This is a genomic window from Bacillus thuringiensis (assembly GCF_022095615.2).
GTDB classification, from domain to species: Bacteria; Bacillota; Bacilli; order Bacillales; family Bacillaceae_G; genus Bacillus_A; species Bacillus_A cereus_AG.
On the sequence record NZ_CP155559.1, the window covers coordinates 3,824,154 to 3,880,555 of the forward strand.

A 56,402-nucleotide genomic window follows, 5' to 3' on the forward strand; every position below is an offset into this window, starting at 1 on the left:
CTCTTCAATCGTCGTTAATGTTTTGTATTCTGTGCTATGCGGCAACTTTGTTTGATTTAATACTGCAATAGCATCCCCTTTCCAACTGACAGATCTCGGAATAGTAACAATTGTACTCATGCTTTTACCCCTCCAGAAACTGTCTGTTGGAATAGTTTTCGGAACAGTTGAATATCAGCGTTCTTGGATTCATATTTTATTAGTTCTTTACCTAAGGATAGCGCTTGTTTCTTAACTTGAATTCTCGTTTCTTTATTTTCTATTTCATCTAAATCTGCTACATGAGCTAAGCCAATTGTTCTACGGATAAGCTCACATCCAGCAAATCCAACGGCATCTTTAAAAATATTTTGCAAAATAATCGGCAACCATTGTTTCTCTTTCGTATATGCTTCTACACCTTCTCCAATCCATAACTTCGTAAAAGTTTCTACAAAATAACTCCACGTCTTCTCGATATGGAAAAATAGCAAACTTCTCTGTTCTTCTTCTCTGGATAGAGCATTTAATAATAGATTTGCAATAAATTGACCAAGGTCAAATCCAAATGGGCCATATGTTGCAAATTCCGGATCAATCACTTTCGTTTCAGAAGGTGATGAAAAAATACTACCAGTATGTAAATCACCGTGAATAAGTGCTTCTTTTCTCGTTAAAAATTTATATTTATATTGCGCGACTTTTAACTTTAAAGTTTTGTCACTCCACAATTCATCCACCGCTAGTTGTAACTCCGGCTCATAATCATTCGTATCATAATGACCGAACGGATCTGTAAAAACTAAATCTTCTGTAATCTTACAAAGGTCTGGGTTTACAAATATACCTTCTAGTACCCTTTTCTCTTCTGACTGCAAACCGAAATCTGAGGTGTGAAATAAAACGTGTGCTAGAAAACGACCGATATGCTGAGATAAAAGTGGGTACTCTTCTCCGTCTATCAATCCCCTTCTTGCAATTGTTAGCCTTGATAGATCTTCTATGACAGTTACTGCTAACTCTTCATCATGACTATACACTACCGGCGCATATTCCGGCACATACTTCGCAAAAATTTGTAATGCTTTACTTTCAATCGTCGCTCTTTTTATAGACAATGGCCAGCTCTCACCAACTACTTTCACATATGGAAGTGCTTGTTTTATTATAATAGACTTCTCTCCATCCTCTAATTTGAACACGTAATTTAAATTTCCATCTCCAATTTCATGACAAACTACATTTGCTTTCTTTTCAAAGTAACCGTGTTCTTTCGCATATTGTATAGCTGTCGTTTCAGTTAATGAATAATATCCCATCGTCTTCTCCCCCTTTTTATTCAGGGGTTTTTCTAAAATAGAAAAACCCCTTTCCACAAAGAAAGAGGTTTGAAGTTTATCTTCTCCCCTCTTATCTGCCAGAAAGTTTTACTTTCTGCTGGAATTAGCACCGTGCCTTTTGGCGTAAATAAACGCCCCATTTCACAATGGTATTACGGTCGGTTGCTGGGCTTCATCGGGCCAAATCCCTCCACCTGCTCTTGATAAGAGTTGTATAATTTTTTGAATTTTTAACTTTATGTTGAAGACTATACCAAGAATAAAAATCACTTGTCAACATTTTATTTGTATAATTCTGGACGACGATCTGCAAAAACTGGAATTCCTTTGCGTACTTCTTTAATTTTCTCAAAATGAAGCTCTCCAAATAAAATTGATTCTTCTTCATTCGCTTCTACAACAACTTCCCCCCAAGGATCGATAATTAAAGAATGACCCGCAAACTCATTATTCGGATCCTTTCCTGCCCTATTACATGCAACAACATAACATTGATTTTCAACTGCTCTTGCTTGCAATAGCAAACGCCAATGTGCTAAACGAACTAATGGCCATTCTGCTACAACAAATAAAACTTTTGCACCTTTAGCAGTATGAACACGCATCCACTCCGGAAAACGAATGTCATAACAAATTGTACCAGCGCACTCTATATCATCTAACTTAAATTCGCCTGTACTATTTCCAGCGATTAAATATTTATGTTCATCCATGAGCTGAAATAAATGCACTTTACTATATTCATTGACTAGCTGACCTTTATTAGTTACAACATACATTGTATTTGTAACACCTTGATCTGTTTGCTTCGCTATAGAACCACCGACAATATGTACACCATATTGTTTCGACCACTCTTTTAGCTTTTCTTTCGTTTCTAATCCATCCCTATCTGCAATTTCAGAAAACCTAGTTAAATCATATCCTGTTGTCCACAGTTCTGGTAAGACAATAACATCGGGTCTTTCTTTCATTGCTTCACTTATTTTATTTGTAGCATTCTCAATATTTTTTTCTACATCTCCAAAGACAATATCCATTTGAATACATGCGACTTTCATTTTGTCAGCCCCATTCTTAATTTTTTTCTTTACAAAATACTGGAAAGATTATATCATTTGTCACTAGAATTGTAACAACTTTCAAAAGAGGTGGAAAGTATGAAATTATTTCAACCTTCTGAGATAGTAACATCATTGCCAACACAATTTTTCGCTTCACTTGTTGCAAAAGTTAACAAAGTCGTTGCAGCAGGTCACGATGTTATTAATCTAGGACAAGGTAATCCAGATCAACCAACACCACAGCATATCGTAAAAGCTTTACAAGACGCTGCTGAAAAGGCCATTCATCATAAATACCCGCCATTTCGTGGACATGAAAGTTTAAAAGAAGCTGTGGCAACATTCTATAAACGTGAATACGGCGTAGAATTAAATCCAAAAACAGAAGTTGCTATTTTGTTTGGCGGAAAGGCTGGATTAGTAGAATTACCAATTTGTTTTACAAACCCTGGTGATACCATTCTCGTTCCAGATCCAGGATATCCAGATTATTTATCGGGAGTTGCTTTAGCAAAAGCACAATTTGAAACAATGCCGCTACTTGCAGAAAATAATTTTTTACCGGATTATACGAAAATTGATGACACTATCGCTGAGCGGGCAAAGTTAATGTTTTTAAATTACCCAAACAATCCTACTGGTGCTACTGCATCAAAAGATTTCTTTGATGAAACTATTCATTTTGCTAATGAACATAATATATTAGTCGTTCATGATTTCGCTTACGGTGCGATTGGATTCGATGGTCAAAAACCTGTTAGTTTCTTGCAAGCAGACGGCGCTAAAGATACAGGTATTGAAATTTACACTTTATCGAAAACTTTCAATATGGCTGGATGGCGTATTGCTTTTGCTGTGGGAAATGCAAGTATCATTGAAACAATTAACTTATTACAAGATCATATGTATGTTAGTATTTTTGGTGCAGTTCAAGATGCTGCCCGTGAAGCACTATTAAGTTCACAGTCTTGCGTCGTAGACCTTGTAAATAGTTACGAATCTCGCAGAAACGCTCTTATTTCAGCCTGTCACTCAATTGGTTGGGATGTAGATATTCCAACAGGATCATTCTTTGCATGGCTTCCTGTACCAGAAGGTTATACATCTGAGCAATTTTCTGATATTTTACTAGAAAAAGCACACGTTGCAGTTGCCCCTGGTGTTGGATTTGGTGAACATGGCGAAGGGTATGTCCGCGTTGGCCTCTTACATACAGAAGATAGATTGCAAGAAGCCATTAATCGAATTGATAAATTAAATTTTTTCAAAAAGTCATTGACAACATGAAAAATATCTGACAAAATTCAGTTATCTTAAAAATTTAAACATTTCTAAATACTTCTTATCAAGAGCAGGTGGAGGGACGAGCCCGACGAAACCCGGCAACCGATCTACAATTGTAGACACGGTGCTAATTCTCGCAGCATTATGCTGACAGATAAGGAGCTGGTTGTAAAAAAACCTCTCCTTAGCTGAGAGGTTTTTTTATTTAACTAGGAGGTTTTAACAATGAGCGGAATTATAGCAACATATTTAATCCATGATGATTCACATAACTTAGAAAAAAAAGCTGAGCAAATTGCACTCGGTTTAACAATTGGATCTTGGACTCATTTGCCACACTTATTGCAAGAACAATTAAAACAGCATAAAGGCAACGTCATTCATGTTGAGGAATTAGCTGAACAAGAACATACCAATTCGTATTTACGAAAAAAAGTAAAACGCGGGATTATTAAAATTGAATATCCGTTATTAAACTTCAGTCCAGACTTACCAGCAATTTTAACAACTACATTCGGAAAGCTATCTCTTGATGGCGAAGTGAAATTAATCGACTTAACTTTTTCAGACGAGCTAAAAAAGCATTTTCCTGGTCCAAAGTTCGGGATAGATGGTATCCGAAACCTACTACAAGTGCATGAGCGTCCTCTCTTAATGAGTATTTTTAAAGGAATGATTGGACGAAATATTGGGTATTTAAAAACGCAATTACGCGATCAAGCAATTGGTGGTGTAGATATAGTAAAAGATGATGAAATATTATTTGAGAATACATTAACACCACTTACGAAACGCATTGTATCTGGAAAAGAAGTTTTACAATCCGTATATGAAACATACGGACATAAAACGTTATATGCCGTAAATTTAACAGGTCGAACTTTCGATTTAAAAGAAAATGCGAAACGCGCAGTGCAAGCCGGGGCTGATATTCTATTATTTAACGTATTTGCTTACGGACTAGATGTACTACAATCACTGGCAGAAGATAATGAAATCACAGTTCCTATTATGGCACACCCTGCTGTAAGTGGTGCTTACTCAGCATCCAAGTTATATGGAGTTTCCTCTCCATTATTACTCGGAAAACTATTACGTTATGCTGGCGCTGACTTTTCATTATTCCCATCTCCATATGGAAGTGTTGCACTAGAAAAAGAGGACGCTCTTGCTATCTCGAAATATTTAACTCAAGACGATCCATTTTTCAAGAAGAGTTTTTCTGTTCCGTCTGCTGGTATTCACCCTGGTTTCGTTCCCTTTATTTTACGAGATTTCGGTAAAGAGGTTGTTATTAATGCTGGCGGCGGGATACATGGACATCCGAGCGGGGCGCAAGGCGGCGGTAAAGCTTTCCGTACTGCAATTGATGCTACTTTGCAAAATACACCACTCCATGAAGTAGATGACATAAATTTGCACAGTGCACTACAAATATGGGGAAATCCCTCTCATGGGGTGAAATTATGAGTATTCAAGTATTTTGTGATTTCGATGGCACGATTACAAATAATGATAACATTATGTCCATTATGGAAAAATTTGCACCACCAGAAGCCGAAGAAGTAAAGAACAGAATTTTATCACAAGAGCTGTCTATTCAAGAAGGTGTTTCTCAATTATTTCAATTAATACCTACTAGTCTACACGATGATATGATTCAATTTTTAATAAAAACTGCTGAAATACGTAATGGTTTTCATGAATTTATACAATTTGTAAATGAAAATAACATTTCTTTTTACGTTATATCAGGCGGAATGGATTTCTTCGTCTATCCACTCTTACAAGGAATCATTTCAAAAGAGCAAATTTACTGTAATGAAACAGACTTTTCAAGTGAATTCATTACCGTTAAGTGGCCTTATCCTTGTGATCATCATTGTCAAAATCATTGCGGATTATGCAAATCATCCTTAATCCGTAAATTAAGTGATACGAATGACTTCCATATTGTGATTGGAGATTCAATTACTGATTTACAAGCTGCGAAACAAGCAGATAAAGTATTTGCTCGTGACTTCCTTATTACAAAGTGTGAAGAGAATTATATTGCTTATACACCGTTTGAAACATTCCATGATGTTCAAACCGAATTAAAACATTTGTTGGAGGTGAAATCATGAAACAACTTTTTCGTCAATGGTATGACTTAAGCGAGGTAAAAAAAGAGTTAACAATACGAAATTGGTTTCCAGCAACGAGTGGTAATATTTCTATAAAGGTTAGTCATGAGCCACTTACTTTTCTTATTACAGCAAGTGGTAAAGATAAAACAAAAACGACTCCAGATGATTTTCTATTAGTAGATCATCTAGGGGTTCCCGTATTAGAGACTGAATTACGCCCTTCAGCAGAAACCATATTACATACACATATTTATAACAATACGAATGCCGGGTGCGTACTTCATGTTCATACAACTGATAATAATGTCATCACAAATTTATATAGTGATGCAGTCACCCTTCAAAATCAAGAAATTATTAAAGCTCTCGATATTTGGGAAGAAGGTGCAACAATTCACATTCCTATTATCGAAAACCATGCCCATATCCCAACGCTTGGAGAAAACTTCCGAAAGCATATACAAGGAGATTCGGGAGCAGTATTAATTCGTAACCACGGTATTACCGTATGGGGCCGAGATAGCTTTGATGCAAAGAAAAGATTAGAAGCTTATGAGTTTTTATTCCAATTCCATATAAAACTATTATCAATTCAAGGAGGCGTTTCTAATGGCGCAAATTCGTATTCATGAAGTAAATACTCGCATAGAAAATGAAGTAGAAGTATCTAAATTTCTACAAGAGGAAGGCGTTTTATATGAGAAATGGAACATCTCTAAACTTCCTACTTATTTAAATGAAAATTATTCGTTAACAGATGAAAACAAGGCTGAAATATTAGCTGTGTTTTCAAAAGAAATCGCTGATGTTTCAGCGCGCCGAGGTTATAAAGCACATGATGTAATTTCACTTTCAAATAGCATACCTAACCTTGACGAATTATTAATTAATTTCCAAAAAGAACACCATCATACTGATGATGAAGTTCGCTTTATTGTTAGTGGACATGGCATATTTGCCATTGAAGGAAAAGATGGAAAATTCTTTGACGTTGAACTTGAGCCAGGCGATCTCATATCTGTTCCAGAAAATGCAAGACATTATTTTACCTTACAAGATGATCGTCAAGTTGTCGCTATTCGTATTTTTGTTACAACTGAAGGCTGGGTTCCAATTTATTGAGGTAGTTAGTTGAATAAAAGGAATTGGATCCCCTTTTCCAACCTTTTATTCACTCTACATATATACATCCTCCTATGGAACAGGCTTATTTCAAAAAATGAAATAAGCCTGATTTTTTATTTTCTCAAACATATGAGTCCTTCTATTCCAAAACAATCTCCCCTTCTATTTTTCCAATGAATTTTTTAACACTTTTTGAACATTTATTGAACTTTTTTTGAATTTTTTCTGAAAATTCTGTTTTGTATATGATATACTACAATTAAATAAGAAGGAAAAGAATATCGCAAACAGAGGGGGATAATCATGAGTTTACTTATCGCACTTATACTAGGGGTTACGTGTGGAGCACTTCCTGTTATTCTAGGAGCTATTATGGAAGAGTTGGAAGTTGGTGTTTTAGGTTTTGTCGCATCTTGTGTAAGCGCTTTATTTTTCGGCTTATTCGGTGCTATTCCTGTTTCCATTCTGTGTGCATTTTATATAGTACGCCATGCTCGTGCAAAACAATTTGGTCCTAATCACATCGCGCAAGTTATTCCATTCCCAATCGAACGATGCCGCCGGGCTTCTAGCTTATAATTATAAAAATTTAATATACCTAAATAAATAAAAGTCCTCAAATGAGGACTTTTATTTATTTTCTTCTAGAAATTGAAACAATTCTTGTAAATGTAGGGCATCTTCACTATAGCTAACAGATACGTGACATATACCATCAATCTCTGCTTGCATATATAGATCAACTCCATCTCGATCATACTTCAATGCCAAATAAAACTCCATTTCTTCTAGCATTTTTTTTGAAGTTCGAATAATGTAATGCCCCTTTTCATCTCTTCCATATTCGAATTTCGGCTCAAAATCATATTTTTGTTTAAAAGCTTCTTTTTGTTTTTCATTAATTTGTATACAAGTTGCTCGTTGTACAGTATCAATCATCTCATCAAATTTTTGAAGCTCCATCTCATTTACCCCCTTATGTATTTTTTGTATAACACTTGTGTTCCGCTATTCTCTTCCCCATCTTTTATTAACTCTTCATACCATTCCTTCGCCAAACTTAAACCTGGTACTGGTAATTGCAATTTTTCAGCCTCATCTAAAGCAATCTTCATATCTTTCATAAAATGCTTTACATAAAACCCTGGTTCAAAATCTCCCTTTAACATTCGAGGAGCTAAATTACTCAATGACCAGCTACCTGCTGCTCCCGTTGAAATACTCTCTAATACTTTATCTGGATTCAGTCCAGCCTTTTTCGCGTAAGCAACAGCTTCACATACTCCAATCATGTTGGATGCAATTGCAATTTGATTGCACATTTTCGTATGCTGTCCACTCCCAGCTGGTCCTTGTAACTGAATATTTGTTCCTAGTTTTTCAAACAACGGTAAACATCTATCATATATGTCTTTCTCTCCACCGACCATAATTGCAAGTCTTGCTTCTTTCGCACCAACATCTCCTCCAGATACAGGGGCATCTAACGTAAATACATTCTTTCTTTTACCAACTTCATTTATACGTTTTGCCAATGTTGGTGTAGATGTCGTAAAATCAATGGCTATCGTGCCTTCATTTGCATTCTCTATAATGCCTTCACTTCCAAAGTACACTTCTTCAACATCATGTGGATATCCAACCATAGTCATTACAACATCTACTTGCTTTACTAACTCTTTCGGTGTATCACACCAATTTGCACCATCTTGCACTAAAGAGTCTGTCTTCGCTTTTGTTCTATTATATACATATACTTTATAGCCGTCTTGCATTAAATGACGCACCATACTTTTTCCCATTACACCAATACCGATGAAACCTATTGATACATTTTTACGTTCCATTTTCTCATCCCCTTTGTTCTAATAAATCACTTACCATCTTTCGAAACTCATTATTAAAATCATCATCTATACTATTTTTCACATTTGAAAATAAAATAACAAAAGTGCCTTTTTCTTTATTAAAATTATTGAATGTGTTCCAACCAGATAGTACACCATGATTATGAAAATAATCCGGATATATATAAAAACTAAATGCATATTTTCGTTCTGTTGAAGGTGAAAACATCGCTTGTATACTTTGTTCAGAAAGAAGTTTCCCATTTATAATCGCTTCGTCTAATTTCTTCATATCGCCAACTGTCGTATACATCTCACCGCATCCGTATAACCACTCCATTAACAATTTTTGTGCAGGTTCAAGTACATTCTCTTTCTTTACATATCCTTTAGTAAAATGCTGATCTCCCTGAGCCATATTTCCCATACCAGATTCATGCATTTCTGCTTTAGTAAATATATTTTCTTTTATGTAATCTCCTAAAGTTTTTTTTGATATGCTTTCTATAATATAGGCAAGCACCATATAATTATAATCTGTATATCTCCAACCTGCTCCTGGTGGAAATTCTAATTTTTGACTTCCAATCCAATTTACTAAATTTATACGAGAAGCAGCATTCACTTTCCCTTTTCCGCTTTCTGGTAAACCTGATGTATGTGTTAACAAATGATATAAGGTGATATTTTTATCTACCGGAAAAGAGGGAATATATTTATTTACATTGTCTTGAATATTTAGCTTCCCTTGTTCCTGTAGCTGTAAAATAGATGTGGCCACGACTGTTTTCGTAATAGAACCGATACGATATTTTGTTTGAGGCGTATTTTCTATCTTATATTGAACATCAGCATATCCATATCCTTTATTCAATATAACATGCTCTTTATCTGTTACTAAAACTGTTCCATTAAATTGCTTTCCTATTAAATATTGATCTAACTTTTGAGATATACTAGCATAATCAATTTGTTGTTCTTCTTTTTCTTCTATATTCTCTTGTACTTCTGATTCAATAGTAGGATTCACCTTAGTTGTTAATACAGTGCTTTCCTTTATATTGGGATTATAGAGAAAATAGTATACTCCACCACAAACTACAGCAGACAGCGAAGCCATCATCATTATTTTTTTTATCATGTTGCTCCTCCATAATTCCTTCGTTCAAAATCCCCCTCATATTCTATTATCAAACAATAAAAAAAAATCGCAACAATTTGTTGCGAAAAATCACTTTTTTTCTTTTCTATATACACACACTTGATTTTTCCCATTTTTTTTCGCTTCATATAATGCAATATCCGCTCGTTGCATTAATTCTTCTCTTGTAATACCTTGTTCATATAACGCAACTCCAAAACTCGCTGTTAATTTCGAAATTCCTGAAAATTGCTTTGTCTCAATGAAAAACCGTAATGATTCTGCAACTTGAAATGCTTCTTTTTCTACTGTATTCGTTACTAATATAATAAATTCTTCTCCTCCCCACCTTGCAAATACATGTTGCTGCTCCACTTTAGATTTCATAAGCTCTGCAAGCTGAATTAATGCTAAGTCACCAAAATCGTGGCCATACGTGTCATTTACTGTTTTAAAATTATCTATATCAAATAAAATAAGCGCTATTTTTTCATCGTTACGCATTGCATTATCCCATTCAGCCTCTAGTATTTGTTGGAACTTCAAACGATTATAAATCTCTGTTAACGAATCTATCATAGCAAGCCTTTCTTGTTCTTGATAGATTTCATCTAATTCTGTAATCTCTGTACACTTCACAATAAATCTTGATAAATCTTCTGGCAATGGTGTCGCACGCAATAAAAAAGTTGACACTTCCCCTTCATAATTAGACATCTTAATTCTTCTATCATATGATAATGTATCATCTAGCCATGTTATATCATGAGTTGTTGAGTAGTATCCATTTACTCTAATAAAATGTTCAGCAAATACTAAATGTTGCTCACGATAGGCAAACAAATTTTCATATCCGAAAAACTCTAAAAAATTTGTATTACAATCAACAATCTCATCGTCTTCTACTATAAATAATAAGTCATTTTGAAAATCAAACATCGTTTGAAGTAGTTCTTGTTGCAAACTTACTTGCCGCACTAAAGAAAGTTGATACAAACTTTTATTCACTTCCTCTAACACCATTTGTGGAGTCACAGGGGCTATCACAATATTACGTATCCCTAACGTAAGCACCTCTGTAAACTCGCTTGTTATCTGTTGATCCCAAATGACAATAAAAGTACTCTGTGGATTATACATATTCTTTATATATTTTATTTGAGAAAAATCTGTTACATACATAATTACAATATGTGGTTTAGTCCTCTGATACAATACTTCTCCTTCTTCAAAACTATTTGCTATAAACATACATTTTGGATGAATACTTTCTATCGTTTGTTGATGTGTGCACCCATTTTCTATATAAAGGACATTTAACTGAAGATCTTGTAATACATTTTGGAAAACCGTATTCTCTAATAAAAAATGTAGTATGTTCATCACTAGTCTTCACTCACTTCATATATCTTGTTCTACTGAATCCCTCACAAACATTTTATAAAAGACTGTGCTCTAAAAACTTGAATGCGTGAGAAATTCATGTTAACAAGCTAATTGAGAATGTTATCTTCGCTGTTTCACTCTATAAATTCCTTTTTTAGTGTATGATTATCGGAATTGTATCGTTTGTATGAATGCCCTAGCTTCCTCTTTAAAACTTGACAATTAAAATAAAGATATTATATTCTTAAATTCGATAACTTACAAAATGTAAGTAGAATATATTACATGTGTTTTTTCATAATTTGATATGTAACTTGGAGGATATATAATGACAAACGACAACTTTTTTAATGTTCTATACGAACGCACATCTACACGTGCATTCAATCCAGAGAAAGAAATTTCATCTTCAGAGTTACACGAGATTTTAAAGGGAGCTGCTCAAGCACCTTCTGCTTGGAACTTGCAGCATTGGAAATTCCTTGTATTCCAAGGTGAAGATGTACAGAAACGATTACATCCAATTGCTTATAACCAACAACAAATTCTTGATGCATCTGCTGTAGTCGCTATTTTAGGTGATTTAGAAGCTTATAAAAACGTTGAACCAGTTTATGGTCCAATTGTAGAACAAGGATTTATGAAAGAAGAAGCAAAAGAGCGCTTAGCTAAAAATATTGAGTCTGCATATGCTCGTGAGCAATTCCCAAGAGATGCAGCCTTTTCAAATGCATCTTTAGCAGCAATGCAACTTATGCTTGCAGCTAAAGCAACTGGCTGGGATACTTGTGCTATTGGTGGTTTCAACCCACAAGCACTTACAGAAGAATTCAATGTTTCATCTCGCTACGTACCAATTATGCTTATTACAATTGGTGAATCAACTTTAAAAGGCCACCCTGCACCACGAATGAGCGTAGAGCAAGTAAGTGAATGGGCAAAATAAGAAAGTGAACCTTTAATCAATATTAGGGGCTTACTGCGTTAATACGGGACAAAAAAGAAACGAAGGCAATTTCATTGCCTTCGTTTCTTTTTTATCCTGTCACACATCCGTAATATTACAACGTATTATTCGACATCTATACATAAAAAAATAGTAAATTTTATGCTATTTCCATAAACACAAATGGCGTTTCATGTCGAAATTTGTTAAAACACCGAAATATAACCGTGTATTTTTGTTACAATTATGATACAATGATAACAAATAGATAACAAGAGAGGGATTTTCATTGAGTTCATACGGAAGCTTTATCGCACTTTTAAGTTACATAGTAACTGTACTGCTGTTATATTTTATTGGCGATGCTACAAACATATCAGTGTTACAATTCCCAAAAGAAGAAACGTTCCAATTAGAATCAGAAAAACATACTGCACGATCCATTGCACCACTGCTCTTAGCTCTCCCTGTATATATCATCGTTTTATATAAAAGTAAAAAAGTGTAAAGCCTACCTATTTCATTCATTTCGGTGGTCTTTACACTTTTTTGTGATATTTCCCCTATTTTAAACATCATTCCGTACTAAACACCCAGCTAGTCTTTTAAAATGAGAAAATCCCCCAGAAAAAATTCCACTCTCTGTCCAGTCACTCACTACCGAACTTACATAGATTATAAGTGTGAAGGGGGTGATGAGGATTATGTTTGGATCATTTGGATGCTGTGATAACTTTAGAGACTGTCATCATCGTGAAAGAGAGTGTGACCATCGCGAGAAAGAGAGAGAAGTAAGACCACAACAACCAGCTGTATGTAACGTACTTGCTAGCATTTCAGTTGGAACAGAGCTTTCTCTTTTAAGCATTAGAGGTAACGGCACATTCAACAATGTAATTTTTGAAGGTTTCGCTAACGGTGTTGCTCTTTTCTCTGCTTTAGCTCGTAATAACGATAACAAAGATAACAATAAAGACGATAAGAACAATCAAAACCGAAATACTTTTACTGGTATTTTACGTGTATGCCCAACTGATATCGTTGCAATCGCTATCTAATTCTGTTCCTTATCCTCTATAGTAAAAAAATAAGATTTACTTTTCTCATAGAAAAAACCTGAGACCGATTTCAAATCGACTCAGGTTTTTTTATTGATTATATGCTTTTAACTAGTTCAACAACTTCTTCAGCAGTTGACATCATTAATGCTTTTTCTGCTAATGTTTCCATTTCTGCTTTTGACAACTTACTTAGTTGTGTTCTTGCAGGAAGAATAGATGTTGCACTCATACTGAACTCATCTAAACCTAATCCTAATAATAATGGGATAGCAAGTGAATCTCCCGCCATCTCCCCACACATACCAGCCCATTTGCCTTCTTTATGAGCAGCATCGATAACCATTTTTACAAGACGTAAAATAGATGGGTTATATGGTTGGTATAAGTAAGCTACTTGTTCATTCATACGGTCTGCAGCCATTGTGTATTGGATTAAGTCATTTGTTCCGATAGAGAAGAAATCAACTTCTTTTGCGAATTGATCTGCTAATACTGCTGAAGCTGGGATTTCAACCATCATACCCACTTCAATAGAATCAGAAACAGTTGTACCCGCTTCTACAAGTTTTGCTTTCTCTTCTAATAAGATCGCTTTCGCTTGACGGAACTCATCAAGAGTTGCAATCATTGGGAACATAATTTTTAAGTTACCGTATACGCTAGCACGAAGTAATGCACGAAGTTGTGTACGGAACACATCTTGCTCATCAAGACATAAGCGAATTGCGCGGTATCCTAAGAATGGGTTCATTTCTTTTGGTAAATGTAAGTATGGAAGCTCTTTATCTCCACCGATATCAAGTGTACGAACAACAACAGGCTGACCTTCTTTTACACCTTCAAGAACTGCTTTATACGCTTCGAACTGCTCTTCTTCTGTTGGAAGATTGTCACGGCCCATGTATAAGAATTCTGTACGGTATAAACCAACGCCTTCTCCGCCATTATCGATAATACCTTGTACATCATTTGGTGTTCCGATATTTGCAACAAGCTCAACGTGATGTCCATCACTTGTTACAGTAGCTTGGTCTTTTAATTTTGCCCATTCAGTTTTTTGCTCTTCAAATTTCGCTTTCTTTTCTTCAAACGAGCGAAGAGTTTCTTCTGATGGATTTACAATTACTTCCCCATCTAAACCGTCGATGATTACGATATCGCCGTTTTGGATTTTCTCCATAACAACTTTCGTACCAACAACTGCAGGAATTTCCATAGAACGAGCCATAATTGCAGAGTGAGATGTACGTCCACCGATATCAGTCGTGAAACCTTTTGCATACTTACGGTTTAACTGAGCTGTATCAGATGGTGTTAAATCTTCAGCAATAATGATTACTTCTTCAGAAATTGTACCAGGGTTTGAGAAGTTAATTCCTAGTAAATGTGCAAGAACGCGTTTTGTTACGTCACGAATGTCCGCAGCACGTTCTTTCATATATTCGTTATCCATGTTTTCAAACATAGAAATAAACATTGATGCAACTTCATCCATTGCAAATTCAGCATTTACTTTTTCGCTATTTACTTTATCTTTTACTGGGTTTACTAGTTCTGGATCATTTAACACTAATAAATGTGCTTCAAAAATCGCAGCTTTGTCAGCACCAAGCTCAGCAAAAGCGTGGTCCTTAATTGCTTCTAATTCAGTTTTTGCTTTCTCAAGCGCAGCGTCTAAGCGTGCAATTTCAGCAGCTTCGTTTGTAATTGATTTCTTTTCGATGTTAAATTCAGGATTCTCAAGTCTGAAAGCCTTTGCAATAGCAATCCCACTTGATGCAGCGATCCCTTGAATATTAAGAGTCATTATTCTCCTAATCCTTCGTTTTTCATAGTTTCTTCGATAGCTGCTAGTGCTTGAGCTGCATCATCACCATTTGCAGTGATTTTAATTTCTGCGTTTTGTTGAATGCCTAAAGACATAACGCCCATGATTGATTTTAAGTTAACGTTCTTTCCGTTATACTCTAAGTTAATGTCAGAACCAAATTTGCTTGCAGTGTTTACAAGTAGAGTTGCTGGACGAGCATGAATTCCTGAGTCGCTAGTTACTTTAAAGATTTTTTCCATGATAATTTATCTCCTTTAAATTACAGTATTTTTTTAGTTGTATAGACGTGAGTACTACATCATCTATTGTATATAATAGGCGATGTTCGGTCAACCACATCGCCTATTATAATTATAAACATTTTGCGTCAAATTCCTACTGAATGTCAATAATAGCGTTTTCGCCCTTCTTAACATTTCCATCTTTTTTCAATTCGACTTGTTGTCCTTGTTGTAAATTCGTAAAGACAATTGGTGTAATGATAGATGGTGCATTTTCTTTTACAAATGCAAGATCGACTTTTAATAATGGTTGTCCTTGTTTCACTTTGTCGCCTTGTGCTATAAGTGCTTCAAAACCTTCACCATTTAATTTTACAGTATCAATACCGAAGTGGATTAAAATTTCTTTTCCGCCTTCAGATTGAATACCAATCGCATGCTTTGTAGGGAATACGTTGACGATTTCACCGTTAACTGGAGAAACTACTGTTCCTTCTGTTGGCTCGATTGCAAATCCGTCTCCCATCATTTTTCCTGAGAATACTTGATCAGGTACTTCTGTAATCGGTAAGATTTTCCCTTCAATTGGTGATACGATTGTTTCGTTTTCATCAACTTGCTGAGGAGCTTCTTCTACTTTTACAGGCTCTTCTTTTTCAACATGAGGTGTACGACCTGACATAATATCATGAATTTGTGATTTTAATGTGTCAGATTTCGGTCCGAAAATAGCTTGAATGTTATTTCCAACTTCAAGTACACCAGCCGCTCCAAGCTCTTTTAAGCGATCTTTGTTTACATTCTTTTGTTCGTTAACTTGAACACGTAAACGAGTAATACAAGCGTCTAAAGAAGCAATGTTTTCTTTACCACCAAGTGCCACTAATACTTCACGAGGAAGTTCACCAGCTTCTGCTTTCCCTGCACCGTCATTCGCATTTGCTACTTCACGACCAGGTGTTTTTAAATCCCATTTACGGATTGCAAAGCGGAATCCGAAGTAGTAAATAACTGCTAGTACAAGACCAACAATAATTACCCACCACCATGCTGTACGGCCTGGTAGTACACCGAATAACATAAAGTCGATTAAACCACCAGAGAATGTCATACCAATTTTAACACCTAAAATTTGCATTGTCATAAATGATAGACCAGCAAATACTGCGTGAATTCCAAATAGTACTGGTGCTACGAATAAGAATGAAAATTCAAGTGGTTCTGTAATACCTGTTAAGAAAGATGTTAATGCAGCAGAGCCTAAAATACCAGCTGCTAATTTTTTATTTTCAGGACGTGCTTCATGGTACATTGCTAATGCTGCTGCTGGAAGACCGAACATCATGAACGGATACTTACCAGTTGTAAATGTACCTGCTGTTAATTCTACACCGTCTTTTAACTGTGCCATAAAGATTTTTTGGTCACCACGGATTAATTCGCCAGCTGCATTTGTATACTGACCGAATTCGAACCAGAACGGTGAATAGAAAATGTGATGTAATCCAAATGGAATTAATGAACGTTCAATTAAACCGAATATGAATGCTGCTAATGTTCTATTTGCATCAATCATTTGATGTGAGAACGTATTTAAGCCACCTTGAATGTATGGCCAAATGAAACACATGATTATACCTACTACTAAAGAGAATGTTGCAGTTGCGATCGGTACGAAACGCTTACCTGCGAAGAAACCTAAGTATGATGGTAATTCAATGTTGAAGTATTTATTGTAGCAATACGCGGCTACTATACCGACGATAATACCACCAAACACTCCCGTTTGTAGCGTTGGAATTCCTAATACATTTGCATATGCTGGATCAGCAAATCCAATTTTTACTGGATCTGCTCCAGAACTTGTTACTTTCACTAGCTTATCTACTTCTAAGAACACACTCATCGTTTTGTTCATAATTAAGTAGCCGACGAATGCTGCTAAACCAGCTACTCCATCTCCACCAGCTAAACCAATTGCTACCCCAACTGCGAATAATAATGCAAGGTTAGCGAAAATAATATCACCAGATTGTTCCATAATTTTTGCTACCATTACGAACCAATCTGCTTTTAAAGCAGGAATAACATTTGTTAACTGTGGATTTTGAAATGCATTACCAAATCCAAGTAAAATACCTGCTGCCGGTAAAATCGCTACTGGAAGCATTAACGCTTTTCCGACTTTTTGAAGAACACCAAAGATCTTCTTAAACATGGAAACCCTTCCTCTCTTATCTATATTGATACCTTCCGACAAACGCCAAAAAGACATGAGGAAAAAAAGATAGAACGATAGCTATACAAAGGGTAGTATATCCCTTTCTCTAGCTTACATTCCTTACTTTTCTCCACTCATGCCTGATCGAATCAGTAACACGTGTCAAAAATAGGTTTACGTATAAGTTCACTATAATTAAGGCAAACGTTTTCTTTACTTACCTTAATGTGTTTGTCGAAATTTGTATAACTTTGCAATAGTTATTATACATAACTATTGTAAGCGATTCAATCATTTTTTTTAACGTTTTCATTTTAGACAAAAATATATGTCTTTTTACACATGCTCTGCTTTCACTAAGCGCTGCAGGTGCATCGTTAAATATATGCTCTCTGCTTCATACACAGGAAGTTGCAATTCTTTTTGCATGACCTTAACTAGCTTCCAAGCTAAATTATAACAGACAGGATATTCCGCCTTTAATAAATCAGCAAAACTTTGTGATTCCTCTACTTTTTCCTCTTTTTTCACCCGTTCAATAGCATATTGCAAATGACGGATTAGGCGTAAATAGTGGATGCTTTCTTGGTCTAATGTAATTTGTAAGTTTGTCTCAATTAAAGACACAAGCTGTGCAATGAGACGGGAGTTTTGATTAACCGAAGATAAATCTGAATTTGTAAGTGAACTGTAAATATGGAGTGCAATAAACCCAATTTCTCCTTCTGGCAATGTAATTTGCAAACGAGAGTTTAAAAGGTCTACAACACCTTCAGCAATTTCATATTCCTCTGGATAGAGCATTTTCGTTTCAACTAAAAAAGGATTATCAATTGTAAGTCCTTGTTTTAATCTCTTAATCGCAAAAGAAATATGATCTGTTAAAGCGATATGAATATGTTCATTCAATGGTGATTTTGCTTTTTCTTGAATGTAGAACATAATATCATTCATTAATTCAATTAATTTTTCACTCACGTGCGGCACTAACAGTTTGTATTGTTCACGATCACGTTCATTTTTTAAAACAAACATTTTTTCAATTTGTTCTTGCTCCAATACGTCTTTCGCTTTTTTCCCAAATCCAATTCCTTTACCAATCACTACTACTTCCTCGTGTTCAGGATGGCTAGCAATGATGACATTATTATTTAAAACTTTTTTAATTTCTAGATAATTACTCATATAACACCACCCTCGTACTTAAATAGCCTGCTTTTATGTTACAGAATATTCTTCTTTGTCGTCAATGTAAAACATCTACCATTTCATAAAAATTCATTTTTTAGACATGTTTATATATGATGCGTATAATGTAAGAGCAACTGTACATAGAAAGGGGATAACAACATGATTAAAATGTTTGTAAGTGATATCGATGGTACAATGATGCAACACGGAGGATTAATTGACGAACAGGATATTGTTGCACTTCGTAGTCTTGCTGAGCAAAATGTTATTCTTTGTTTCGCTTCTGGCCGACTTGATAATGAAATTGCAGACTTAATGAAAGCTGTAAATACAAATTTCCATCGTATTAGTGTAAATGGTGTTTTCGTGTACACACATGAAAACAAGCAACTATTATCCGCAACATTCGATTCGAGTATTCTACCTGACCTGTTAGCAATGACAAATGAAGATCCTTATTTTCGTTATGTAAGTGATGAGCATAATTATTACATTGAAGAGAAAACACCGTTTATTCATGAGCTTGAACAAGAAGTAACAATGACTTCTGTTGAAGAACCTCATCTATTACAGAAAATTGATGATACAATTTTCCCAAATAAAATCTCTGTCGGTGGAACAAAGGAAAGCTTACAACTCCTTCAGAAAAAAATTGATGAACAATTCCATGGAAAAGTTAGTACATTCATTTCAGCAGAACAATGTTTAGATGTAATGCCACCTAATATTAGTAAAGGGGCTGCTATTTCTGTTTTATTAGAAGAGTTTCAAATACAACCAGAGGAAGTTGCTTGCATAGGGGATTCTTATAATGATATCCCAATGTTTTCTTTAACTCCTCACAGTTTTGCTATGTCTCAAGCAGATGAAGCAGTAAAAGAACACGCTCACTATGTAGTAAATACAGTTAAAGATGCTGTTAACCACGTAATTGCTCATAATAAAAATACGACTCACTCCTTGTAAGGATGAGTCGTATTTTTATTTCTTTACATGTTAAACAATTTGACATTAACTGTACTTCACAAACTGAAATATATTATTTGTTACGTGCGATGTTTGTAATAAACTTATAACGATCCCCGCGATAAATACATTTCACATACTCTAACGGTACTTCACCTTCTGAATATGACCATTGACGCATTACAAGCACTGGCGCCTTTTTAGGAATATGCAGATGTTCAGCTTCATTATCCGTTGCAATTGAAGCTTCAATTGATTGAGTAGCGCTAACAAGTTTAAAGCCCAGTTTTTTCTCTAAATGTTCATATAAAGATTGTTGCAATATTTCTTCGTTAATATCTTTTACAAGAGCTGGCGACAAATATGTCGTCTCAAAAGCAATCGGTTCATCATCAGCTAAGCGAATACGCCTAACTTCATAAACCGACTCTCCCTCCTGTATTCTCAACCTGTCTGCTATTTTCGCAGTAGCTGGAACTAGGCGGAAACTAAGTAATTGACTACTTGGGTTCATTCCACGAGAAATCATATCTTCTGTGAATCCCGTCATTCCTTGCAATTTTTGTTCCACTTTCGGAAGTTGGACAAACGTACCGATTCCACGTTTCCGATATAAATAGCCTTGTTCCACTAAATTATTAATCGCCTGTCTGATTGTCATACGACTCACTTCGAACTTATCGCAAAGTTCATTCTCAGATGGGATTTTATCTCCCGGCTTCCATTCGCCGTCCTCAATTAGCTGTTTCACCCACTCTTGAATCTGATAATAGATCGGAAATGGTGAATACTTGTCGATGTTCATCAGCAATCGCCTCACTGCATAAAGATAGAGCTTCTTGATCAGCAATTACGGTTACATTCGGATGACGTTGTAAAACTGTAGCAGGACACGCTTCACTATACTCACCTTGCAATAATTCTTTAAGAGCTTCTGCCTTTTTAGAACCCATAGCAACAAGTAGAACTTGTTTCGCTTTCATAATGCTTCCAATTCCCATTGTAATCGCATGAGTTGGCACATCTTCTTCTTTTTCGAAGAAGCGAAGGTTTGCTTGGCGTGTAGATTCTGTTAATTCAACAATGTTTGTTGGAGAATTAAACGGTGTTCCTGGCTCGTTAAATCCGATGTGACCGTTTTCACCGATTCCAAGAATCTGTAGGTCAACTGGGTTAGCAGCTAGAATGCCCTCGTAACGTTTGCACTCTTCCTCTAAATCACTTGCCATCCCGTTTGGTACATAAGTTTGTTTAAATGGAAGATGATCAAACAACTGTTCTTGCATGAAATAGTGATAGCTGTTTTTATCTTCATGTGGTAAATTTACGTACTCATCTAAGTTTACAGTGGTTACACGGCTTGTATCAAGTTTATTTTTTCGCATTTCTGCATAAATACCTAATGGAGAGCTTCCTGTAGCCATTCCTAATGTTGGATTTTCTTTTGTTTTTACAACTTCTTCAATTAATTTATAACCTGCTTCTGCTAGTTCTTCTGGAGTTTTTACAACAAGAATATTCATTTAATTACTTCCCTTCCTTCATATGAATTCCTAAACGAACCGTATCATATACATGTAAATCTTCATTCATCACAACAAAGTCTGCATCTTTTCCTACCGCTAATGCACCTTTATGATTTAATCCAAACTCTTCTGCTTGGTTAACTGATGTCATCAGTACTGCATCTTCGATTGAACAACCTGTAAATTCAATTACATTTCGGAAAGCTTGATCCATTTTTAGAATACTACCAGCTAACGTTCCATCTTCTAATCGAGCACTACCGTCTCTTACATGTACTGGCTGTCCGCCAAGCTCATATAATCCATCTTCAAGACCTTTTGCACGCATTGCGTCAGTAATAACACTTACTTTTTTCGGTCCTTTTAATTTATATGCTAATTTCACCATATCAGGGTGAATGTGAATACCATCTGTAATTACTTCAACCATTACATCTGGATTTAATAACACATGACCCACAACTCCTGGTTCACGGTGATGTAATCCACGCATTTGATTGTATAAATGCGTTGCATGTGTAATGTTTCTATTTTTTAGTTGCGCATCAATTGCATCTGTATGTCCCATTGTGCCGACAACACCAGTTTCAGCAAGATACTGCTCAAACTCTAACGCACCTTCTTCTTCAGGCGCATATGTTACTAATTTAATTAGATGCCCGCTTGCTTCCTGCCATTGTTTAAATTGTTCAATATTCGCAGGAACAATATGTTCAAGTGGTTGTGCACCTGCACGTTTTTTTGAAACATACGGTCCTTCTAAGTGAATATATTCGAAATGTGCTCCTTTTTCTTTCGCTTCCTTCGCAGCATGTAGTGCTGCTTCGATTGCTTCTGGAGCTTGTGTCATTGTTGTTGGGAAGTAAGTTGTAACTCCTTCTTTTAACATTTCTTTACCTAGAGTTACTAATCCATCGCTATTTGCATCCATCGCATCAATATCGTATCCACCATGAATATGAACATCAATCATACCTGGAATCACAATCTTCCCTGCCGCATCTAAAACCGCTTCATTTTCTTGTGATACATATTGAGCCATCAAACCAATTTCTTTAATTGTTTCTGCGTAACGAATAAATCCGTTTTCCACTACTTCTTGACCTGTATAAATTTTGGCATTGATGACAACTTGCGTTTTCATTTTCATCGATCCTTTCCCATGAAATACCTACTTGTTATTATTACCTTATTCGCCTAATTCCATCTTAATATATGCACGAGTAGTTGTCTAGACATTCGAATAAAATTTCCTTTTTGTTTAACAAAAAGGACACTTATTGCGTCTCTCGCAATTATAATATATGTTATTCAGTTTTCCAAAAAGGGAGAATATCTTCGTATCCTATCACTCATTTAAGTAATGGCATTAATCCACTAGTACCTACTGTAATATGCTCGCCGTCTGTTTCCATTTCTACTGTACGTTTATTTGTCCCATATATCATTATACCATGCTGTTTTAATCGTCTCATTACACTTTGGTGCGGATGTCCATACGGATTTTTGCTTCCATATGAAAGAATTGCGAACTGTGGCTCTACGTTCTTTATAAACACTTCACTTGTTGAAGTATATGAGCCATGATGTCCCACCTTTAACACATCTGCATGTACATCAAATCGCTTTAATATTTCAGTTTCCGTTCGCACATCAGCATCACCCATTAGCAAAAAATCCGCCTTTCCATACCGAATCTTTAATACAATTGAAGATTCATTATTTTCATCTTTTGATTTCCCATTATTTAATACTTGTATGGAAACATGCGGATCTAACGGTATGTATTGTCCCTCTTTTACAGAGACGAAAGGAATTCCTCTTTTTTTAATATGATTCCGATACGTGTGATAAGTAAAAGAACTATATGTTTTTCCACTATCTAATATAAGTGATACTGGCATTTGTTCTACAATCGGAATCAGCCCTCCTATATGATCCATATCAGGATGAGTACTGACGATAGCATCTAAATGGTTAATCCCTTTTTCGATTAGTTTTTGAATGATAACCTCTCCGGCTTCGTAAGGTCCCCCATCAATTAACATCGTTTGTCCATTGGGCAATGTAATAAGTGTCGCATCACCTTGCCCAACTTTTAAAAAACTCACTTTCATTTTACCAAAATGTTGCCGCTGCATATGTAAAGGAGACGTGGTATGAATAGACATCATATATCTTTTGGCCGATGCACTATTTAAAGAAAAGCATAACAAAACAGAAACTAATAATAAAATACTTCGTATACCTCTCATAACTCGTCTCCTTTTTCAATTAGTATGGCACGGTATATAATTGATATACAAAAAAAGCTTAGCAAAATGCTAAGCTTTTATTTCGATATCTCCTGTAAAGAACCAAAGAATAAATCTGCTTCATTCATTTGTTCATTCTCTTCAGAAAGTGCCGGTAAATCATCTAATGTTTTCAGTCCAAATGTATCCAAAAATTCTTTCGTTGTTCCATATAAAATAGGACGCCCTGGCCCTTCTGCTCTTCCCATTTCTTTTATAAGTAAGTGTGAAACTAACGTCTGTAACGCCTTATCGGTTTTTACCCCTCTAATCTCTTCCATTTCAGTCCTTGTAATCGGTTGACGATATGCCACAATCGCTAACGTTTCTAGAGCAGCCTGAGAGAGTGAAGCAGCTGTTGGGATATCTATTAATTTTTGATAGTACGAAGCATGTTCTTTCTTTGTAGCAAAACGATATACTTTTGCATACTGTACAATTTGCAAACCGCGGTGTGCACCTTCACATTCTTTTTGCATTTCTTCTAAAATATCGATTACTTCATTTCCTTCAATTTCAAGGACTTTCGCTATTTGTTCTGGATAAATCCCTTCATCACCAGACACAAATAAAAGCCCTTCAATGATTGATTTCTGTTCTGTTCTATCCATTTTACGAGCTCCTTCCTCCTATTTTCTCCATAAAAATACACATCAAAAAACCGAATCACAATTCATGCGTTCGGTTCAATATTTTTTCTCTTGTTCCAAACGATACATTCAAACCTAGCATGAGATATAGCTATTTCTATCCCATTTACCATACTAACTCTATGCAGATTTAGTAGAGCTTGATACGAAAATTTCATCAAAATTATGTTCTTGTTCAATTATAATTTGTTGATTTTTCATAAGCTCAAGAACCGCTAAAAATGTTACAACCATTATTTCCCGTTCATCATCAACAAACAAATCATAAAAACTTTGACGACCACCTTGTATTTCTAACTGCTTTAAAATATCAGTCATGCGCTGTGAAATTGGTATTTCTTGACGAGTAATACGTGTTGTTACAGGTTTCTTTGCTTTTTTACGGCGCATTAATTTTTGAAATGCCGCTAGCATATCATATAACGTAACATCAAGAGGCAAGTTTGTCTCCTCTTCTTGTTGCAATGATGTAAAATCAATTGGCGGACGTGTATATAGCTGTGCTCTTTCTAGTTCTCTTTCTTTTAGCTCAGTAGCAACTTGCTTATATTTCTTATATTCAATTAACCTCTCCATCAATTCTTGACGAGGGTCATCTATAAAGTCATCACCGTTATCAAGTACATCTTCTTCATGTTTCGGCAACAACATTTTACTTTTAATTTGTAATAAAGTCGCAGCCATTACTAAATACTCACTTGCAACATCTAATTGTAGTTCTTTCATCGTATGAACATAAGATAAATATTGCTCTGTAATTTCCGCTACAGGAATATTATATATGTCAATTTCATAACGATGTATTAAATGTAACAATAAATCTAAAGGCCCTTCAAAAGCCTCTACTTTAAAATTATACTGCACAAAGCATCCCACCACATTTTTTCTATAACAACATAAGTATAGAGCATACTCATGTTCTATCCAACCTTTTTAAGAAATTTAATTAAAAATAGACCGATGCCTATGTCATCATGCCCACGGCTTCATATGATAACAGTGTAGTAAGAACAATGTAGGAGGTCAAAAAACTATGGGTCACGTTGATTGCGGTTTTAGCGGTGGGTTCGCATTACTTGTTGTATTGTTTATTTTACTAATTATTGTAGGGGCAGCTTGCTTCTGCTAATATGAACAATAACGACTAGGGAAAATTCCCTAGTCGTTTATTGTTCATATTTCTATGATACACTTGTATTTATAACCGTTAAACAGGGGTGAAGAACATGTATCCTACCGAATACATACAATTTTTAATTCATTTTCATGGAGATTACGATTATTTTGAATGTCACGAAATACTGGAAGAATATTGGAAGGAAAAACCAAAAGGAGATCGTGATCATTATTTAGTCGGTCTCATTCAAATTGCAGTTTCTTTATACCATCAAAGACGCTCTAACTGGAATGGCGCAGAAAAGATGATGAAAAGCGCCATAACGATTTTAGAAAAAAACAGTACACCTTTACTACGTTTAGGAATAAATGCCACACAACTTCTATTCTTACTCAAGGAAAGATTACAATCTATACAGAAAGAAGAAGGTTTTACACCGTTATTTTTACCATTATCTGATACAGCATTAGAAAAGCACTGCATGGAATTATGTCAGAAACAAAACCTCCCTTGGAAAGACGTGAATGCTACTTCTAATGAATATATAATACATAAGCACACATTACGTGATCGAACAGAAGTCATTACTGAACGAAACGAACAATTACAAAAAAGAAAGCAGAGATAAAAAACTACTTATCTCTGCTTTCATGAATGTATATTCTGTTCAAGCCCTTTACACTTTTTGCAAAAACTTGCTGTTTGCTCATTTCCGCAAATTGTAAATTCAAGAAATTTACTCTTTAACTCTTGTACCATCTTCGTCCCAATACCCATATGACGGTGAGATGGGTTCACACTCAAATGCTGAATTTCCAAAACTTGATTCTCTTTTTTTACAATCCCCATTATCCCAACAAAATCTTCGTTTTGTTTCCACAAATACAATTGCCAATCATCCTTTGCTTCATAATCTTTCATAGTCAATTGTAATGTTTTCACATCTTTTTCCGTTGGCATAAATGAAAGAAGCCCCATTGCAATCTTTTCATAACTTTTTTTAAAACGAATTAACATAACCCTTATCCCTTCTTACAAAAGTTACAAACTATTAATCCCCTCAACCACTCTTTTCATATCACATTCATTTTACAATATTTTCAACAGAGTGAGAAGGGCTTAAAACAACTTGATAATCATACAAAGCGAAAAGAAGAAAGTCAAATATATGTTTCAGTACTATTTTTTCTAAGTAGATAGAAGGAGAAACGTTGTTATATGAAAGCGAAAAAAAACATCCATCGCTCATTATCACTTCAATATTCATCACCTGAGAGCAAATGAATTCTAGCAAAATTAATGTAATAAAAAATATTTATTGAAACATGTAATCTAATGTATTCTATGTAATTTGTTAAAATTTTGTTCTCATAAGCGACATATTTTCACTACAAAAACAGTACTACTTGTATCATGTACTGTAACCGAAATACCCATTCCTACTAAAAACAAAAAAGAGAGCAATAGCTCTCTTTTCCCATTAACTTATTCTTCCCAAACTTTAACTTCTTTCATTACATCGCCTTGACGCATGTTTAATACTGTTTCAATACCGCTTGTTGCTTTACCGAATACAGTATGTACACCATCTAAATGCGGTTGTGGCTCATGAACAACAAAGAATTGGCTACCGCCTGTGTTACGGCCAGCATGAGCCATAGAAAGTGATCCTACAAGGTGTCTATGAGGATTTCCATCAGTTTCACATGGGATAGAGTAGCCTGGGCCACCTGCACCTGTTCCTGTCGGGTCTCCACCTTGGCTTACGAAGCCAGGAATAACGCGGTGGAATGTCACACCATCATAAAATCCTTGCTCTGCTAGTTTTTTAAAGTTTTCTACTGTTTTTGGTGCCTCTTCTGGGAAAAATTCTAAATCGATTTTTTCACCATTTTCCATTAATATGTATCCTAAAGTTTTCATACGTATATGTCTCCTTTCAACTATCTCAGCACTATATTACCACATTCATGACTAGAAACAAAAAGAATCCGACAATCTACATACTTCTTTTTTGAAATGTGGAAAAAGCTAGGTGACAAATAAAAAATATATACTATAATAACTGTGTTGCCCGAAAATTTTAGAAAGAGAAAGGGAGCGATTTTTCGTGAAAACGAAATTACTAGCTCTGCTATTAGCTGTAACGGTATTTATGATGCCAACAGCTTCGTTTGCAGACATCATCGAAGGAGAATCAATTGTTACACTAGGAGAAAACTTGTCTGAACAACAAAAACAAGATCTGTTAAAAGAAATGAAAGCACCAAAAGATGCTACAATCATTACTGTGTCTAATGCGGAAGAACATAAATTTCTAGAAGGAATTGTTCCAAAAGCGCAAATTGGTACGAGAGCAATTTCCTCTTCTATGATTACATACACAAAGCCAGGGTCTGGCCTCATTGTACGTTCAAAAAACATTAATTCGATAACAGATGCAATGTACACAAACGCACTTATTACAGCAGGTGTGAAAGATGCAGAAATTCAAATTACTGCACCATTTAAAGTTTCAGGAACTGCTGCTTTAACCGGTTTAATGAAAGCTTATGAAACAACATCGAACAAAGCAATTCCTGAGGAAGTAAAAAAAGTAGCCAATGAAGAAATGGTGCAAACAGCCCAACTCGGCGATAAAATTGGTGAAGAAAAAGCAGTTCAACTTGTTGCAAAAATTAAAGAAGAAATTGCCAAAGAACAGCCAAAAACGACTGAAGATTTACGTTCATTAATTAAAAAAATTGCGGATCAACTTGGTATTACATTAACGGATGAACAGTTAGATAACTTAGTTGCGCTATTTGATAAAATGAAAAATCTTAATATCGATTGGAATCAAGTTGGCAGTCAGTTAAATAAAGCAAAAGAACACGTTTCTGCCTTTTTAGGATCTGAAGAAGGGCAAGGATTCCTAGATAAAGTGAAAGATTTCTTCTCAAGTATCATTGATTTTGTTAAATCGTTATTCAAATAAAAAGAAGCTCGTCAGTGACGAGCTTCTTTTTTTTATACGAGTAACGGCAATTTCATAACAGCTTCTTCAACCGAACGAACAATATGATTTGCCTTCTCCTTCACATATGGATGAGCATGATGAAGAGTAAATGAATGCGGGGTTACTTCAAACATAGAAATATCATTGAAAGAATCCCCAATGCATGCAACTTCATTTGCTTCAATTTGCAAATGTTCCATTAGCCGCCTTAAAGCACTCCCTTTACTTACTCCCCTTGGCATAATGTCAACATAGCGTTTACCAGACATAAAAACTTCTGCTTCGCTCTGAAATGCATCTCGTAACTCTTGATCTAATGCTGCAATTGTCTCTTCTTCTCCAAAAACAAACAATTTCGCAGGATGTACAGTCTTACCAAATTCCTCTTCCAATGCTTCTATCTCAGCAATATGTACGCCCATATACGTTTCAAAATTATAATGATGTTCATTCTTTCTTTTTGTATACCGTTGCTCATTTGCACAAACAATATCTGCTAGTCCCTTTTTATGGATATATCGATATATTTCCTGGGCAATCCCATCTTCAAAACTTGATTCATGAAATATTTTTCCATCCGGCAGTAACATCATCGCTCCATTTAAACTAGTTGTGTAATACGGGAATGCAAACCTATTTACGACTTCATCAATTCGATGAGTAAAGCGGCCAGAGGCAAAACAAATATTTGTCCCTTTTTCAGCTAACCAACAAATTGCACGTTCATCTTCTTTTTGCATATGATTCACATTGTAAACGAGCGTATCATCTAAATCACTTACAAATAATTTAATCATGTCCTCTTCCCCTTCCATACACAATATCTACTCTAAGTGTACACAAAAAATGTTTGATTTTTGTTAAAAAACAATAAATTTTTCGATAAAAAAATAAGCAGGAGATTAATCCTGCTTATTTTTGCCTTCTTACATCTTGAGGTCTTACAATACTTGGGCGCACTTTTAAACTAGACATTGTTGGGCGGATTAAAATCTTTGTTAAAGCTCCCCAATCAAATGGTAGAAATGGCCATAAGTATGGTGTTTGTAAACTTTTTATCGATGTTAAAAATAAAAGCAATATCGTCATACCTATTACAAATCCCATCTCATGGAAGAGACCGGTTAAAATAATAACAAATAATTTTCCAATCTTATTTCCGAGTCCTAATTCATAACTCGGTGTTGCATATGCACCGATCATAGAAACTGCTACATACAAAATAACTTCTGGTACAAACAAACCTACATCGATTGCTATTTGACCAATTAATATGGCGGAAATTAGTCCTGCAGCAGACGATAACGGCGTTGGAGTATGAATGGCTGCCATCCTTAAAAACTCAAGTCCGATTTCGGCCATCAACACTTGTAATAAAATTGGTAAATGCGTCATCTTATTCGGCCCAATGAAAGCAAGATTTTCTGGTAAAAGAGTTGGATCAAATACAAACACTAACCAAAATGGTAGTAAAAACAAGGAGAATAAGACACCTAAAAAGCGTACCCAGCGTAAAAATGTACCGACAGCCGGATTTTGTCTAAACTCTTCTGCATGCTGTAAATGGTGGAAATATGTTGTTGGAGTAATCATAGCACTTGGTGATGTATCAACTAGTACTAACACATGTCCTTCTAATATATGATTCGCCGCCACATCCGGTCTTTCTGTATACCGAATAAGCGGGAATGGATTATAGCTTTGCTTTACAACAAATTCTTCCACTGTTTTATCCGCCATCGTAATTCCATCGACATCGATGTTATTTAATTCTTGTTTTATAATCTTAACTAAATCCGGATTTGCAACATCTTGTACATATGTAATACAAATATCCGTTTGCGATCTATCTCCTACTCGAATCATTTCATTTCGAAGACGTGGGTCACGTATCCTTCTACGGATTAACGCTGTATTTACAACGATATTTTCAACAAATCCATCCCTTGCACCACGTACTACCTTTTCTGTATCTGGTTCTGTCGGCGTCCGGCCTGGATAACTACGAACATCTATTGCGAACGCTTCCGTTTCACCTTCCACAAATATAATGATGAGTCCTGATAATACTTGGAGCATTACCTCATCCATCGTTTTCACTTTACTTACTTGTTGATGAATTAAACGATTCTCTAATAGCTTCACTGTATCTTCTTCTACATCCCTTATTTCATTTGTATCCACCGCTTCTTCTAAAATAGGGATAATATAATTCGTATCACAAAGTCCGTTTACAAATAACACACCAATTTCTTTATTTAAAATTTGAAATTTACGAATGCCAACATCGTATGTAACACCCAGTCCAGCTGTTTGCTTTAAGTAATTTTCATTATCACTTATGAAAGATGAAATAGGGATATCCACTTTTTTAGGCTTCGTCATAAAATCCACTCCTTTCCAAAATTAATTGAATTGCTTTTCTAGTAATAGGTGATCCTCTCTCCCATTCGTCATTTCCACACATCTTACCAATATCACCCACTCCCACAATGACAGGAACATTCAGACCATCTAAACAATAAATTGTATCGCCGCTAATTCTGCCAATTTCACCATCTGGAAGTCCAAATTTATCAACACCGTATTCGGTTAAATTCCCGTTCCGATCTACACTTACATCTACACGTGCCCATTCCCAATGATGTGTATTAGACGCCACTGCCAAAATCCCCAGTACATCAATTTGTTTATGTGTGGCTACATATTTTAAAGCTTTTTCACCAGATCCTTCTCCAATAAATCCACTGTCATCAAACATGACAAATACAGGGTCATATGGCGTTTGCATAATAAGCTCAACAACTTTCTTCCCTGTCAATTTGGTTGGATTACTTTGTGATGCTGAAATACACCTTCCCCCAAATTCCTTCGTTAAAAGCTCAATTGTTCGCTTTGCATATTCATCTCCATCTGTGACCAAAACAACCCTTCGTCTCATTTGATTTATCCTTTCGGTTTACATATAAGTGCTACAAAAAATGAAAATAATATCGCTGCAGAAATGCCTGCAGACGTTAAACTAAACATACCCATACCAATCCCTATATATCCGTGTTTTTCTGCCGCATGCATTGCCCCATGTAATAGTGAATGTCCAAAACTTGTAATAGGAACTGTCGCACCAGCACCAGCAAACTTTATAAGCTTATCGTACAATCCGAATCCATCTAAAACTGCTCCTATAACTACAAAGGTAGCCATTAAATGGGCTGGTGTTAACTTTGCGAAATCTAACAATACCTGTCCAATTACACAAATGGCGCCTCCTACAAGAAATGCATATATAAAATCCACAATTCACTCTCCCCTCACTCTCTCAAATACGACACCATGTGCAATTGTTGGAATGGTTTCTTTCTGCTGCATCATCATCGGGCTTAATAATGCACCAGTAGCAACGACAAAAATTCGTTGTAAATTCCCTTTTTGCATCTCGCTTAATAAATGACCATATGTGACAACAGCTGAACAAGCACAGCCACTACCACCTGCAAATACTTCTTCTTGATCGGAATTATAGATCATTAATCCGCAATCATTATATATATGCCCAAGATCATAACCTTCTTCCAGTAACAGTTGTTTCGCGATTGGTGTTCCAATAGCTGATAAATCACCGGTAACAATCAAATCATAATCTGCTGCACTTCTCTTCAAATCTTCAAAATGTTGTTGAATTGTGTGAGCAGCAGCAGGTGCCATCGCCGACCCCATATCTAAAGGATTTGCTATCCCTAAATCTTGCACTGTTCCAATCGTAGCTGCCGTAATTTTAATGGCACTTTTTTCTTTACTAATTAATATGGATCCCGCACCTGTAACAGTGGAATTTGCTGTTCCTGGTTTTTGTCCCCCATACTCTGTTGGATAACGGAACTGTCTTTCGGCCGTCGCATTATGACTACTTACCGTCGCTAAAACACGATTTGCGAATCCACCATCTATAAAGGCTGATCCAACCGCTAAAGTCTCCATCGAGGTTGCACAAGCGCTAAACATCCCTAAAAAGGGAATCCCCCACTTACGCGCAACATAATTTGCTGTCACTGTTTGATTCAATAAATCACCCGCTAAAAAGAGATCAATTTGTGATGTTTTTACATTTCCTTTTTGCAAGACTTGTTGAATTGAATCTGACATTAATCTTCGTTCAGCAAGTTCCCAATTTTCCTCTCCGCAATGTAAATCATCGTATGAAATATCAAAATCCTTTCCAAGAGGGCCTTCAGCTTCTTTTGGACCGACAGCAGTACCGGTTGCATTCACATAAATATCATTTTGAAATACCCACGTTTGTTTTCCGGTCAACCTCATACTAGCCCCTCCTTTAAGACATAAAAATGTTAAAAGTATATCTTATTAACCCAATAATGTATGCACCAACGACCCCAAAAACGATAACACTTCCCGCCAGCTTGAACATATTTGTAGCAACCCCGAGTACAATTCCTTCACTCTTATGTTCTAGCGCAGCGCTCGCCATAGAATTCGCAAATCCCGTAACAGGTACGGCCGATCCCGCTCCAGCAAATTGACCGATTTTATCATATACACCACAACCTGTTAAAATCGCCGATAATAATACAAGCGTTGCAACTGTCGGATTTCCTGCTTCTTGTTCACTGAAATGAAAATAATGTATATAAAATTTCATCAATACTTCTCCGACAGTACAAATGAGTCCACCTACAAGAAATGCCTTAACACAATTTAAGAAATAATTTGGTTTCGGATGGTACTCCTTCACTTTATTTATGTAATCATCCTTTAGTTTTCGCCCTGTCATTTATATATTGCCTCCTACTTTACGAAATAAATCCAGTGAAACAACGAGCCTATTACTTTGCCAAGTACAAGAGCAACGAGTAAAACAACAATTTTCCCCTCTACCCCTATTCGTTTCGCTAAAATAGGTAAAACATTTAACACTTCTGTTAATGCGGCTGCAAGCATTCCAACGAATGTGCCACAAAATATTCCTAATATAACAAGCCAATATTGCGACGTTTGAAATGTAATGTTTTTCAAACTACACCAAGCCCCTGTTAACGTACCTGCAATAACTGCCCACTCAAAATATTGAATGTGCTTTCCACTTCTCGTTAATTGAGCTAGACGAGGGATTATACCAAGTACAGCTAAAAATGCGACATACCCGCTACCTACTGCAATCCCTCCCGCTAAACCAATTAAAATAACAAGCCCAGACTCAATCATCGGCAAGTTGTTTCATATTGTCCTTGTTTTCATGAACAATTACATATTGGTCAAGTGACTGCTGGTATTGGAACATCTCCACTTCTAACGGACTCGGCTCTTCATTAATTCGCTTTTGAAATACATGATTAAAAAATAAGACCATACCTAACCCAAGACCTAATGAATAAGGAATTTGAAATAAAAGTGGTTGTGCCTTAAATTCTCCCGTAATCATGTAATATAACCGTTGGTGCACTTGTTGCATGCTTACATCTTCATGGAAATAAATGATCGCAAGGGCCGCTCCAATGAAAAGTAACAACCATACAAGTCCGAAGAAAATTGGATGTACTTTCTTTTTTTCATATATAATTTCAACAAGAGTTTGTCCAGAACCGAGTAAATTAATTTGTATATGAGCCGCTTTTTGCCTAATGATCTCAATTATTTTCATAACATCAATTACGACATGCGTCTTATCATGCACTGTTATTTTGTAAATTACCTCATCCTGTAACGACTGAACTACCAGAGCATCTCCCGCAAGTTGAGCAACATCACCCAGCTTCACTTCATACGTAGGCGAAACTTTTAATCGATTACGCATTTTAATATAAATTGTTTGTTCCAATTTCCATTCACCTCTTCACTCTTCCTCGTAGTTGTAGTATGGTTATTGAATTTTTTTCTAATACAATTTTTTCATAAAAAAACATCTGTACCGTTTCGGTACAGATGTTTTTTAGTTTATGCCTTTTTCTTAAATAAATTTGCAATACTTAATGCGAGTCCTCCCCAAATGACTACTATACCAATAACCATCATCATAATCGCTGATCCGCTCATTATGAAACACCCCGATCTTTCCATTCTTTTTCAAGCTTAGCAGAATCTGAATGTATTTGTGCATTCCATTTCTTTAGACTAATGATTAGCGCAACGATAAGGAATGCTGCTGCAATTGACCAACCATATGTTACGACAAACTCCGTTGGATAATCTCCGTAGTTCTTTTTAATATTTTGGATTGTCCCATCAATTAACATGTACCCTAACATAAGCGGGGTAATAACGAGTAAACTGACTCTCCAAAATGTCCCTAACTTAATATCAGATACGAAGTTTGCGTGATTTTGATAAACTGGTAAACGGCGTAGAATGAGTCCTATCGTAACTACTTCCGCTAATGCAATTGAAATTAATCCGAAGTTATTAGCGAAATAATCAACAACGTCTAGGAACATAAGCCCGCCACGTGTTGCAAAAACAAGAGAAACTAGTACGAGAAGCGTCCCCATAATTCCAATTGTTTTTTGGCGGCTTAAGCTGAACTTTTCAGATACGGCAGCAAAACATACTTCCGCAAGCGAGATGAGAGATGTAATTCCGGCAACCGTTAATGATAAGAAAAATAATACGCCAAATAACGGTGACATCGGTAATTCATTAATAATTTGCGGGAATACTACGAATGCAAGTCCTACACCAGCACTTGCTACTTTATCAACTGGTACTCCCATATTGTTTGCCATAAATCCAAGAGCTGCAAAGACCCCAATTCCTGCTAATAATTCAAATCCTGAGTTCGCAAAACCAGTAATAAAGGCATTATTTGTTGTATCTGAGTTTTTCGGTAAATAACTAGAATACGTAATCATAATTCCAAATGCTAAAGATAAGCTAAAGAAAATTTGACCATAAGCAGCAAGCCATACCTTTCCATCAAAAATACGACTCCAATCTGGTTTGAAGAATGCATCTAATCCTTGCATCGCACCCTCCATCGTCACTGCACGAACTACGATAATAAGGAACATAACAACTAGTAAAGGGATGAAAATACGGTTAACTACTTCAATTCCTTTTTTAACTCCTTTGAATGCAACACCAAGCACAATAATCCAAACGAGAGCTAATGGAATTAATACTTCCGGCACAAGCCCCCCAAACTGCCCTGGCTTATCTGCAACATGTAAGTACTCTTTAAATAAAAATGATTGCGTGTCTTTCCCCCATGCTCCAGTAATTGCAAAGTACGTATATGAAATAGACCAAGCAATAATTACTGCATAATATGTTGAAACGATAAACGTTACACACATTTGCCACCATCCAATGAATTCAGCACGCCGATGAATACGGAAGAATGTAAGTGGCGCTGAACCACGATGACGATGCCCAAGTGCAAATTCAAACGCCAATAATGAAATACCAGTCGTTAATAATGCGAATAAGTACGGTAAAAAGAATGCGCCTCCTCCATTTTCATACGCTGTATAAGGAAAACGCCATATGTTTCCTAATCCAACGGCAGAGCCGACCGCTGCGAAAATAAATCCAGCCCTCGTTCCCCATTGTTGCCTCGTTTCCATATTTTCTTCCCCCTTTGTGACAAGTTCATACTTGGATTATATTTTAAATTTACTAAATTATCAATAAATTCTGTAAACTTTTATAGAAGTTTACAATCTACTCCTATTTAAATCCAAAAAAAATCGAATAGATAGCTATTCATCTATTCGATCTTTCATCTGTTTTAATATTTTCTTTTCGAGTCTTGAAACTTGTACTTGCGAAATACCTATTCGCTCCGCTACTTCCGATTGAGTTTGGTCTTTATAGTAGCGTAAATATACAATTAAACGTTCTCGCTCATCTAATTCTCTAATTGCTTCTTTTAAAGCAATTTTATCAAACCATTTCGTTTCAGATTGATCTGCAATTTGATCTAAAATAGTAATTGGGTCCCCGTCGTTTTCATACACCGTTTCATGTATAGATGAAGGAGCTCGACTCGCTTCTTGCGCCAGAACCACTTCCTCTGGCGTTAGTTCTAACGCTTCGGCTACTTCATTAATCGTTGGGGCCCTTCCGAATTCTTTCGAAAGCTCGTCTCTCATCTTTCGAATTTTATTTCCTGTTTCTTTTAAAGATCTACTTACTTTCACTGATCCATCATCACGTAAAAATCGTTGTATTTCTCCAATAATCATTGGAACTGCATATGTTGAAAATTTCACGTCGAAAGATAAATCAAATTTATCTACCGATTTTAAGAGCCCAATACATCCAATTTGAAATAAATCGTCTGGTTCGTATCCTCGATTAAGAAAACGCTGCACAACCGACCATACGAGACGCATATTACTTTGAACGATTGTATCTCTCGCTTGTTGATCTCCATCTTGACTTTGTTGAATTAACGCTTTTAGCTCGTGGTCCTTTAACTGAGGTTTCTTCTTTTCATTTTTGACCTCGATGTCCATAGGCTATTCTCCTTAATTGCATAGAGCGTTACTATTTGATAAGTATTTTGTCAAATGGATTGTTGTCCCGAAAGATTCGTTTGAAATAACTTCTACTTCATCCATAAAATTTTCCATGATAGTAAATCCCATTCCGGAACGCTCTAATTCAGGTTTAGTTGTAAACAGGGGTTGTCTTGCTTCATCTAAATCAAAGATGCCAATCCCTTCATCTCGAATCGTGAGTTTCACCATTGCTTCTTCCAAAATTACAGAAATATAAACAACACCTTCTGCATTTCCTTCGTACCCATGAATAATTGCATTTGTAACTGCTTCTGACACAACTGTTTTAATCTCCGTAAGTTCTTCCATCGTTGGATCTAGTTGCGCAATGAAAGCAGCTACTGTAACGCGAGCGAACGATTCATTTTGACTTAATGCTGAAAATTGAAGGTTCATTTCATTTCTCATTTATGCCACCCCCAACGTCGCGAGCGCATGCGCTTCACTTTCTTCTAAGCGAACAATTTTAAATAAGCCCGACATTTCAAATAAACGTTTAACAGGCGGTGAAATTGCACAAACAACCATTTCTCCACCTAATCCCTTTACATGCTTATATCGGCCTAATATAACACCTAAACCAGAACTATCCATAAACGATAAGTTCTCTAGGCTCAAAACAATATGATGAACACCATGTGTCTCAATCATATCTGTTACTTTCGTTCGCAACTCTTCAGCAGTATGATGATCTAATTCACCCGCTAGTCTCACACATAGGACGTCACGTTTTACTTCTAATTGCATGGAAAGACTCACACGATTTCCTCCTTATGCTCAAACTTTACTCATTTACATACATAAAGATTTTCGTGATTCAACATAAGAATCCTTCCTACTGACAAAAGAAGAACTATTTCGCCATAAAGTGAAACCATTCAGCAATTATTTACTTTCATACGAATAGAAAAGCGGCAAAATATTTGCCGCTATTTTGATGTTGAAAACATCCCAAAACTTCTTTTAAATAACTCCCACCAGCTCGCTGCAGCAACATCTTCTTTTGCTACAATTGTTTGCTTTAATAAAACATCTTTATCTTTTTTAATAACAAGTGTACCAAGTGCATCGCCCTTTTTAATCGGCGCTTTCACTTTCTTTTCAGCAATTACTTCTTGCTTTACTTTATCCATATTTTCGCCTTTCTTCATAAGAAGAGACACGTTGTCTGACGCAACTAAATCTACTTTTTCTTTTTTACCTTTTCCTACTTGTACAGTCTTAATTTTTTCGCCTCGTGTATACAATTTCTTTGTCATATATTGACCAAATGCGTAGTCAAGAAGCTTCGTTACTTGATTGTTCCGTTCTTTCGATGTAGGTGCTCCCATAACAACTGAAATAACACGCATCCCATTCTTTTCAGCAGATGCTGTTAAACAATATTTCGCTTCAGTCGTAAAGCCCGTTTTCACACCATCTACTCCAGGATAAAAACGTACTAACTTATTCGTATTTACGAGCCAAAACTTCTTATCGGTATCTTCACGTAAATAGTCTTCGTATTTACCTGTATATTTGCGAATAAGTGGGTACTTCATTAATTCTCTCGCCATTATAGCCATATCATTTGCTGTAGAATAATGGTCTTTAGCTGGAAGACCTGTTGGATTTTGAAAATGAGTATTTTTCAATCCTAAATCTTTCGCTTTTTTGTTCATCATATTTACAAAACCTTCTTCTGAACCAGCGATATGCTCCGCTACTGCAACAGACGCATCATTTCCAGATGCAATTGCAATACCCTTTAGCATTTCATTTACAGTCATCTCTTCCCCAGGCTCTAAAAAGATTTGCGATCCACCCATTGAAGCTGCATGCTCACTTGCTCTAACTTTATCGGTCAGTTTTAGTTTTCCTTTTTCAACTTGTTCCATAATTAATAGCATTGTCATAATCTTCGTCATACTGGCAGGCGGTAACTTCTCATTTGGATTTTTATCAAATAAAACTTTACCTGTATCTTGTTCAATTACGATTGCTGACGACGCTTGTTCCGCTAACTTCGGCGCTGTTTCTTCTGTTTTCTCCTGCTTTGTCTTCTCAGATTGTGCGAAACTAACTGAAGTACCAGAAAGCAATAACATGAAACAAACAAGTATTCCAAAAACTCGCTTCATGACTAACCCTCCATTCTATATCAGACCTATTTTTTCCAATTTCTTATTTTTTAATACCATATTTTTCTAATATTTTCAGTTGACAAATACATTCATCACCTATATTGTATTAAGTGTATTACACGAAGTAGTACACTTAATACAAGTCAGAAAGGAGACATTGCTCTTGCATATTCAACTTGATCCAAGAAGCAACACTCCGATATGGGAACAAATTGTTCAAAATATAAAAGCACTCGTATTGAAGAACATGTTAGCTCCAAGTGACAAACTACCTTCTGTACGCGAACTCGCTTCTTTACTCGTTATAAATCCAAATACAGTGAGTAAAGCGTACCAAGAGTTAGAGCGACAAGGGATTATTGAAACATTACGAGGAAAAGGAACATTTGTATCCCAATCGATTACCCCAACATTAGACGAAAGGAAAATCGCTATGGTTGAAAAGCAATTTCATCAGTTACTATTAGAAGCCTCTTATCTCGGTGTTACGAAAGATAAAATTCATGATTGGATAGATTCATACTATAAAGAGATTGGAGGAAATGCGGATGCTGAAAGTGACGAACTTGAAGAAGACAATTGATAATCAAACGATTTTAGATGATGTTTCTTTCACATTACAAAGAGGAAGTATCATCGGATTACTCGGAAGAAACGGTGCGGGGAAAACAACTTTATTACGAACGATGGTTGGCATTTTAGACCCAGATGAGGGGACTGTTACATATGATGATGTGAATGTTCATAAACATCCAGAAATCAAGCAGAAGGTAGCTTATGTACCAGATTCTACTAATATATTAAGCGGATATACAGTAAAAGAAATTGCGAAGTTTTATAAGGCTGTTTATACAAACTTTAATGAAGAATATTTTTATCAGCTGTTAGAGCGCTTCAATCTACCTGAAAAACGAATTCGTAGTTACTCACGCGGTATGAAAGCACTTCTTGCAATCATTTTAGCTTTTTGTACAGGCGTAGAATACATTATTTTAGATGAACCAACCAATGGACTTGACCCAATTGTAAAAAGACAAATCTTGCAATTTTTAATTGAAAAAGTATCGGAACGGGAAATCACTATTCTCATTTCTACTCACCATTTAGATGAAGTCGAAAAAATTGCTGACACGGTTATTATTTTAAAAGATCACACAATCGCTTCAATTACAGCGTTAGAAGATACGAAATCTCGCTATGCAAAAATACAAGTTGCTTACGAACGGTCACTACCACAAAAACTAGAAAATTTAAAACATGTAAAAATATTAAATCAAACCGGAAAAGTATATACAATTTTAATTGAAGGCAATGTAGCAGCTACATTAGAAAAGTTTCATAAAGAACAGCCACTGCTCATTGAGGAATTAACCATGTCGCTCGAAGATATCTTTATCACAACGTTTGAGGAGGATTCGCATGTTTCATAAAGCTTTATGGATGAGGCAATGGAAGCAAGGAAAATATATAATTCTATTATTTTGGTTAACTAGTTTATATCAACTACCTTATAAATATTATCAAGCAGCGCAAATGCAGCTAAAACAATCAAAAATGAAGTTTGATGACTATGCATATTACTACTCCTACTATTTTCAGACATCTGATGGTGCCGTCCTCTTTCAAGGAGCTACTCTTATTGCACTTGCTTGTCTTTTAATTGGGTGGGAACGTAACAATCAATCAACTGATTTTCTATTCTCGATGCCTTTTAAACGAAAAGATATTTTTTTAACAAAATGGTGGCTTGGCGTTTTGAATATTATTACAGTGCAAATTGTTTGCTGGATTAGCATGTACGGAATAAAGAACATGTCGTTTCACAATGAGTATCAAATCTTTACTCCGTTCCATAGTTACTTTCTATATGCTACGGTTGCACTTATCGCTATTTATACATTCACCTTATTTATCGGAACCATTACTGGACATATATTCTCTCAAAGTAGTTTAACTATCATTTTATTATTTTTACCATACGGTTTTGGAATGTTAATTTCCGGATTCATTTATTCCCATACACAATGGTCTTTAGAGGCAATGGGAGAAATAGAGCACCATACTTATGAGTACTTACAACATATAGGTATCATTTCACCATTAGAATCTTTTTCTATTACTTATGATTACCACCCGATAGAAACATTTGATGACCGTGGCAATAAACTTTCTAGTGTACCACAGGACAATCCAATGGAGCATACTTCTGTACCTTCTCCTTGGACACTATTAACACCATTTGCTTACATCATTATCTTTTTATCAATGGCAATCTTTCTATACACACGTACACCGAACGAACAAAACGGAAAAATACTATTGTTTCCTAACTTGCAAAAATGGTTCATGATTTGCACCGTTCTATGCTTCGGACTGCTTGGCGGTAGAATATTAGGCGGACGAGATGCACTTCTGTCTTATTATGTTGGATTTTTCCTATTCGCTATCATGAGTTACTTCATTTTTACACGTCTTTTAAAATTGAAGTTTGCTTTTGGAGGAAAATAAATATGAATTAAGGTGGTGGATACATGTTTCAAAAAGCATTATAGATGTGAAACTATAAACACGGAACAATGGCATTAATAGAAGCTGCCGAAAAAAGTGATACAATGACAAAAGAAAGATGTTATAGATTATTTAACTCTTATATGAACTAAATAAAAAAGGGCATTGCACAAGAGCAATGCTTTTTTATTATATATATCCCGATCTAAATAAAGAGGTTATTTCACATTCTCTCTTCTTTTCCCATACTCTTTTTCTTGCTTCGTTCCAAACCCGTCACCATTTGCGACGATTTGATCTGTTGGAGCAACTATACTTTCAGCAATTCTCCATTCTCCCCCTTGTTGAATAAACACTTGCATAAAATAATTCATTCCATTTAACTGATACGGATTTTCTTTTTTCACTTCATATCGAGCTGCCACATAATACACTTGCACATTCTCAGCCTCAAACTTAGAAATATATTGTGATAATCTCGGGATGTACTGTGATGCTTTCTGAAGTGGAAGCTGTTTTACTTTTACAAGAGAAGACTTTGTTACATTACTGATCGTATCTTCATGCCGAATGTTATCACTATGATGAAATAAAATAGCATTCTGCATAGAGCGAATCCATAGTTTTGAATATAAAACAGGTTGCTTATTTGAAATATGTTGTAATTCTTTCTGAACGACTTGAAGAGGCGTCGCGGCGTCCGCGAATTGATGAAAACAGAAAAAACTTCCAATCATAATAAAAAGCATAGAAATACGTTTCATAATTTTTCACTCCGATTCTTTTTAATTAAAGTATTGGAGTTTCAAAATGTTTTTATTCAAAAGAAAAAGGATAGGAAAGCTTTCGCTTCCTATCCTCATTTATTATAATACGCGGCCAAATAGATCTAAAACCATTTCTATTTCTTGGTCGCTCCAACCTTTAAATCTCTCTTTATAATATTCTTTACGCACAGCTTCAAGTTTTTCAGTTACTTCTCTTCCGTGTTCTGTAATTTCTAGGTACACGATACGACGGTCTGAATTTGAACGCTTTCTTTCTACAAACCCTTTTCGTACGAGACGGTCAGTAACAGCTGTAATATGACTGGAGGTTACGTTTACTTCACTCGCAATTTGCGAAGCCATCTGTGGACTGTTTAAAAATAACGCGCGTAATACAGAAAATTCATTGTATGGCATATGTTCTGCAAAACGTGTATTAATATCATTTTGTAATAAACGTATCATCTTTCGGAATGATCCGGATAACTCTAAAATCAGTGTTTCTCTTTTTTCGTTCACTAGCCTCGTCCCTTTTTTATCATATTTACACATATTATAATCTATAAATACCTATGTTGTATATGCTTTCTTCCCTCAACATTCTCATTTATGTAACTTTTTTCATATAAATTTCTTTTTTGTTCACACATATACATATAAATAAGGATGGTGATGGAAGATGCAAGGTGGAATGAATCCTTATTTACACAACGTACGCACAGCTAATACTGGTAAAGAAGCGACTATTACTGTACAAGGTGAAGGTGTTGTCAAAGCAAAACCCAATGTTGTTATATTAACACTTGGCATTAGAACTGATAGTAAAAATGTGAAACAAGCGCAAGAAGAAAATGCAGTGCAATCAAAACAATTATTGGATGCACTAAAACAACTAGGTATTGCCGACAAAAATATAGAAACCATTTCATATACGATTACGCCCCAGTACGAATATGTAAATGATAAAGCATTATTACAAGGATATCGTGTAGAACATTTGTATGAAATTACCGTTTTAAATGTACAAAAAGCAGGGGAAGTATATGATATAGCCGTTTCAAATGGAGCAAACTTAGCAAAAGGATTACGTTTTCGAATATCTCATCCAAATAAATATTATGAGCAAGCTCTCATTCAAGCTCTGCAACAAGCGGTGGAAAAAGCTCGTGCTATTGCGAGTACATACAATTTAAACATTAATCCTGTTCCACTCTCATTCGTTGAAGAATCTGCCCAATTACCACGGGAAGTAACGTCCTATGCTACTTTACATGCACAAGCAGCTCCACCCATTCAATCGGGAGAATTAGAAATCATTTCAACAATACGAGCCATTTTTACGTATTTATAAATAATTTCATTTATAAGTAAACGTTATCATTTTCCTTGTTGTAAAAACATGATGTTCTGATATAATAAAGGACGGTGAGCTCTTACGAAAGAGATATCACGGGTGGGAGAGGGATATGAAAAAGAAGGTTTAACATGAAAGGAATACTTGAAAGAACATTTAAATTAGGTTTACACGAAACATCACCAAAACAAGAAGTTTTAGCTGGAGTTACGTCATTTTTCACGATCGTATATATTATGATTGTAAATGCGTCAATTTTATCCGATGCTGGCATTCCTCTTGAAGCTGGAATTTTAGCAACTGTTTTCAGTTCATTTGTCGGATGTCTACTCATGGCATTTTGGGCAAATGCACCTGCTATTCTTGTCCCTGGTATGGGTGTAAATGCATTCTTCACGTACACTGCTGTGCATACGCTCGGATTAACTTGGCAGGAAGCATTAGCAGCTGTCTTCATCTCTGGTATTATTTTTGCAATTGCTGCGTTTACACCAATCGCTCGCGTGCTTTCAGTATCGATTCCAAAGTCATTAAAGGAAGCTATTACTGTCGGCATCGGATTATTTTTAGCATTTATCGGATTGCAAAAAGGTGGTTTAGTCGTTTCGAATCCAAATACTGCTGTTGCAATGGGTAAATTAAGTAACCCTGTCGTTCTTGCGACCGTGCTTACTCTTATCGTTGCACTTGTACTATTTATTCGTAACGTACGTGGAAGCTTTTTATGGACGATTGCAATAGGAACTGGTATTGCATGGCTATTTGGTCTTGTTGATACAAGTCAAATCGGAAATAGTTCATTCTCATTCGCTAATTACGGCGATGTGTTTGGAGCTATGTCATTTGGCAAACTTTCTTCCTTACCGTTTTGGATTGCAACATTCTCCTTAAGCATGGTGCTTATTTTTGAGAACATGGGACTACTGCACGGTTTATTAGAAGATGACCGTAAATTCCCACGTGCTTACCAAGCCAATGCAATTTCAGCAATGACATGTGGTCTATTTGGCACAAGCCCTACCGTATCAACAGTAGAGAGTGCCGCAGGTATTACTGCAGGCGGAAAGACAGGTCTGACGTCTATCGTTACAGGGTTGTTATTCTTTGCATCACTGTTTGCACTTCCGTTTGTGAAACTAATTCCTGATAGTGCCATTGCACCAATCTTAATTATTATTGGCGGCCTGATGATTACAAGCATTCAGCAAATTCCTCTGAACGATTTTTCAGAAGGATTTCCAGCGTTCTTAATTATCGTCATGATCCCGCTCACATATAGTATCGCTGATGGCATTGCGTTCGGATTTATTGCTTATCCTATCTTAAAAGTTGCTCTTGGAAAGCGTAAAGAAGTCGCACCGTCTATGTATATCGTTACATGCTTATTCTTAGCCATGTTTGTATTACATGCTATTGGTTAAGTAAAAACACCGAGGAAAATTCCTCGGTGTTTTTTTACTTAAACCATCCTTTTTTATAAAACCAAGCCATCATGCCACCGCCAATTAGCGCCATTAGAAGTAGACAAACAAAATAACTATATTGTCCACCAAGCTCCGGCATATGCGTAAAGTTCATTCCGTATACTCCCGCAATAAATGTTAATGGCATGAAAATAGTCGAGAATACAGTTAATGTTTTCATAATGTTATTCATATGATGTGAGTTTAATGAAAAATAGCTATCTCGAATATCTGCCGTTAACTCCCGGCTTGCCTCAATCATTTCTGTTAGTTTCAGCAAATGATCATGTATATCTTTAAAATAAATTTCATGATCACTTATACCGTAAAAACGAGTCGAATTTAAAATACGATACAATAAATCACGCATCGGAATGATTGTACGCCTTAGTTTCGATAAATCTGCACGTATATCAAATACTTCTTCTAGCACACTCCCGGCTGTCTCACCCGTTAAATTATCATCAATGGCATTTAAATGATCCTCAATGTAATATACAGGTGCAAAATAGTCATCTACAATCTGGTCGATAATTGTATGCGCTACGTGTAAAGGACTATTTTTAATACGCTTCTTTTCTCCAAGTGTTTTCCATACTCTTTCAATTGCATTGTTATGAGAAAAGTGGAAAGAAACAATAAAACGATCACTAATAAATAAATCGATCTCGTGCGGTTCTAATCCATCCTCACCAAATGCATGAAGAACTAAAAAGTTATATCCATCATAAAAATCAACTTTTGGCCTCTGTACATATTCTATACAGTCTTCAATTGCAAGGGGATGGAACTTAAAATGATCTTGCAAAATGTATGTATACTCTTCTTTCGTTGGCTTATATAAATCTAGCCAATACCATACAATATGGTCCTTCGTTGTTTCTTCTAGCGAAACATCATATAATACTTCATCTGTTTTTGTTATTGCACAAATTCTAATCATAATTTCACCCATTATTATTATAAACAAAAAATAGTAAAAAAAGCCAAGGAGAAGTACTCCTTGGCCTTTTTTATTACTTCGTTACAATACCATGCACTAAAGTTGGTGCATCTACGTGGTCTTTAGAGATCTTCATGTTCTCATAAATTTTTGCTTTTACATCTTCCACATTTTCACGGTTTGCGTAAATTGTAACAAGGGATTCACCTTTTTTCACGCTGTCCCCTACTTTTTTGCGAAGCATTAAGCCCACTGCTAAATCAATTTCAGATTCCTTCGTCGCACGTCCTGCTCCTAAAAGCATTGCTGCTGTTCCGATTTCATCTGCAACGATTTCTGATACATAACCGTCTTCTTTCGCTTCTACTTCAATTTCAAACTGTGCTTGTGGTAATTTTGAAGGATCATCAACAACAGATGCATCGCCGCCTTGCGCTGATAAGAACGTTTTAAATGATTCTAGCGCTTTACCGTTGTTCATTACTTCAATTAATTTCTCACGTGCATCTTCTAAAGATGAAGCTTGTCCAGCAAGGTACACCATTTGACTTCCAAGTGTTAAACATAACTCTTCTAAATCTTTTGGCCCTTTACCTTGTAATGTATCAATTGCTTCTTGTACTTCAAGTGCGTTACCAATGGCCTCACCAAGCGGTTGACTCATATCAGAAATAACAGCCATCGTATTACGACCAACGTTATTACCAATGCGCACCATCGCTTCCGCTAAACGTTTTGCATCTTCATCTGTTTTCATAAATGCACCTGCTCCAGTTTTTACATCAAGAACAATTGCATCTGCACCAGCAGCAATTTTTTTACTCATAATCGAGCTTGCAATAAGCGGAATTGAGTTTACTGTTGCCGTTACATCACGAAGTGCATACAATTTTTTATCCGCAGGTGTTAAGTTTCCACTTTGACCAATAACTGCGATTTTGTTTTCATTTACAAGACGCATGAATTCATCATTTTCGATTTCAACATGGAATCCTGGAACTGCTTCTAATTTATCAATCGTACCACCAGTATGTCCTAAACCACGTCCAGACATTTTTGCAACCGGTACACCTAAAGCGGCTACTAATGGACCTAATACAAGTGTTGTTGTATCACCAACGCCACCTGTTGAGTGCTTATCTACTTTTACTCCTTCAATAGCTGATAAGTCGATTGTATCACCACTATTTACCATTGCCATTGTTAAATCAGCACGTTCTTGATCGTTCATATCTTGGAAGAAAATTGCCATTGCAAGTGAACTTACTTGATAATCAGGAATATCACCATTCGTATATCCTTCAACAATAAAGTTAATTTCTTCTGTCGTTAATGCATGTCCGTCACGTTTTTTTGCAATTAGGTCCACCATTCTCATTGTGAGGTCACCCCTTCATTTGTTTTACGATTGCTTTTACTAATGCTAAGAAGTTAGCTTTAACACGTTCTGTCGTTTCGATTACTTCATCGTGGTGAAGTGGCTGATCTAAAATACCAGCTGCCATATTTGAAATACAAGAAATACCAAGTACTTTCATACCAGCATGACGCGCTACAATTACTTCAGGTACTGTTGACATACCAACTGCATCTCCGCCAAGTGTACGAAGCATACGAATTTCAGCAGGTGTTTCATATACAGGACCTGTCATTCCTACGTATACACCTTCTTGTACTTTAATATTTAAGTCTGCTGCAACTTGTTTCGCCATTTCACGAAGTTCTGTCGTATATGATGTAGACATATCAGGGAAACGTACACCCATTTCAGAATCATTTGGTCCGATTAATGGATTTGTACCCATGAAGTTAATGTGGTCTGAAATTAACATAAGATCGCCTGGCTCGAATGATGTATTTACACCACCAGCTGCATTTGTTACAACAACTGTTTCTACACCTAGTTCTTTCATAACACGAACTGGGAATGTTACTTTTTGCATGTCGTATCCTTCATAGAAGTGGAAACGTCCTTGCATTGCTACTACTGTTACACCTTGAAGTGTACCGAATACTAATTGACCTGCATGGCCTTCTACAGTTGAAACTGGGAATTCAGGGATTTCACTGTAAGGTACTGTTACTGCATTCTCGATTTCATCTGCTAATACACCTAGTCCTGATCCAAGGATTAGTCCTACTTGTGGCGTTTCTTGAAATTTCTCTTTTAAGTATGAAGCTGATTTTGTAATAAGTTCACGATTCATTTGTTTATCCCCCTATTTCTTTAGCTCGTTTAAGAAGCTTGTTCCGTGTTCTGGCATTTTCACACCGAAGTTTTCTGCTACAGTTGCACCAATATCAGCAAATGTTTGGCGAAGTGATAATTCTTGTCCGCCATCTTTCATGCTTGGGCTATATGCTAATAACGGTACATATTCACGTGTATGATCAGTACCATGATGAACTGGGTCATTACCGTGGTCTGCTGTAATTAATAATAGATCATCTTCTTTTAGTTTTTCGAATACTTCTGGAAGACGTGCATCATATTCTTGCAGAGCTTCTCCGTATCCTTGTGGATCACGGCGGTGTCCAAATAATGCATCAAAGTCAACTAAGTTTAAGAAGCTAAGACCTGTAAAGTCCATATTTAATGTATCTACAAGCTTATCCATTCCATCCATATTAGACTTCGTACGAAGTGATTCAGTTACACCTTCACCATCATAGATGTCAGAGATTTTACCGATAGCAATCACATCATAATCACTATCTTTTAATTCATTCATTACTGTACGGCCGAATGGTTTTAATGCATAGTCATGACGGTTCGGTGTACGTGTAAAGTTTCCAGGCTCACCAACGAATGGACGAGCGATAACGCGGCCTACCATGTATTTCTCATCTAACGTTAATTCACGTGCAATTTTACAAATTTTATATAACTCATCAAGTGGCACTACTTCTTCGTGTGCTGCGATTTGTAATACACTATCAGCAGAAGTGTAAACGATTAAAGAGCCTGTTTCCATTTGTTCTTGACCAAGTTCATCAAGAATTTCAGTTCCAGAAGCTGGTTTATTACCGATGATTTTACGGCCTGTTTTTTCTTCTAATTCATCAAGTAATTCTTTTGGGAATCCTTCTGGGAACACTTGGAATGGTGTATCAATGTAAAGACCCATGATTTCCCAGTGACCTGTCATTGTATCTTTACCAGTAGATTTCTCCTGCATTTTTGTATAATATCCAAGTGGTTTTTCTACTTTAGAGATGCCTTTCATTTCGCGAATGTTACCAAGACCTAATTTCACCATGTTAGGCATTTGTAACCCATTCATATGTTCAGCAATGTGACCAATTGTGTCAGATCCTAAATCACCAAACTGTTCAGCATCTGGTGCTTCACCGATTCCAACAGAGTCCATTACGACTAGGAATATACGTTTATATTTATTCATAACTGCGACCTCCTATAAGTTCAGTTCTACTTCTTGTAGTATGTTCAAAACGCTATAAAGTGAAACTGTTCTCCATAAGAATTCTCTTTCGTTCTCATTGTCAAACAGTACTTCTTTAAATGATTCTCTAACCTATTTCGTTTCCTTTGAAACGACTCAAAAACATTTCTAGTTTTTTCTAAGTCAGATGTCAGACATCTGATACTGATATCATAACATGTTTACGCTTTCTTTTTAATACATTTTCGTAGAATTTCTCATTTTCTTCACACTTCTATTGTAATCCATTATGCAAATAAGTGCTAATTATTTTATGATTTATTTCTTCACATAAAGCGAAACTTTAATATGCCCTGCCCGTAAATAACGAGATAAAAATAAAAAAAGCAGCTCTAAAGAGCTACTTTTTATTTTACTTCTACTGTTTCTTCTTTATGTTCATGCAGTTCACCTTTTTTAACATGAACTTTCACTTTGTAAGAACCGTTTTCTTTGAAAGTATGTTTCGTTTCATACTCTCCTTTATTTCCTTCTTTCGCTGGAATAAATTCGTGTTTTTCAACACCATCTTTCCAAATCTCAAGTTGTACTTCAGCACCAGTTAGCGCTTCTTCTTTTTGTTTTAAATGCACTTTCATAGTTGATTCAGCGTTTGCTTTTATGTCACCAGCCATAAGGTGGATCATTGTATCGCTTTTATGATCGCCATGTCCTGCACCGTGATCACTATTTTCTTTTTTCGCATCTTCTACTTTCGCATTTCCCACAGCCACTTTTACTTCTGGCATAACATGCATTTCACGCGCATTTGTGTGAGCGATAATATGGTATACTCCATCCGTCTCGAACGTTTTCTCTACAGCATAAACACCTTTTCCTTTATGCTTCCCATCTAACATCTCGTGCTTTTCGTCGCCAGATTTCCAAATTTCAAACTTTACATCATCAGCATCTGTTACTTTTTCTTTTCCTTGTGTAACAAGTGCTTGTACTTCTGTTTTTTCACCAGGTTTAATTTCTTTCGGATTTGTTTGAACTGCTACTTTTACAGCTTCTAGTTTCTTTTCTTTTTGAGGTTCTTCTTTGTTTGTATTACAGCCAGCCAATGCTAGCATCGCGATAAATAAAGTCATAATAAGTTTTTTCATCTTTATTTCCTCCTTCATACTTTCCTTAGTATAGAGGAAATACATTATAATATTCTAGTCTTCTGCTGAAAACAATGTACGAAATGTTTGTGAAGTTTTTGTGAAGTACTATAGCTTTTTGAATCTATGAAAAAAAGAGCATAGTAACTATGCTCTCGGATGAAACTGTTTATATACATCTTTTAATCTAGCTTTTGAAACATGCGTATAAATTTGCGTCGTTGAAATATCTGCATGTCCTAGCATTTCTTGCACCGCACGCAAGTCTGCTCCATTTTCTAATAAATGCGTAGCAAAAGAATGGCGCAACGTATGCGGTGTAAGCTCTTTTTCAATATTTGCTTCTTTCGCTAATCGTTTTAAAATTTTCCAAAATCCTTGTCTTGATAATCGATTCCCATGATGGTTTAAAAAGAGTGCATCTACTACTTTTTTACCCATCAATTCTCTTCTTCCCTTTTCAATATACTTTTGAATCGCTTCCGTCGCTAAACTTCCTAGTGGAATAATTCTTTCTTTATTCCCTTTCCCTATGCAACGAACAAATCCCATCGTTAAATGTACATCTTCTAAATTTAAGGCAATTAATTCCGAAACACGAAGTCCTGTTGCATATAATAACTCTAGCATCGCTTTATCACGAACCCCAAAAGCACTCGTCATTTTTGGTGTCTGAAGTAACGCTTCTACTTCATCGATTGATAATACTTTCGGTAATTTCCGTTCTCCTTGCGGCGTTTCAATATGTACGGATGGGTCGTGCTCTACCGCTCGTTCACGAAGTAAGAATTGGTGAAACGAACGAATCGATGCAATATGACGTGCTAATGTTTTCGAAGATTTTCCGTTTTCTTTTAAGTGCTGCAGAAAATTAACAATGTGCAAGCGTGTCACTTCATGAAAGCTTTTCGCTTGTTCTACATTTTGCAAATACTTTACATAACTTTTTAAATCCCGTTCATAAGATACTACTGTATTTTTCGCTAGTCCTTTTTCGACAACCATATAATGAATAAAATCTTTTAATTGATCTTCCAATCTACACTACTCCCCATTTTCATAGAAAAACATCATTCTATTTACGAAAGCATCCTTTGCCGGTTCTTCATTCCCTGATACTTTTTCTACAGTCTCTTCTTTTGGCTTTTCATAACGATGATAGCTTTCATATTCTTCATTTATCCATAGTATAGCGAAATAAAACAAAATCGTACAACTTGTAAATAATAAAAATACTTTTATCCCATCAAAAGTTAATTTTAAAGCTCGGCGCATTGTAAATTCCTCCAAAATATAAGTTATTACAACATATGCCAAGCTTTCACCAATTTATACCTTATTCAAATAAAAAACCTCTTCCTAGATAAATAGGAAAAGGTTATTTTTCATCCGTTTCATTTTCTTGACAATTTTTACAAATCCCATGGAATGTTAAACGATGATCCTTCACCTTAAAGTTCCAGTCACGTTCTACTTTCCTTTCCACTTCACCAAGTAAATCTTCTTGTATTTCTTGTACAGCACCACATTGTGTACAAATCAAATGATGGTGGAAACGCTGCGCACCTTCTTGGCGTAAGTCATAGCGTGAAACACCGTCTCCGAAGTTAATCTTATCGACAACTTTTAACTCAGATAATAGTTCTAAAGTTCGATAGACGGTTGCTAATCCGATCTCTGGCGACTTTTCTTTTACAAGGAGGTAAACATCTTCTGCGCTTAAATGATCTTCTTCATTTTCTAGCAGCACACGAACTGTTGCTTCACGTTGCGGTGTTAACTTGTAGCTCGCTGCATGTAATTGCTTCTTAATTCGTTCAATTCTTTCTTCCATTCGGTACTACTCCCTCCTCGCCACTCTTACACCATTATATCAGAAGAAGGGCTTCTGTCAAAAGAAAAACAATAAAAACAAATTGATAATTATTCTCATAAAGTATTTATTGTTTATTAATAGCCTCAACGACTTCTTTCATTAAAACTGGTGATGCATAAGCTTCTACACTAGAAGCAAGAGCTAACACCGCTCCAATTACAAGAAAGAAGCATGTATAACGAATTAATAACGGTAATAGCGGCTCGGTTATTTTCCGAATAAATTGATGCCTAATCATGCGTAAGGAAAAGCTTGCTGCAATTGTTGTCATAACGAGAAATACTGGAATAATAATGAGGTTTTGTGGCAATACAGAAACGAATGCTAATAATAATCCATTCCATCCATGCTGACTGACTAAAAAACCTACTGTAAATCCGACAACTACTCCTTTTACAAACAATAAAATAAAAATAAGTGGCAAACCAATAATTGAAATCCCCAAAATCCAAATAAATCCAATGTATTTTAATTGCGAAAAGTAACTTTCTCGAAACATTTCGCTTGCAATAGCAAATTCTCCTTTAGAAACTTGTCCAAAAAAACGTTGTAAATAAAATGATAAATCTTGTTTTTGATTTAATTGTAGACTATTTACGAGAATGGCCCCAAATATTACTCCCATCAATAATAAAACTGCGTTAAATATATATAATGAAGAGTTTTCCTGTATGTGAGACATTACACGGTCTTGCCAAGTTTTTCTCCACATTTTTCTTCCCTCCGTTCACACTCTTACTAAAAATGTATGAAAGAAAGAAAAAAGTATGACGAATTAACATTGAAATTCCGCTCTACTTTGCTAAACTAAAAAGTAGAGAATAGGAGGGATTTCTCTTGAAACCATTATTATTAGATTTTCCAACATTATTTCAAACTGAACGCTTACAAGTTCGTAAGCCATTTCCAGGTGATGGTGCAGAAGTGTATGAAGCAATCCAAGCTTCTCTAGAAGACTTAGTACCGTGGATGCCAATTAACGCTGAGACAGAAGAAAGTGCTGAAGAAATCGTTCGTAACGCTCACGGGCAGTTTTTACTTCGTGAAACACTTGATTTTCACTTATACGATAAAGTATCTGGTACATTCATTGGGGCTATAACGCTCAAGCCTGAAAACTGGGATATTCCAAAGTTTTCACTTCACTTTTGGCTGCATAGTGCTTATACAAAACAAGGCTATATGACTGAAGCTATTAAAGGTGCCATTCAATTTGCCTTTGATAAGCTAAGTGCTAGAAGAATTGAAATCCGTATTGATGCAACAAATACAAATGCATGTAACCTAGCAGAACGTTTAGAATTTATTCTAGAAGGTACAATGGAAAATGATTTCATAGCACCAGACGGTAGCTTACGTGATGCACGCGTATACGCAAAAATCAATTAAAAAACACTCGCCTTTGGCGAGTGTTTATTTTTGTAGTTGTAAATATTGTACTGCAAACATCGTTTTCGCATCATGAATACGAAGATCTTTCATAAGAGTAATCGCTTCTTCTAATGATACTTCCATCAATTCCACAAACTCATCTTCATCTAACTCAGCTTTATTTTCTTTTTTCGTCAAACCTGTCGCTTTATATACATATAAAATTTCATCTGCAAATCCTGGAGATGTATAGAAAGAAGTAATAAGCTCCATATTTTTACATACATATCCTGTTTCCTCTTCTAATTCACGAGCAGCTGTCACTTCAGGTTTTTCACCAGGTTCTAACTTGCCGGCCGGAATTTCTATAATCGCCTTTTCAAGCGCTTTACGATACTGCTCAACAAGCACAATTTTCCCCTCATCAGTAATAGCAATAATAGCAACTGCACCAGGGTGATTTACAATTTCACGTTTACTCATTGCTCCATTTGGTAATACTACATCATCAACACGAACTTTTATAACTCTACCATCAAAAATCGGCTCAGTTTTTACTGTTCTCTCTGCAAGATTACTCATACTACTTCATCTCCCTGTTCTATTTCCTATTCTTTCCTCATACATTTTACCACATTGAAAGGAGCGTGATAGAAATGAAAGTTTATATTTTACCAAATCGCGTCACTTTAGTCGGAAAAGCATGGCAAATTCGTCATAAGCTAAAACAATATGGCAAAGAGTATACAACTGTACAAGAGTGGATTACAGCAAGTAAAGTGAAACTTTAATCAGAGGAGGCATCCCCTCTGATTATTTGCCCTCACCAATCAGGGTAAAAAGGAAACGTTTGTCAACCTCTTTTTCCTTTCGTACAATAAAGGTAAGGAGGTTGACCTATGAAAAAACGTCAATTAGGAAACTCAGATTTGTTTGTTACAGAAATGGGCCTTGGCTGCATGTCTCTCGGTACATCTGAAACAGAAGCTATGCGTATTATCGATGAAGCAATCGATTTAGGAATCAATTTTTTTGATACAGCGGATTTATATGATTATGGGTTAAACGAAGAATTTGTTGGAAAAGCCTTAAAAGGGAAACGAGACCAAATTGTTCTTACAACAAAAGTTGGAAATCGATGGACAGAAGAAAAAAACGGCTGGTCTTGGGATCCTTCTAAGAATTACATAAAGGCTGAAGTGAAAGAAAGTTTACGTAGACTTCAAACTGATTATATTGATCTTTATCAACTTCACGGCGGGACGATTGAAGATCCAATAGATGAAACAATTGAAGCCTTTGAAGAATTAAAAAAAGAAGGTATTATTCGCCATTACGGTATTTCTTCTATACGTCCAAATGTCATCCGTGAGTATGCAAAACGTTCAAACATCGTTAGTGTGCTAATGGAATATAGCCTTTTAAATCGTCGCCCTGAAGAATGGTTCCCACTTCTAAATGAACATCAAATTAGCATTATTGCTCGCGGACCACTTGCAAAAGGAATTTTAACTGACAATAATGCAAGAAAGATAGAAAGAGTAAAAGAAAAAGATTACCTTTCTTATTCTTACGATGAATTATATGCGACACTCGCGAGTGTAAAAGAAATAATCGGGGAAAGCTCTTTAACAGGAACAGCTATTCAATATTGCTTACATAACGAAACCGTTGCAGCTGTTATACCTGGTGCAAGCTCTATTCAACAATTACAAGAAAATGTACAGGCTAGTAAACAAACACAGTTAACAACAGCAGAATATATACAACTTCAGCAAATTGCGAAATGTGATACTTACGCTTTACATCGTTAAAAAAGACGCTACCATACTGGTAGCGTCTTTTCATAGCGTATCATATTTATCAGGATTCGTTCCTACATGTAAATTACGATTTAACGTATTAATTTGAGTCATCTCTTCTTCCGTTAGTGAAAAATCAAAGATAGTAAAATTCTCCTTAATGCGAGATGGTGTAACAGATTTGGGAATCGTCACTACCCCGCTCTGAATATCCCATCTTAATATAACTTGCGCAGGTGTTTTATCATATTTAGTAGCAATGGCCTGAATAATCGGGTGCTCGAATACTTCCCCACCTCTCATTAATGGGCTCCATGCCTCCATTTGAATTTGCTCACCTTGACAGAAATCACGCAATTCAAATTGCGCTAACATCGGATGAAGTTCCACTTGGTTGACCATCGGCTTCACCTTACAATTTGGTAATAACAGCTCTAAATGATGTTTATGAAAATTAGAAACACCAATCGCACGCACTTTACCTTCTTCATACAGTTTTTCTAACGCTCGGTACGTATCGACATACTTCCCTCTTATTGGCCAATGTATTAAATATAAATCTACATAGTCCATTTGTAATTTCTTTAAGCTTTTTTCAAACGCCTCAAGTGTTTCCTCATATCCTTGATCATCGTTCCAAACTTTTGTTGTAATAAATATGTCTTCTCTCGGAATCCCTGATTCACGAACGGCTTCTCCGACACCGCTTTCATTTTCATATACAGTTGCTGTATCAATCGAACGGTATCCAACTTCTAACGCTGTTTTTACTGCTTGTTTTACTTCGTCGCCTTCTTTCGCTTTATAAACGCC

68 protein-coding genes and 2 riboswitches (2 of these 70 cut by a window edge) are annotated in these 56,402 nt (G+C 35.9%); of the genes, 21 read left to right on the forward strand and 47 right to left on the reverse strand.

The annotated features are described in order from the left end of the window. From mtnA to KZZ19_RS19675, 3 genes are all read right to left on the reverse strand, one after another. Window positions 1-120: the 5' portion of an S-methyl-5-thioribose-1-phosphate isomerase gene (gene mtnA / locus KZZ19_RS19665; RefSeq protein WP_237979419.1), read on the reverse strand. The gene continues 936 nt to the left of window position 1, outside the view; the window shows 120 of its 1,056 coding nt (coding positions 1-120); its start codon is at window positions 118-120; its stop codon lies off the left edge, out of view. Further along, window positions 117-1,298 carry an S-methyl-5-thioribose kinase gene (gene mtnK / locus KZZ19_RS19670; protein WP_237979421.1) on the reverse strand — a complete coding sequence of 394 codons (1,182 nt, stop codon included), beginning with the start codon at window positions 1,296-1,298 and terminating at the stop codon, window positions 117-119. Before mtnK ends, mtnA begins: the two co-directional genes overlap by 4 nt. Window positions 1,299-1,386: 88 nt before the next feature. Then, a riboswitch (SAM riboswitch) is annotated at window positions 1,387-1,529 on the reverse strand. Window positions 1,530-1,600: 71 nt separating this feature from the next. Further along, window positions 1,601-2,380 (reverse strand): carbon-nitrogen family hydrolase, encoded by a 780-nt coding sequence (locus tag KZZ19_RS19675; RefSeq protein ID WP_237979422.1) that lies wholly within the window; start codon window positions 2,378-2,380, stop codon window positions 1,601-1,603. 99 nt (window positions 2,381-2,479) lie between these two features. Between KZZ19_RS19675 and KZZ19_RS19680 the strand changes: the two genes are divergently transcribed. The 6 genes from KZZ19_RS19680 (at window position 2,480) to KZZ19_RS19705 (ending at window position 7,500) form a co-directional block, all read left to right on the forward strand. Further along, window positions 2,480-3,670, forward strand: coding sequence for a pyridoxal phosphate-dependent aminotransferase (locus tag KZZ19_RS19680; protein WP_237979424.1), 1,191 nt, complete (start codon window positions 2,480-2,482; stop codon window positions 3,668-3,670). Window positions 3,671-3,722: 52 nt separating this feature from the next. Continuing rightward, window positions 3,723-3,828, forward strand: a riboswitch (SAM riboswitch). A gap of 64 nt (window positions 3,829-3,892) precedes the next feature. Continuing rightward, window positions 3,893-5,137: a 2,3-diketo-5-methylthiopentyl-1-phosphate enolase gene (gene mtnW / locus KZZ19_RS19685; protein ID WP_237979425.1), complete on the forward strand. Its 1,245-nt coding sequence runs from the start codon at window positions 3,893-3,895 to the stop codon at window positions 5,135-5,137. Then, window positions 5,134-5,793, forward strand: a complete 660-nt coding sequence (locus KZZ19_RS19690; RefSeq protein ID WP_237979426.1) for a 2-hydroxy-3-keto-5-methylthiopentenyl-1-phosphate phosphatase — start codon at window positions 5,134-5,136, stop codon at window positions 5,791-5,793. Before mtnW ends, KZZ19_RS19690 begins: the two co-directional genes overlap by 4 nt. Continuing rightward, entirely contained in the window at window positions 5,790-6,428 is a 639-nt protein-coding gene (locus tag KZZ19_RS19695) for a methylthioribulose 1-phosphate dehydratase (RefSeq protein WP_237979427.1), read from the forward strand. Before KZZ19_RS19690 ends, KZZ19_RS19695 begins: the two co-directional genes overlap by 4 nt. Then, entirely contained in the window at window positions 6,406-6,918 is a 513-nt protein-coding gene (locus KZZ19_RS19700; protein WP_237979428.1) for a 1,2-dihydroxy-3-keto-5-methylthiopentene dioxygenase, read from the forward strand. Before KZZ19_RS19695 ends, KZZ19_RS19700 begins: the two co-directional genes overlap by 23 nt. 306 nt (window positions 6,919-7,224) lie before the next feature. Next, window positions 7,225-7,500, forward strand: coding sequence for a hypothetical protein (locus KZZ19_RS19705; protein WP_000054671.1), 276 nt, complete (start codon window positions 7,225-7,227; stop codon window positions 7,498-7,500). 51 nt (window positions 7,501-7,551) lie between these two features. Here the strand turns inward: KZZ19_RS19705 and KZZ19_RS19710 are convergent, their stop codons facing one another. From KZZ19_RS19710 to KZZ19_RS19725, 4 genes are all read right to left on the reverse strand, one after another. After that, window positions 7,552-7,884 carry a DUF3909 family protein gene (locus KZZ19_RS19710; protein ID WP_237979429.1) on the reverse strand — a complete coding sequence of 111 codons (333 nt, stop codon included), beginning with the start codon at window positions 7,882-7,884 and terminating at the stop codon, window positions 7,552-7,554. A gap of 5 nt (window positions 7,885-7,889) precedes the next feature. After that, entirely contained in the window at window positions 7,890-8,768 is an 879-nt protein-coding gene (locus tag KZZ19_RS19715; protein ID WP_237979430.1) for an NAD(P)-dependent oxidoreductase, read from the reverse strand. Between the two features lie 4 nt (window positions 8,769-8,772). Beyond that, a complete protein-coding gene (locus KZZ19_RS19720) occupies window positions 8,773-9,909 on the reverse strand; it encodes a serine hydrolase domain-containing protein (RefSeq protein ID WP_140392536.1) in 1,137 nt (378 codons plus the stop codon). 90 nt (window positions 9,910-9,999) lie between these two features. Beyond that, on the reverse strand, window positions 10,000-11,292 hold the full coding sequence (locus tag KZZ19_RS19725; protein ID WP_140392537.1) for a GGDEF domain-containing protein: 1,293 nt from the start codon (window positions 11,290-11,292) through the stop codon (window positions 10,000-10,002). Window positions 11,293-11,623: 331 nt separating this feature from the next. Here KZZ19_RS19725 and KZZ19_RS19730 point away from each other — a divergent pair, with 331 nt between their 5' ends. The 3 genes from KZZ19_RS19730 (at window position 11,624) to KZZ19_RS19740 (ending at window position 13,299) form a co-directional block, all read left to right on the forward strand. Then, window positions 11,624-12,241 carry a nitroreductase family protein gene (locus KZZ19_RS19730; RefSeq protein ID WP_088097617.1) on the forward strand — a complete coding sequence of 206 codons (618 nt, stop codon included), beginning with the start codon at window positions 11,624-11,626 and terminating at the stop codon, window positions 12,239-12,241. A 289-nt stretch (window positions 12,242-12,530) separates the two neighbouring features. Beyond that, entirely contained in the window at window positions 12,531-12,749 is a 219-nt protein-coding gene (locus tag KZZ19_RS19735) for a hypothetical protein (RefSeq protein WP_088097618.1), read from the forward strand. A 196-nt stretch (window positions 12,750-12,945) separates the two neighbouring features. Then, window positions 12,946-13,299: a DUF3915 domain-containing protein gene (locus KZZ19_RS19740; RefSeq protein WP_088097619.1), complete on the forward strand. Its 354-nt coding sequence runs from the start codon at window positions 12,946-12,948 to the stop codon at window positions 13,297-13,299. Window positions 13,300-13,396: 97 nt separating this feature from the next. Here the strand turns inward: KZZ19_RS19740 and ptsP are convergent, their stop codons facing one another. From ptsP to glcT, 4 genes are all read right to left on the reverse strand, one after another. Next, window positions 13,397-15,109 carry a phosphoenolpyruvate--protein phosphotransferase gene (gene ptsP, locus KZZ19_RS19745; protein ID WP_000174214.1) on the reverse strand — a complete coding sequence of 571 codons (1,713 nt, stop codon included), beginning with the start codon at window positions 15,107-15,109 and terminating at the stop codon, window positions 13,397-13,399. Then, window positions 15,109-15,372: a phosphocarrier protein HPr gene (ptsH, locus tag KZZ19_RS19750; RefSeq protein ID WP_000411080.1), complete on the reverse strand. Its 264-nt coding sequence runs from the start codon at window positions 15,370-15,372 to the stop codon at window positions 15,109-15,111. The genes ptsP and ptsH overlap by 1 nt, the downstream gene beginning before the upstream one ends. Before the next feature lie 136 nt (window positions 15,373-15,508). Next, window positions 15,509-17,572, reverse strand: a complete 2,064-nt coding sequence (gene ptsG, locus KZZ19_RS19755; protein ID WP_088097620.1) for a PTS glucose transporter subunit IIABC — start codon at window positions 17,570-17,572, stop codon at window positions 15,509-15,511. Between the two features lie 339 nt (window positions 17,573-17,911). Further along, the gene (gene glcT, locus KZZ19_RS19760) at window positions 17,912-18,760 is read right to left on the reverse strand and encodes a glucose PTS transporter transcription antiterminator GlcT (RefSeq protein ID WP_088097621.1); all 849 of its coding nucleotides are present in this window, start codon (window positions 18,758-18,760) and stop codon (window positions 17,912-17,914) included. A 165-nt stretch (window positions 18,761-18,925) separates the two neighbouring features. Here glcT and KZZ19_RS19765 point away from each other — a divergent pair, with 165 nt between their 5' ends. Then, window positions 18,926-19,732, forward strand: coding sequence for an HAD family hydrolase (locus KZZ19_RS19765; RefSeq protein ID WP_237979431.1), 807 nt, complete (start codon window positions 18,926-18,928; stop codon window positions 19,730-19,732). Between the two features lie 73 nt (window positions 19,733-19,805). Here KZZ19_RS19765 and phnF read toward each other — a convergent pair whose 3' ends face one another. From phnF to scpA, 6 genes are all read right to left on the reverse strand, one after another. Continuing rightward, window positions 19,806-20,537 carry a phosphonate metabolism transcriptional regulator PhnF gene (gene phnF / locus KZZ19_RS19770; protein WP_002194085.1) on the reverse strand — a complete coding sequence of 244 codons (732 nt, stop codon included), beginning with the start codon at window positions 20,535-20,537 and terminating at the stop codon, window positions 19,806-19,808. Further along, window positions 20,467-21,255 carry a glucosamine-6-phosphate deaminase gene (gene nagB / locus KZZ19_RS19775; protein ID WP_088097623.1) on the reverse strand — a complete coding sequence of 263 codons (789 nt, stop codon included), beginning with the start codon at window positions 21,253-21,255 and terminating at the stop codon, window positions 20,467-20,469. Before nagB ends, phnF begins: the two co-directional genes overlap by 71 nt. 4 nt (window positions 21,256-21,259) lie before the next feature. Then, window positions 21,260-22,402, reverse strand: coding sequence for an N-acetylglucosamine-6-phosphate deacetylase (gene nagA, locus KZZ19_RS19780; RefSeq protein ID WP_237979589.1), 1,143 nt, complete (start codon window positions 22,400-22,402; stop codon window positions 21,260-21,262). 208 nt (window positions 22,403-22,610) lie between these two features. After that, a complete protein-coding gene (locus tag KZZ19_RS19785; RefSeq protein WP_237979432.1) occupies window positions 22,611-23,513 on the reverse strand; it encodes a ComEC/Rec2 family competence protein in 903 nt (300 codons plus the stop codon). Window positions 23,514-23,590: 77 nt separating this feature from the next. Beyond that, window positions 23,591-24,163, reverse strand: coding sequence for a segregation/condensation protein ScpB (gene scpB, locus KZZ19_RS19790; protein WP_088097625.1), 573 nt, complete (start codon window positions 24,161-24,163; stop codon window positions 23,591-23,593). Window positions 24,164-24,322: 159 nt separating this feature from the next. Further along, entirely contained in the window at window positions 24,323-25,066 is a 744-nt protein-coding gene (gene scpA / locus KZZ19_RS19795; RefSeq protein WP_061679113.1) for a segregation/condensation protein A, read from the reverse strand. A gap of 169 nt (window positions 25,067-25,235) precedes the next feature. Here scpA and KZZ19_RS19800 point away from each other — a divergent pair, with 169 nt between their 5' ends. Then, window positions 25,236-25,331, forward strand: coding sequence for a YjcZ family sporulation protein (locus tag KZZ19_RS19800; protein WP_000510194.1), 96 nt, complete (start codon window positions 25,236-25,238; stop codon window positions 25,329-25,331). A 97-nt stretch (window positions 25,332-25,428) separates the two neighbouring features. Continuing rightward, complete coding sequence (locus KZZ19_RS19805) at window positions 25,429-25,947, forward strand: DUF309 domain-containing protein (protein WP_088097626.1); 519 nt, start codon at window positions 25,429-25,431, stop codon at window positions 25,945-25,947. A 20-nt stretch (window positions 25,948-25,967) separates the two neighbouring features. On the opposite strand, the gene ribT is transcribed toward KZZ19_RS19805, so the two are convergent. The 3 genes from ribT to KZZ19_RS19820 form a co-directional block, all read right to left on the reverse strand. Next, window positions 25,968-26,336, reverse strand: coding sequence for a GNAT family N-acetyltransferase RibT (ribT, locus tag KZZ19_RS19810; protein WP_000908397.1), 369 nt, complete (start codon window positions 26,334-26,336; stop codon window positions 25,968-25,970). Between the two features lie 67 nt (window positions 26,337-26,403). After that, entirely contained in the window at window positions 26,404-26,586 is a 183-nt protein-coding gene (locus KZZ19_RS19815; RefSeq protein ID WP_088098186.1) for a hypothetical protein, read from the reverse strand. Between the two features lie 218 nt (window positions 26,587-26,804). After that, on the reverse strand, window positions 26,805-27,242 hold the full coding sequence (locus KZZ19_RS19820; RefSeq protein WP_000853785.1) for a peptidylprolyl isomerase: 438 nt from the start codon (window positions 27,240-27,242) through the stop codon (window positions 26,805-26,807). A 187-nt stretch (window positions 27,243-27,429) separates the two neighbouring features. Here KZZ19_RS19820 and KZZ19_RS19825 point away from each other — a divergent pair, with 187 nt between their 5' ends. Next, complete coding sequence (locus KZZ19_RS19825; RefSeq protein WP_000850509.1) at window positions 27,430-28,296, forward strand: DUF1002 domain-containing protein; 867 nt, start codon at window positions 27,430-27,432, stop codon at window positions 28,294-28,296. A gap of 32 nt (window positions 28,297-28,328) precedes the next feature. Here the strand turns inward: KZZ19_RS19825 and KZZ19_RS19830 are convergent, their stop codons facing one another. The 14 genes from KZZ19_RS19830 to dacF all read right to left on the reverse strand — a co-directional run bounded on the left by KZZ19_RS19830 (window position 28,329) and on the right by dacF (window position 38,950). After that, window positions 28,329-29,132 carry a Cof-type HAD-IIB family hydrolase gene (locus KZZ19_RS19830; protein ID WP_237979433.1) on the reverse strand — a complete coding sequence of 268 codons (804 nt, stop codon included), beginning with the start codon at window positions 29,130-29,132 and terminating at the stop codon, window positions 28,329-28,331. 97 nt (window positions 29,133-29,229) lie between these two features. Beyond that, window positions 29,230-30,702, reverse strand: a complete 1,473-nt coding sequence (gene spoVAF / locus KZZ19_RS19835) for a spore germination protein SpoVAF (protein WP_088097628.1) — start codon at window positions 30,700-30,702, stop codon at window positions 29,230-29,232. Beyond that, entirely contained in the window at window positions 30,689-31,258 is a 570-nt protein-coding gene (locus tag KZZ19_RS19840; protein WP_088097629.1) for a stage V sporulation protein AE, read from the reverse strand. The genes spoVAF and KZZ19_RS19840 overlap by 14 nt, the downstream gene beginning before the upstream one ends. Window positions 31,259-31,263: 5 nt before the next feature. Next, window positions 31,264-31,614: a stage V sporulation protein AE gene (spoVAE, locus tag KZZ19_RS19845; protein WP_000345909.1), complete on the reverse strand. Its 351-nt coding sequence runs from the start codon at window positions 31,612-31,614 to the stop codon at window positions 31,264-31,266. A 3-nt stretch (window positions 31,615-31,617) separates the two neighbouring features. Next, the gene (spoVAD, locus tag KZZ19_RS19850; RefSeq protein ID WP_237979435.1) at window positions 31,618-32,634 is read right to left on the reverse strand and encodes a stage V sporulation protein AD; all 1,017 of its coding nucleotides are present in this window, start codon (window positions 32,632-32,634) and stop codon (window positions 31,618-31,620) included. A gap of 13 nt (window positions 32,635-32,647) precedes the next feature. Next, window positions 32,648-33,106 (reverse strand): stage V sporulation protein AC, encoded by a 459-nt coding sequence (gene spoVAC / locus KZZ19_RS19855; RefSeq protein ID WP_098341840.1) that lies wholly within the window; start codon window positions 33,104-33,106, stop codon window positions 32,648-32,650. A gap of 14 nt (window positions 33,107-33,120) precedes the next feature. Continuing rightward, window positions 33,121-33,537 carry a stage V sporulation protein SpoVAB gene (spoVAB, locus tag KZZ19_RS19860; RefSeq protein WP_088097632.1) on the reverse strand — a complete coding sequence of 139 codons (417 nt, stop codon included), beginning with the start codon at window positions 33,535-33,537 and terminating at the stop codon, window positions 33,121-33,123. Beyond that, window positions 33,530-34,150 carry a stage V sporulation protein SpoVAA gene (gene spoVAA / locus KZZ19_RS19865; protein WP_226544971.1) on the reverse strand — a complete coding sequence of 207 codons (621 nt, stop codon included), beginning with the start codon at window positions 34,148-34,150 and terminating at the stop codon, window positions 33,530-33,532. The genes spoVAB and spoVAA overlap by 8 nt, the downstream gene beginning before the upstream one ends. Window positions 34,151-34,266: 116 nt before the next feature. Continuing rightward, on the reverse strand, window positions 34,267-34,365 hold the full coding sequence (locus tag KZZ19_RS19870) for a methionine/alanine import family NSS transporter small subunit (RefSeq protein ID WP_000016826.1): 99 nt from the start codon (window positions 34,363-34,365) through the stop codon (window positions 34,267-34,269). Further along, window positions 34,365-35,891, reverse strand: coding sequence for a sodium-dependent transporter (locus KZZ19_RS19875; RefSeq protein WP_088097634.1), 1,527 nt, complete (start codon window positions 35,889-35,891; stop codon window positions 34,365-34,367). Before KZZ19_RS19875 ends, KZZ19_RS19870 begins: the two co-directional genes overlap by 1 nt. Window positions 35,892-36,026: 135 nt before the next feature. Next, window positions 36,027-36,785 carry an RNA polymerase sporulation sigma factor SigF gene (gene sigF / locus KZZ19_RS19880; protein ID WP_000350734.1) on the reverse strand — a complete coding sequence of 253 codons (759 nt, stop codon included), beginning with the start codon at window positions 36,783-36,785 and terminating at the stop codon, window positions 36,027-36,029. A gap of 12 nt (window positions 36,786-36,797) precedes the next feature. Beyond that, entirely contained in the window at window positions 36,798-37,238 is a 441-nt protein-coding gene (gene spoIIAB / locus KZZ19_RS19885) for an anti-sigma F factor (RefSeq protein ID WP_001243399.1), read from the reverse strand. After that, window positions 37,239-37,589, reverse strand: coding sequence for an anti-sigma F factor antagonist (spoIIAA, locus tag KZZ19_RS19890; protein ID WP_000059133.1), 351 nt, complete (start codon window positions 37,587-37,589; stop codon window positions 37,239-37,241). It abuts the gene before it with no gap. A 170-nt stretch (window positions 37,590-37,759) separates the two neighbouring features. Further along, entirely contained in the window at window positions 37,760-38,950 is a 1,191-nt protein-coding gene (gene dacF / locus KZZ19_RS19895) for a serine-type D-Ala-D-Ala carboxypeptidase DacF (protein ID WP_088097635.1), read from the reverse strand. 166 nt (window positions 38,951-39,116) lie between these two features. On the opposite strand from dacF, the gene KZZ19_RS19900 reads away from it, so the two are divergent. The 3 genes from KZZ19_RS19900 to KZZ19_RS19910 are packed head-to-tail and all read left to right on the forward strand — an operon-like array spanning window position 39,117 to window position 41,461. Continuing rightward, the gene (locus KZZ19_RS19900; RefSeq protein WP_088097636.1) at window positions 39,117-39,536 is read left to right on the forward strand and encodes a GntR family transcriptional regulator; all 420 of its coding nucleotides are present in this window, start codon (window positions 39,117-39,119) and stop codon (window positions 39,534-39,536) included. Further along, window positions 39,502-40,383 carry an ABC transporter ATP-binding protein gene (locus tag KZZ19_RS19905; RefSeq protein WP_088097637.1) on the forward strand — a complete coding sequence of 294 codons (882 nt, stop codon included), beginning with the start codon at window positions 39,502-39,504 and terminating at the stop codon, window positions 40,381-40,383. The genes KZZ19_RS19900 and KZZ19_RS19905 overlap by 35 nt, the downstream gene beginning before the upstream one ends. Next, entirely contained in the window at window positions 40,373-41,461 is a 1,089-nt protein-coding gene (locus KZZ19_RS19910; RefSeq protein ID WP_237979436.1) for an ABC transporter permease subunit, read from the forward strand. Before KZZ19_RS19905 ends, KZZ19_RS19910 begins: the two co-directional genes overlap by 11 nt. 218 nt (window positions 41,462-41,679) lie before the next feature. On the opposite strand, the gene KZZ19_RS19915 is transcribed toward KZZ19_RS19910, so the two are convergent. Both KZZ19_RS19915 and KZZ19_RS19920 read right to left on the reverse strand, forming a co-directional pair. Next, window positions 41,680-42,225 (reverse strand): hypothetical protein, encoded by a 546-nt coding sequence (locus tag KZZ19_RS19915; protein WP_088097639.1) that lies wholly within the window; start codon window positions 42,223-42,225, stop codon window positions 41,680-41,682. A gap of 102 nt (window positions 42,226-42,327) precedes the next feature. Continuing rightward, window positions 42,328-42,747 (reverse strand): MarR family winged helix-turn-helix transcriptional regulator, encoded by a 420-nt coding sequence (locus tag KZZ19_RS19920; RefSeq protein ID WP_001003312.1) that lies wholly within the window; start codon window positions 42,745-42,747, stop codon window positions 42,328-42,330. Between the two features lie 160 nt (window positions 42,748-42,907). Here KZZ19_RS19920 and KZZ19_RS19925 point away from each other — a divergent pair, with 160 nt between their 5' ends. Together KZZ19_RS19925 and KZZ19_RS19930 are read left to right on the forward strand one after the other, a co-directional pair. Beyond that, window positions 42,908-43,579, forward strand: coding sequence for an SIMPL domain-containing protein (locus KZZ19_RS19925; RefSeq protein ID WP_076540012.1), 672 nt, complete (start codon window positions 42,908-42,910; stop codon window positions 43,577-43,579). Window positions 43,580-43,713: 134 nt separating this feature from the next. After that, window positions 43,714-45,003, forward strand: coding sequence for an NCS2 family permease (locus KZZ19_RS19930; RefSeq protein WP_237979437.1), 1,290 nt, complete (start codon window positions 43,714-43,716; stop codon window positions 45,001-45,003). A gap of 34 nt (window positions 45,004-45,037) precedes the next feature. Here KZZ19_RS19930 and corA read toward each other — a convergent pair whose 3' ends face one another. From corA to spoIIM, 9 genes are all read right to left on the reverse strand, one after another. Beyond that, window positions 45,038-46,000, reverse strand: a complete 963-nt coding sequence (gene corA / locus KZZ19_RS19935) for a magnesium/cobalt transporter CorA (protein ID WP_064475085.1) — start codon at window positions 45,998-46,000, stop codon at window positions 45,038-45,040. Between the two features lie 61 nt (window positions 46,001-46,061). Next, window positions 46,062-47,366, reverse strand: coding sequence for a pyrimidine-nucleoside phosphorylase (locus KZZ19_RS19940; RefSeq protein WP_088097642.1), 1,305 nt, complete (start codon window positions 47,364-47,366; stop codon window positions 46,062-46,064). Window positions 47,367-47,373: 7 nt separating this feature from the next. After that, window positions 47,374-48,195 (reverse strand): purine-nucleoside phosphorylase, encoded by an 822-nt coding sequence (locus tag KZZ19_RS19945; RefSeq protein ID WP_001078444.1) that lies wholly within the window; start codon window positions 48,193-48,195, stop codon window positions 47,374-47,376. Window positions 48,196-48,207: 12 nt separating this feature from the next. Then, complete coding sequence (gene deoB, locus KZZ19_RS19950; protein ID WP_061679094.1) at window positions 48,208-49,392, reverse strand: phosphopentomutase; 1,185 nt, start codon at window positions 49,390-49,392, stop codon at window positions 48,208-48,210. A 407-nt stretch (window positions 49,393-49,799) separates the two neighbouring features. Then, on the reverse strand, window positions 49,800-50,540 hold the full coding sequence (locus KZZ19_RS19955; RefSeq protein ID WP_237979438.1) for a FixH family protein: 741 nt from the start codon (window positions 50,538-50,540) through the stop codon (window positions 49,800-49,802). A 147-nt stretch (window positions 50,541-50,687) separates the two neighbouring features. Next, entirely contained in the window at window positions 50,688-51,578 is an 891-nt protein-coding gene (gene xerD / locus KZZ19_RS19960) for a site-specific tyrosine recombinase XerD (protein WP_000390083.1), read from the reverse strand. 6 nt (window positions 51,579-51,584) lie between these two features. Continuing rightward, on the reverse strand, window positions 51,585-51,815 hold the full coding sequence (locus KZZ19_RS19965; protein ID WP_001250432.1) for a YqzK family protein: 231 nt from the start codon (window positions 51,813-51,815) through the stop codon (window positions 51,585-51,587). A 103-nt stretch (window positions 51,816-51,918) separates the two neighbouring features. Next, complete coding sequence (locus KZZ19_RS19970) at window positions 51,919-52,374, reverse strand: Fur family transcriptional regulator (protein ID WP_088097646.1); 456 nt, start codon at window positions 52,372-52,374, stop codon at window positions 51,919-51,921. A 106-nt stretch (window positions 52,375-52,480) separates the two neighbouring features. Continuing rightward, complete coding sequence (gene spoIIM / locus KZZ19_RS19975; protein ID WP_226544967.1) at window positions 52,481-53,098, reverse strand: stage II sporulation protein M; 618 nt, start codon at window positions 53,096-53,098, stop codon at window positions 52,481-52,483. Window positions 53,099-53,253: 155 nt separating this feature from the next. On the opposite strand from spoIIM, the gene KZZ19_RS19980 reads away from it, so the two are divergent. After that, window positions 53,254-53,805 (forward strand): GNAT family N-acetyltransferase, encoded by a 552-nt coding sequence (locus tag KZZ19_RS19980; protein ID WP_000803488.1) that lies wholly within the window; start codon window positions 53,254-53,256, stop codon window positions 53,803-53,805. A 24-nt stretch (window positions 53,806-53,829) separates the two neighbouring features. On the opposite strand, the gene KZZ19_RS19985 is transcribed toward KZZ19_RS19980, so the two are convergent. Next, entirely contained in the window at window positions 53,830-54,369 is a 540-nt protein-coding gene (locus KZZ19_RS19985) for an NUDIX domain-containing protein (RefSeq protein WP_237979439.1), read from the reverse strand. A 74-nt stretch (window positions 54,370-54,443) separates the two neighbouring features. Here KZZ19_RS19985 and mciZ point away from each other — a divergent pair, with 74 nt between their 5' ends. Next, window positions 54,444-54,578, forward strand: a complete 135-nt coding sequence (mciZ, locus tag KZZ19_RS19990) for a Z-ring formation inhibitor MciZ (protein WP_088097648.1) — start codon at window positions 54,444-54,446, stop codon at window positions 54,576-54,578. Between the two features lie 108 nt (window positions 54,579-54,686). After that, window positions 54,687-55,601: an aldo/keto reductase gene (gene lolS, locus KZZ19_RS19995; protein ID WP_088097649.1), complete on the forward strand. Its 915-nt coding sequence runs from the start codon at window positions 54,687-54,689 to the stop codon at window positions 55,599-55,601. 30 nt (window positions 55,602-55,631) lie between these two features. Here the strand turns inward: lolS and KZZ19_RS20000 are convergent, their stop codons facing one another. Then, a protein-coding gene (locus tag KZZ19_RS20000; protein WP_098341832.1) for an aldo/keto reductase crosses the window boundary here: on the reverse strand, window positions 55,632-56,402 show its 3' portion. The gene runs 57 nt beyond the window's last position; only the last 771 of its 828 coding nucleotides appear in the window; its start codon lies off the right edge, out of view; the stop codon is at window positions 55,632-55,634.

Excerpts from the sequence above, each read along its gene's own strand:
- mtnK (WP_237979421.1), bottom strand. The coding sequence starts at position 1,298 with ATGGGATATTATTCATTAACTGAAACGACAGCTATACAATATGCGAAA.
- KZZ19_RS19675 (WP_237979422.1), bottom strand. The coding sequence starts at position 2,380 with ATGAAAGTCGCATGTATTCAAATGGATATTGTCTTTGGAGATGTAGAA.
- KZZ19_RS19680 (WP_237979424.1), top strand. The coding sequence starts at position 2,480 with ATGAAATTATTTCAACCTTCTGAGATAGTAACATCATTGCCAACACAA.
- mtnW (WP_237979425.1), top strand. The coding sequence starts at position 3,893 with ATGAGCGGAATTATAGCAACATATTTAATCCATGATGATTCACATAAC.
- KZZ19_RS19690 (WP_237979426.1), top strand. The coding sequence starts at position 5,134 with ATGAGTATTCAAGTATTTTGTGATTTCGATGGCACGATTACAAATAAT.
- KZZ19_RS19695 (WP_237979427.1), top strand. The coding sequence starts at position 5,790 with ATGAAACAACTTTTTCGTCAATGGTATGACTTAAGCGAGGTAAAAAAA.
- KZZ19_RS19700 (WP_237979428.1), top strand. The coding sequence starts at position 6,406 with ATGGCGCAAATTCGTATTCATGAAGTAAATACTCGCATAGAAAATGAA.
- KZZ19_RS19705 (WP_000054671.1), top strand. The coding sequence starts at position 7,225 with ATGAGTTTACTTATCGCACTTATACTAGGGGTTACGTGTGGAGCACTT.
- KZZ19_RS19710 (WP_237979429.1), bottom strand. The coding sequence starts at position 7,884 with ATGGAGCTTCAAAAATTTGATGAGATGATTGATACTGTACAACGAGCA.
- KZZ19_RS19715 (WP_237979430.1), bottom strand. The coding sequence starts at position 8,768 with ATGGAACGTAAAAATGTATCAATAGGTTTCATCGGTATTGGTGTAATG.
- KZZ19_RS19720 (WP_140392536.1), bottom strand. The coding sequence starts at position 9,909 with ATGATAAAAAAAATAATGATGATGGCTTCGCTGTCTGCTGTAGTTTGT.
- KZZ19_RS19725 (WP_140392537.1), bottom strand. The coding sequence starts at position 11,292 with ATGAACATACTACATTTTTTATTAGAGAATACGGTTTTCCAAAATGTA.
- KZZ19_RS19730 (WP_088097617.1), top strand. The coding sequence starts at position 11,624 with ATGACAAACGACAACTTTTTTAATGTTCTATACGAACGCACATCTACA.
- KZZ19_RS19740 (WP_088097619.1), top strand. The coding sequence starts at position 12,946 with ATGTTTGGATCATTTGGATGCTGTGATAACTTTAGAGACTGTCATCAT.
- ptsP (WP_000174214.1), bottom strand. The coding sequence starts at position 15,109 with ATGACTCTTAATATTCAAGGGATCGCTGCATCAAGTGGGATTGCTATT.
- ptsH (WP_000411080.1), bottom strand. The coding sequence starts at position 15,372 with ATGGAAAAAATCTTTAAAGTAACTAGCGACTCAGGAATTCATGCTCGT.
- ptsG (WP_088097620.1), bottom strand. The coding sequence starts at position 17,572 with ATGTTTAAGAAGATCTTTGGTGTTCTTCAAAAAGTCGGAAAAGCGTTA.
- glcT (WP_088097621.1), bottom strand. The coding sequence starts at position 18,760 with ATGAGTAATTATCTAGAAATTAAAAAAGTTTTAAATAATAATGTCATC.
- KZZ19_RS19765 (WP_237979431.1), top strand. The coding sequence starts at position 18,926 with ATGATTAAAATGTTTGTAAGTGATATCGATGGTACAATGATGCAACAC.
- phnF (WP_002194085.1), bottom strand. The coding sequence starts at position 20,537 with ATGAACATCGACAAGTATTCACCATTTCCGATCTATTATCAGATTCAA.
- nagB (WP_088097623.1), bottom strand. The coding sequence starts at position 21,255 with ATGAATATTCTTGTTGTAAAAACTCCAGAAGAACTAGCAGAAGCAGGT.
- nagA (WP_237979589.1), bottom strand. The coding sequence starts at position 22,402 with ATGAAAACGCAAGTTGTCATCAATGCCAAAATTTATACAGGTCAAGAA.
- KZZ19_RS19785 (WP_237979432.1), bottom strand. The coding sequence starts at position 23,513 with ATGAGAGGTATACGAAGTATTTTATTATTAGTTTCTGTTTTGTTATGC.
- scpB (WP_088097625.1), bottom strand. The coding sequence starts at position 24,163 with ATGGATAGAACAGAACAGAAATCAATCATTGAAGGGCTTTTATTTGTG.
- KZZ19_RS19800 (WP_000510194.1), top strand. The coding sequence starts at position 25,236 with ATGGGTCACGTTGATTGCGGTTTTAGCGGTGGGTTCGCATTACTTGTT.
- KZZ19_RS19805 (WP_088097626.1), top strand. The coding sequence starts at position 25,429 with ATGTATCCTACCGAATACATACAATTTTTAATTCATTTTCATGGAGAT.
- ribT (WP_000908397.1), bottom strand. The coding sequence starts at position 26,336 with ATGTTAATTCGTTTTAAAAAAAGTTATGAAAAGATTGCAATGGGGCTT.
- KZZ19_RS19815 (WP_088098186.1), bottom strand. The coding sequence starts at position 26,586 with ATGAATATTGAAGTGATAATGAGCGATGGATGTTTTTTTTCGCTTTCA.
- KZZ19_RS19820 (WP_000853785.1), bottom strand. The coding sequence starts at position 27,242 with ATGAAAACTTTAGGATACATATTAATGGAAAATGGTGAAAAAATCGAT.
- KZZ19_RS19830 (WP_237979433.1), bottom strand. The coding sequence starts at position 29,132 with ATGGAAGGGGAAGAGGACATGATTAAATTATTTGTAAGTGATTTAGAT.
- spoVAF (WP_088097628.1), bottom strand. The coding sequence starts at position 30,702 with ATGACGAAGCCTAAAAAAGTGGATATCCCTATTTCATCTTTCATAAGT.
- KZZ19_RS19840 (WP_088097629.1), bottom strand. The coding sequence starts at position 31,258 with ATGAGACGAAGGGTTGTTTTGGTCACAGATGGAGATGAATATGCAAAG.
- spoVAD (WP_237979435.1), bottom strand. The coding sequence starts at position 32,634 with ATGAGGTTGACCGGAAAACAAACGTGGGTATTTCAAAATGATATTTAT.
- spoVAC (WP_098341840.1), bottom strand. The coding sequence starts at position 33,106 with ATGACAGGGCGAAAACTAAAGGATGATTACATAAATAAAGTGAAGGAG.
- spoVAB (WP_088097632.1), bottom strand. The coding sequence starts at position 33,537 with ATGATTGAGTCTGGGCTTGTTATTTTAATTGGTTTAGCGGGAGGGATT.
- KZZ19_RS19870 (WP_000016826.1), bottom strand. The coding sequence starts at position 34,365 with ATGAGCGGATCAGCGATTATGATGATGGTTATTGGTATAGTAGTCATT.
- KZZ19_RS19875 (WP_088097634.1), bottom strand. The coding sequence starts at position 35,891 with ATGGAAACGAGGCAACAATGGGGAACGAGGGCTGGATTTATTTTCGCA.
- sigF (WP_000350734.1), bottom strand. The coding sequence starts at position 36,785 with ATGGACATCGAGGTCAAAAATGAAAAGAAGAAACCTCAGTTAAAGGAC.
- spoIIAB (WP_001243399.1), bottom strand. The coding sequence starts at position 37,238 with ATGAGAAATGAAATGAACCTTCAATTTTCAGCATTAAGTCAAAATGAA.
- dacF (WP_088097635.1), bottom strand. The coding sequence starts at position 38,950 with ATGAAGCGAGTTTTTGGAATACTTGTTTGTTTCATGTTATTGCTTTCT.
- KZZ19_RS19905 (WP_088097637.1), top strand. The coding sequence starts at position 39,502 with ATGCTGAAAGTGACGAACTTGAAGAAGACAATTGATAATCAAACGATT.
- KZZ19_RS19910 (WP_237979436.1), top strand. The coding sequence starts at position 40,373 with ATGTTTCATAAAGCTTTATGGATGAGGCAATGGAAGCAAGGAAAATAT.
- KZZ19_RS19915 (WP_088097639.1), bottom strand. The coding sequence starts at position 42,225 with ATGAAACGTATTTCTATGCTTTTTATTATGATTGGAAGTTTTTTCTGT.
- KZZ19_RS19925 (WP_076540012.1), top strand. The coding sequence starts at position 42,908 with ATGCAAGGTGGAATGAATCCTTATTTACACAACGTACGCACAGCTAAT.
- KZZ19_RS19930 (WP_237979437.1), top strand. The coding sequence starts at position 43,714 with ATGAAAGGAATACTTGAAAGAACATTTAAATTAGGTTTACACGAAACA.
- corA (WP_064475085.1), bottom strand. The coding sequence starts at position 46,000 with ATGGGTGAAATTATGATTAGAATTTGTGCAATAACAAAAACAGATGAA.
- KZZ19_RS19940 (WP_088097642.1), bottom strand. The coding sequence starts at position 47,366 with ATGAGAATGGTGGACCTAATTGCAAAAAAACGTGACGGACATGCATTA.
- KZZ19_RS19945 (WP_001078444.1), bottom strand. The coding sequence starts at position 48,195 with ATGAATCGTGAACTTATTACAAAATCAGCTTCATACTTAAAAGAGAAA.
- deoB (WP_061679094.1), bottom strand. The coding sequence starts at position 49,392 with ATGAATAAATATAAACGTATATTCCTAGTCGTAATGGACTCTGTTGGA.
- KZZ19_RS19955 (WP_237979438.1), bottom strand. The coding sequence starts at position 50,540 with ATGAAAAAACTTATTATGACTTTATTTATCGCGATGCTAGCATTGGCT.
- KZZ19_RS19965 (WP_001250432.1), bottom strand. The coding sequence starts at position 51,815 with ATGCGCCGAGCTTTAAAATTAACTTTTGATGGGATAAAAGTATTTTTA.
- KZZ19_RS19970 (WP_088097646.1), bottom strand. The coding sequence starts at position 52,374 with ATGGAAGAAAGAATTGAACGAATTAAGAAGCAATTACATGCAGCGAGC.
- spoIIM (WP_226544967.1), bottom strand. The coding sequence starts at position 53,098 with ATGTCTCACATACAGGAAAACTCTTCATTATATATATTTAACGCAGTT.
- KZZ19_RS19985 (WP_237979439.1), bottom strand. The coding sequence starts at position 54,369 with ATGAGTAATCTTGCAGAGAGAACAGTAAAAACTGAGCCGATTTTTGAT.
- mciZ (WP_088097648.1), top strand. The coding sequence starts at position 54,444 with ATGAAAGTTTATATTTTACCAAATCGCGTCACTTTAGTCGGAAAAGCA.
- lolS (WP_088097649.1), top strand. The coding sequence starts at position 54,687 with ATGAAAAAACGTCAATTAGGAAACTCAGATTTGTTTGTTACAGAAATG.